Here is a 57,671-nt window from a genome sequence, read left to right as displayed (position 1 = left end):
CCGGCGGAACTGGCTGCGGCGATACGGTGGACGGGTCCGAGAATGGCAAGGTCATGGAAACAGGGCAAGAAGCTCCGGCGCATGTTAATGGAACAGCTGACGACGGCGATGCGGAAGAAAACGAACCACCGTCCCTATATCGGCCAAGGCCGGTCAATATCGTCGAAAGCGCGATGCGCAAAACGTTCGAGCTGTTCGTCACGATGCCGGATCAAACCGTCATTTCGAAAACGAAGGAAGCGTCATGGACGCCGCTGATCAGCCGCCTTGTGCAGTTGATGGAAGGCTGTCGGACGGTCATCGTGTTCGTCAATACAAGACGTCTTAGCGAGCGGCTTACGCAGCGGTTGAATGACGATGCGGGCTATGAGCTCGCCCGCGCCCACCACGGCAGCGTCGCCCGCGAAAAGCGGCTCGAGGTCGAGCGCGCGCTCAAGGCCGGCGAGCTGCGCTGCCTCGTCGCTACGGCGTCGATGGAGCTCGGCATCGACGTAGGGCATGTCGATCTGGTGATCCAGATCGACTCGCCGCAAAGCGCGGCCGCGGGCATCCAGCGCATCGGCCGGGCCGGCCACGCCGTCGGCGACGCCAGCCGCGGCGTCATCCTGGCGCGCAGCCGCGGGCTGCTGCCGGAGTGCGCGCTGCTCGCGCGGCATGTGGCCGAGCGCACGCTCGAGGACATCCGCGTCCCGCAGGATGACCTCGACGTGCTCTGCCAGCAGGCGGTGGCGATGGTCGCCACGGACGACTGGCAGCTCGGCCGCATGCACCGCGTGTTAGCGCGCGCCTACGGCTACCGCGGGCTAACGCGCAAACGGCTTGCCGCTGCGCTGCAGACGCTGTCCGGCTACTTTCCGTTCGCGCGTCCCCTGCTCGACTGGGACCGCGAAACCGGCCGGCTTCACCGCCGCAGCGTAACGCAGATGGCCGCCATCATGGGCAGCGGCACGATTCCGCAAAGCTCCGCCTACCCGGTTCACCACGCGGAAAGCCGGCTGCATCTCGGCGAGCTTGATGAAACGTACGTGCACGAAAGCAGAGTCGGTGACGTTTTTCAACTCGGCACATCGTCCTGGATGATCCAGTCGATTCAAGCGGATCGCATTTATGTAAAGGAAACCGCCAATACGTTCAGCGAAATTCCGTTCTGGCTGGCGGAAGCTCCGGGACGCAGTTTTACGCTATCGACCGAAGTCGGCCGGTTTATGGCAGCGATCGAGCGGAAACTCGAATCAAGGGAGGAAGATTCCGATAAACCGGAAAGCTCTTTCGATACGGAAAACATCAAGCAGACCCTGCAGCCATCTTTCTCGCCTATAAATCGGCATCTTCATAAGAATGAGGCGCTTCAACCCGGCCCCGGTGACCCTCCCGTTCCAAAAACGGACGCCGTTATCGCCGACTGGCTTGCTTCAAGCTATTTCATGGACGGTCCCGCCGCCGAGCAGCTTATCTCGCTTGTCCGTTCGCAGCGCGCCGCAAGCGCGCTGCCTACTGACCGGCGTATCGTCATCGAGCATTTTCAAGACGAGACGGAGCAGCATCATCTTATTATCCACAGCTGGTTCGGACGGCGGCTGAACCGGACGTGGCAGCTCGCCCTTCAACGGTATTGGGAAAACCGTCTGCCTTTCCGTTTCTATGCGCATGCGAAAGATAACGGGATCGAGTTCGTATTCCCCGAATGGGATGCCGATCGGATTCCGAGTTTGATGAACTTAGGGGCGCACAATGCGGAAGAACTGCTCCGGGAAGCCATTCCATCATCGCCTTTATTCGGCGCTTCTTTCCGCCGTTTGGCCGATACGTCGCTGCTGCTGCCGCGCTCCTATACCCGGATGCCCGCAGCACGCAAAAGACTGCTTAGCGAAAGGCTGCTGCGGGACGCAATGCCGTACGCGGAGCATTTTCCTTTTATCGGGGAAGCGGTTCGGATCGCCCTGACGGAGCACCTTGATCTCCCCGGGTTAACGGAAGTGCTGACCGGCTTGCAGAACGGGCATATCGAAGCGGTAATCCGCCGCGTATCGTTTCCGTCCCCGTTTGCCGTTCAGTTTATCGCCGACTATGTGAACACTCAGCTGTACGAATCCGATGCCGTCAGCAAAGATTTGCAGCTGCAGCTGCTTAGTCTGAACAAGGAATTGGCCGGCGAGTGGTTTGGAACCGATACATTACGCAGCATGCTGGAGCCTGTCGTTTCCTCCGTGGCCGGAAGCGGCCTCTTGCAGCCGGAGCAGCGGCCGGCAGGGAAGCCTGACGACGTGATCCGATTATTGAAGCAGCGCGGGGATATAACCCGCGATGAGTTGTTGCTCCGATTAACGTCTGGAGGCGAAAACCAGCGCCAAGGGCCGGATGACGGTAGCCATGTTACATCCGGTTCGGCAATCGGCGATTCCGCAGTTGAAACGCCCGCTTTATCAAAGGAGACGGCCGCCTCATTCGTGGAGGAGCTGCAAAAGCAGCGAAAAATCGCAACTGTCACGATCGCCGGAGAGGAACGGTTCATCGCCGCCGACGAGAAGGAAACATACGCGAGTTTTCCCGACGACCCGCATGCCGTCACATTTATTTTGAGGCGGTATCTGGACGGCCAGCTTTCCATTACGGCAGAACAGCTAGCCCATGTCTACGGTTTTTCGGACGGGCAGGCGGCTCGCATCATCGAAGAGTGGGCGGATCAGAACGTCGTCAGCCCTTCCCCGTTCTCCGAACCCGGAGAGACAAGCCATTGGACGAGCCAATCCGTGCTTTCGCGGCTTATCCGCTTGTCGTTGCGGCATTTTCGCGATCAGGCCGAGCCTGCCGATCCGGTTCGTTATTGCACGGAGCTGCTTAAGCTTCAGCATGTCCGAGCCGATTGCCGATTGAACGGAGCGGAAGGCTTAGTGGCGGTCATTACCCGGCTTCAAGGATTGTTCCTGCCCCTTCCGGTTTGGGAATCGATCGTTTTTCCGTCGCGTTTGACGGACTACCGCAAAGAAACGCTAGACCTGCTATGCGCAGGCGGAGAAGTCATTTGGATCGGGCGCAAGGATCCTGGGGAGAAAGAGGGCAAAGTCGCCTTTTTCCTTGTCGAAGCCAAAGAACTGATTGCCCCGTTCCTGCCGACAGAGCCGAAATTGGAACAGGAGCAGACCTCCGCTTCCGGCTTGTATTCGCTGCTTATGAGCAATGGGGCTTCCTTTCTCTCAGCGATCAGCCGCACAACGGGACGAGCCCCCTCCGAGCTTATGCCGGAGCTGCTCGAACTTGTTTGGGCAGGGCTTATTTCCAATGACCAGTTCGCCCCGCTTCGCATGCATGGGACTTCGAGCGGCAAAACGGCAAAGTCAGGTGGAAAGTTTCAATCCGGCCTCGGCCGCTGGTATGCGCTGCGTTCCTTGAAGGACGACTCGGTCAAACCGGAAACTGCGGTGATGAGCTGGACGCATCACTTATTGGCGGCGAACGGACTGATTACGAAGGAAATGATGACGGAGCGGCTCCCTTACGCTTGGGAAAGCTTGCAGGGAGCGGTACGGCAGCTGGAGGATTGGGGGATGCTCACGCGCGGACTGTGGGTACGGGATATCCCTGCCCTGCAATTTTCCACAAAAGAATTGGTGGAACGGCTGCGGCAACCGGACTGGACGGCCGATACGGGGATGACGCTGCTCGCTTCGCTCGATCCGGCCAATCCGTTCGGTCAAACGGTGAAGTGGCCGGACATGCCGAACATCTCGTTCTCCCGCAAAAGCGGCAATTACCTTGTGCTGAAAGGGGGCCGCTGGCTGTATTGGATCGAAAACAACGGCAAGCGGTTCTATACGATCGACGGAGCGGCTTTGCGGCGGGAAACGCCATCAAGCCAAGCCGCTGCTTCCGTCGCCGGTCCCGGCGAACCCGAAGCATACGATGCTATTCGAACGATCGCCAAGTCGCTCCTTCAACTGCCCGGCATGCGCAAGGTCGTAATCGAAAGCTGGAACGGAGAGCGTGTGCAGCATACGGCCGCAGCTCCTCTCTTCGAACAACTGGGCGCCGAGAGGGACGGCGCATCGTTCGTGCTCTGGCCGAGCAGCTTGAAATAACTACCCTTTCGAACAAACGGAAAAATCCGGCTTTGCGAAATCATTCGCAGAGTCGGATTTTTTAATTGGACTTAACGTCCCGCCAACAGCTCGAGCAGCGCTTCTTTGTCGAAGCCCTTGATAGCCCGATCGCCAACCACGGTTACCGGAATCCCCATAAAACCAAGCTTTTCTACATCCTCACGGTACTCCTTGTTTGCAAATACGTCCCGTGTTTCGAAATCGACGCCTTTATTCGTAAGCAGCTCCTTGACCCGCTGACAATCGGCACAGCCCGGGCCGGAATAGACGATTATTTGATCTGCCATCCTGAATGCCTTCCTTTCAAAAACGCGTTTCTTCTTATGGTATAACAAGGACCTGCCGAAAGCAACGGCGGTACGTGACCAGCCGCAGTCATGCAACGCCATACCGCTCTGAGTGCCGGCACAAGGTGCAAAAAGCCAAAAATCGCTACGGACGGATAGACTCGCTGCACAAAGATCCGCCTGTCGTCTGACTATAAGTTGTTTGAAACTGCAGCATACATGCAGAAAACCCGGTCTAGTACAGGATCAAGTCTAAAACTAAGGATTGGTAAAGACCTGGTTACGAAAGCAAACACGGATGTCGTAATGGTTATGCAGAGATCGTGCGCTTAGTGGAGAAAACCTTATTGTTAATAAGGCTGTCCGCATTATTCCACCGGGAAAATGCTCCTTCTCGCCCGTTAGTGAGCCAAACGGCATTATCAATTTACTTTGCCTCACCAATAGTTGCAGTTACCTCATTAACTCGCCAGAACTCGGGTTTTCGGCTAGAAACAGTGAGATTTACCTCACTGATAGTAACCTTTTCCTCATTATGCCCCCAGAACATGAGTTTTCGGCGAGAATAGCGAGGTTTGCCTTATTTACAGTCGCCTTTTCCTCACTATTTCTAGGATACAAGTCATCGGTGACAGTTGACATATGAACCGCTCGTGTTGTTAATTTCCCCCAATTCAATACGATTTCCATCTGGATCATGAAAAACTGAAATAGTACCCCAAGAAAATTTTAAATTCTTTTTAGTGAACCGAACACCCCGATCTTCTAATTGTTTAACAACAGGCAGAAGAGAGTCGACATCAAAACGAAGAACAGTCGGGTTTTGTTCTCTTGTTTTTTCTTGATTTCCCCCAGTACCGCCTTGTTCAACCATTAGATACCCGTGTGGGAGATCAAAGCAAACTAGTGTATCTTTAACGTTTCTTACTTTTAACTGCAAAATATCTCGATAAAAAATAACACATTCTTCATAGCGTTCGACAAACAGAATGAAACCAAATTCATGAAACTTCACATAATCCCTCCTGAAAACCTTTTTTGTTTGGTTACGTTAAGCTATCGAATCGGCCAGTTTAGTTTAACTAATTCGATTGATTGCTTTTTGCAGTTTTTCTCCATACTTGGTTTCAGTGAGCTTGGGGGTTTGCGTTTTCGAGTCGACATCGCTGTAATAAAGAATGAGATAGTTGTTTGCATAATAGACAATCGGGGAATGGGAACTGAGAAGTTTCTGACGTTCTTGAAAACGATTTTGTCCGAGTTCCCTTTTTTCTTTTGAATCAAAATCATAAACCATTATGTTTTCTACGGTGTCATTAAGTTGATAACTGATCGGTGTGATTCCATCAAATATAAAATGATCATCAATTTTGGGGAGCTCAGCAATGCTTATTCCTTCCGAACCAATAGCCTCAACAATTGAAGCCTTCCGCGGTTGACTTGAACAAGCACATAATAGTAAGAAACTCATTAATATCATAAACGTACCTTTTACCATAGATTCACCCCTTGATTACATATCCAAACAAAGGATTAGACGCAAAACATGTAAAATGTTTCCACCATATTCACCTATTACCTACTCTCCGCCTCTATCCGCCGACTCCCCTTCTATACTTCGTCGGAGACAGCCCGAAGTAAGAGGTGAAGGCACGCGTGAACGCGTACAGGTCAGGATAGCCGACGGACAGGGCGATTTCGGTTACCGGCTTATCCGTTTCGCGAAGCAGCAGCGCACCCTTGTTCATCTTGAGCCGCTGCATGTATTGGAGGGGCGATACGCCCATCCGTTCGGCGAACACGCCTGAAAAATGCGATCGATGTACGCCGACATAAGCTGCGGCATCCTCGACCGTAACGCCTTCGAAAGCATGCGTATCGATGAAATCGACGCTTTTTTCGAGCCATGCCGTTCGCGTTGGCTTATTGGACGGCGTCTCGGGAGAAGGCGACAGCCGGGCAAACAGCCCGTAAAGCAAACCGATGGCCTGCAGGCGTCCGCCTTCGGTATCGGGATGCCGAATCGCATGCAGCAGCCGCCTCAGCATGTCATCGGTCTCCTTGTTCAGCGCCCCCCGCACGAACGGCATGTCGTGACTCATCCCGATCGTCTCCAGCAGCTTGACCGCATGCGGGCCGTCGAACGCGATCCAAGTCATCTCCAGCTGCAGCAGAGCAGGGTCGATTTTATATTCGTAGACGGCTCGCGGGAACATGGCGAACAAATCGCCTTTTTTGAGCGCAATTTGCCGATCCTTATAGGTAAACAACACCTGGCCTTCCCTTACAAAATGAATACTGCAGCACTCGATCCACTTCGGTCCCGCCTTGTAGCTCGGCTTGGCCTCGCATCTTCCCGCGCGCAGCGGCCACAAAGCCCCTTCCTTCTCCAAAACGGAAGGGGTACAGTAAATCAACTCCGCGTACTCCGTATCATATTCCTTCATTCGCTGACGCATTGCCCTGCCTCCTCCCGCGTGAAAACGTCATCGCCATCCGTCCGGCCGCCGATTACATGCTTCAGCCTCATATTCCATATCCTATAGCTTAACCTACACCCGACATAATGACAAATCAGGCGACACAATGGCATTCCGGTCCGGACGCCGTATCCTTTACAATGAAAACAGTAGGCGCTCATCGCTAGTAATACGATCGAAGTCTGAATAAGCGGATTGCTTGTCATGCCATGCGCCTATAGTTCAGGAATGCTTGTCATCCGGATTCTGCGCTTAAGCTGATCGAATACTGCGTTTCGATGTTCGAGGAGGAGATTTTGCATGAAAAAACCGAATGTTCTGCTTATCACAAGCGACCAACAGCATTGGAATACGATCGGCGCCTTCCAGCCGGAAATTTCCACGCCGAATCTGGATAGGCTCGTCCGCGAAGGGACGACGTTCACGAGGGCGTATTGCCCGAATCCGACATGCACGCCGACGCGGGCATCCATCATTACCGGCCAGTATCCAAGCCAGCACGGCGCCTGGACGCTCGGTACGAAGCTCCTCGAGGATCGTCATACGGTCGGGGAAGATTTTCAAGCCGGCGGCTACAAAACGGCCTTGATCGGGAAGGCGCATTTTCAACAGCTGGGAGCCACCGAGGAATACCCGTCTCTCGAATCGTACGACTATTTGAAGGATCACGAATTTTGGCGGACGTTCCACGGACCGTTCTACGGCTTCGATCATATCGAGCTGACGCGCAACCATACGAACGAGTTTCTGGTCGGCCAGCATTATGTGAATTGGCTTGAGGACAAAGGCTGCACAAACTGGCGCGACTATTTCACTCCCCCTACAGGAACGATGGACCCGAACCATCTCTTTTCGTGGGACATTCCGGAGGAGTACCATTACGATACGTGGATTGCCGAACGGACGAACGCGATGCTTGAGCAATACAAAAATAACGACGAGCCGTTCTTCCTCTGGTCGAGCTTCTTCGACCCGCATCCGCCGTACTTGGCTTCCGCGCCATGGGATACGATGTACGATCCGGATAAATTGGCCATCCCTGCGGTCACGCCCGGCGAGCATGACAAAAATCCGCCTCACTTCGCCATGACGCAGCTCGAGAGCCCGGATTTTTCGGCTTGGAAGGAAAGCGGCTTGTCTATTCACGGCTATCACTCGCACACTACCCACTACCCCGGGGACGACGCCAAAAAGCTGGTAGCCGTATACTACGGCATGATCAGCCTGATGGACAAATATATCGGCAAAATTCTCGACAAGCTCGATGAGCTTGGGCTTGCGGACGATACGATCGTCGTGTTTACGACCGACCACGGCCATTTCTTCGGCCAGCACGGCCTTCAGTTCAAAGGCGGCTTCCATTACGAGGACTTGATCAAGCTGCCATTCCTTGTTCGATATCCGGGACATGTTCCTGCTGGGGAAACAAGCGGCGCGATTCAATCGCTCGTCGATTTGGCGCCGACGTTCCTCAGCTTTGCCGGCCTTCCGGTTCCGCGTACGATGTCCGGCGTCGATCAAAGCCAAGTATGGCTCGGCAAGCAATCCGAGGCGCGCGACCATGCCTTGGTCGAATTCCGTCACGAGCCGACGACGATTCACCAGAAAACGTACGTTAACGCCCGCTATAAGCTAACCGTATACTATAACCAAACGTACGGCGAGCTGTTCGATCTGGAGACGGACCCGGGCGAGCTCGACAACAAATGGGACGATCCCGCTTACCGGGAGCTGAAAACGGAGCTGCTGCTCAAATACGCATGGGCGGGCCTGGGTGTCGAGCCGATGCCGATGCCGCGCGTTTCGGGAGCATAGGCGCTTTCGATAGCGATAACGCCGCTGTGCTGCGTACAATCGACGACATGAAGAACGCAATGCGACGGAGAACAGCGCGTAGGCGCTCCCGTCCGTTAGTAAACGCCGGATAAACAGTAGAGCATACTTTTTTGTTTATCCGTCAAATCCTTTTTGGCACTAGAGCCGGTTGCTTGCAGCCGGCTCATCTTTGCATGCGAATGTGGTAAACTAATAAAGCCGCATTTGAAAAAGCGAACGGAGGCCCCGCAACGATGACGATTCTTTTGTTTCTGCTTATGGCGGCGGCCATTACGCTTTTCATCGTAAAGGCGAACAAGCCTTCCGCTTACTGGATGGCGCTCGTCCTGCTCGGCTGGTTTCTCAGCATGTCCGGACTCATTCTGTTCATCGCCAAATATGGCGGTTTTTATTACCGCGTCAATATCGTGCTTTTTTTCAACGACTACATCCGTAATCTTCTGCTGCACTCGCCCTTCTCGCTCGAAACGATTAGCCGCATGATCACGGTCGGCCGCTCCATGTTTATTTACAGTCTGCTCGGCTTGTCCGTGTCGCTTTTTTATTATCGTCCATTCCGGCAAACATGGAAGCTGCACGCCCTTAACGCGATACTGCCGCTATGCAACATCTTGTTTTACGATCCTCATCTGTACAAACAAGCGCTCGGCGTCCTAAGCCGGGAATCGACGTATGTGATCGGCTGGCTGACCCGCGGCTGGCTGATCGGCTCCGCACTGGTGGCGATTGCGCTAATGATTTGGCGTTACAAACGAAGCACGGTGCCTTGGAGCAAAAAGCAGATCCAGCATATTTTGTACGGTGTGTTCGCACTCGTGCTGTTTTATTTTTACCTCGGCTTTATGGGGCCGCTTCAGGTGACCGACGTGCGTACGTATTACGTGCTGTATTCCGACTTTTCCAACTTCAATCCGCCGCTGACGCTGTTTGAATGGTATTTGAGCATTATTGTGACCGGCATTTTCTCAGCGATCAGCATCATCTCGATCTGGCGGTACACGGAAATCGAAAAGCAGCTGGGCCGCACCGATTTGCAGCTGGAACGCAAGCTGAAGACGGCCAACATGGGCGCCCGCGTTTTTACGCACGGCATCAAAAACCAGCTGCTGATGGTTCAACTGCTGATCGACCAATCGATCAAAGCCAAAGCGCCGGATCATCCGGAAGCGGCAAACCAAAAGCTGCATAAAGCGTCGGAAATCGTTTCCCATACGATGAAGCGGCTCGATCAGCTGTACAATTCGTTCAAAACGACCCACCTCCAATTGAAGCCCATTCCCGTCGAGGAACTGCTGAACAAGCTTCAGGAGCGCATCCAAGCCGTACCCGATCACGTTCAATTAACGATCGAGCCTCCCAAAGAGCCGATACTGATTTTGGCGGACGAAGCACATTTAGTTGAAGCGTTGTACAACATCATCAGCAATGCGATGGAAGCGATTCCCGAGGAAAGGGTCGGGCGAGTCGGCGTCTCCGCTTACGTAGAGGAGGAATGGGTCATTCTCACAATCGCCGATAACGGCGTCGGTATCGCCAAGGACCAGCTGGAGACGATATTCGATCCGTTCTTCACGAGCAAAAATACGACCAAAAACTGGGGCGTCGGCCTCTCGTACGCGAATTATATCGTGGGCGGCCATTATGGGCGGATTCATGTGGAAAGCACGCCTGGCGAAGGCAGCATGTTTCAGGTGATCGCTCCCGTTTATTTCATTCAATCGCCCGGAGCGGAAAAGGAGGGGAATCGATGAGCAAGCCGATACGCGTTGTGATAGCCGAGGATTTGGACGTGCTGCGGGATCATTTTGGCGAGCTGGTGGACGGGGAAGCGGACATGGAGGTCGTCGGGCTTGCCGCAAGCGGCAAACAGGCCGTACAGTTCGCGTTGGAGAAAGCTCCGGACGTCATCCTGATGGACATCGAAATGGAAGTCAAGCATGCCGGCATCGCAGCCGCGCAAACGGTGCTGGAGCAAAGCCCCCGCATTCGGATCGTGTTTCTGACCGTACATGAGGATGACGAAACGGTTTTCAACGCTTTCGAAACCGGCGCCGTCGATTACGTGCTTAAGACGTCGAGCAGCGAAGAAATCATCGCCGCCATCCGCTCCGCGCACCAAGGCATCTCGCAAATCCGGCCCGAAATCGCCTACAAGGTCAAGAACGAATTCGCCCGCATCCGCAAAAACCAAGCGATCCTGTTTGACGCCACCCTTATTTTGTCGCAGCTGACCCCGACGGAAACGGAAATTCTCGACCTGCTGATGAAGGAAATGAAAATCGGCGAAATCGCCAAGCATCGGCAGGTCGAGCTGTCCACGATCAAGTCGCAAATCAACGTAATTCTCAAAAAGTTCAAAAAAAAGCGCACGAAAGAGGTCGTCGCCTTGCTCCGGCAGTTGAACGTCACCCCGCTGTTATACAAGCCGCGAGGCGGCGGGGAACGGTAATTTATAAGGACAGCAACGACAAACGGCTTCGCCGTCCTGAACGCTTGCGAAGAAAGCAGCGGGATATGAGAAATCATAATTTTCTAAACTAAAAACAGAAAACACCCGCGATATCGCAGGTGCCTTCTGTTTATTGGAGGCGTTTCTCGGTTTACTTGGATTCATCGTTACTACTTGAACGATCGATTTTACATAGGACGCAGCGTTTTACTTAGACGCATTCAAAAACGGTTGAGGTGCGACAAATTTGTCTGCCGGTACGATCTCAGTCATTTTTTCCGTCGCCACGAACAGCTTCTCGAGGTTCTCGTACCATTTGTTCGCCGTGCCGTCCTGTAAAGCTTCGGCGATCTTTTTGGATTCCATCCACTCGATGCCGGTCCGCTGCTCGCGGAGAGAATCTTCAGGCACTTGCGTGTAATTGGCGGTAAGCTTGATCGTTTCGTCTACGTTTTGAAGCTTATAGTCGTTAGCCTTAATCCAAGCTCTAAGGAATTTCTCGACCGCTTCCGGCTTTTCCTTCAAAAATTTCGGGTTAACGACCCAGCTCGCCGGAAACACATAGTCAGGATAAAACGTCTTATTGTCGCCGAGTTTGATCATGTTGTCTTTGCCGACCTGTTTCTCGATCTCAGCCGTGTATGGAGACCAAATCGCCACCGCATCGACTTTGTTCGCTACGAAGGAGGTAACGGCGCCCGCTACGTCCATGTTGACGATGTTGACGTCGCTCGGCTTAAGGCCGCCTTTCTCCAAGCCGAGGTTCAAAATCATTTCGCCCGACGTTCCCTTCGGCACGCCGACCGTCTTTCCTTTCAGGTCCTTCCAATCCGTAATGCCCGACTTCTTCGTTGCGAGCACCATATCGCTTAAGCTGAAGCTCATCGGCATCAAAATCGTCCCTTTACCCTGCGCAGCAAGGAAAGTCGCCCCTGGCCCGATGTACGCGATGTCCAAATCGCCTGCAGCCATCGCTTGGAACTCCGGCGGACCGCTCAGAAATTTGACCGGCGTTACTTTCACGCCCTCTTCTTTGAAAAAGCCCTTCTCCTCTCCAAGCACGATCGGCGGCGCGCCGTTCAAGTCCGGGATATAGCCGACGCGAACCTCGGATACTTCCTGCTTTTTGCCGCCGTCGGTCGCAGCCGGCGAAGGCGTTTGCGCTTCGCCCGCCGGGGTGCCGCTCGAGCCGCAAGCGCTGAGCGCCAGCATGGCGGATAATACGATGGACGTGAACGCGACGGATTTCCCTTTGAACATGGACAACCTTTTTCTCATAACAGACCTCTCCCTTTAGATGGTTGTAATGGTTCGTTCACTTCTTATATTCCAAGTATTCGCGGTACACTTTCTCCCAGATTTCGTTCTTGATCTGAATGAATCGCTCGTCAAGCTTCGTCGCCTGGTTACGCGGATACGGAATGTCGACGTTAATGATTTCTTTGATTCGTCCGGGGCGGGCGCTCATGACGATGACCTTCTGCGCGAGAATGACGGCTTCTTCGACATCGTGCGTAATGAAGAAGCAAGTCCGCTTCTCGCTCTGCCAGGTGCGAAGCAGCTCTTCCTGCAGCTGGGCCCGTGTCTGCGCGTCCAGCGCCCCGAACGGTTCATCCATCAACAGCACCTCGGGCTGCACCGCATAAGCTCTGGCGATCGCCACCCGCTGCTTCATGCCGCCGGACAGCTCCTTAGGATAAGCATGAGCAAAATCTTTCAGCCCCACCATCTCGATGTAATGCTCGGCCCGCTCGCGGCGTTCCGCTTTGCCGAGACCTCTCAGCTTCAGGCCGAACTCGACGTTCTTCAGCACCGTCTTCCACGGAAATAACGCATATTGCTGGAAAACGACGCCGCGCTCCTTGCCCGGTCCTTTTACTTCCTTGCCATCCACCGCTACGGAGCCGCCGGAAGCTTGCTCCAGCCCTGCGATAATGTTGAGCAGCGTCGTTTTGCCGCAGCCGCTCGGTCCGACTACGCAAACGAATTCATTCTGATTGATCGTTAAATTCGTATTCTGCAAGGCGACGACGTCGCCGTTGCGGCCGTTGTATATTTTGGACAAATCCTTGATTTCTATTTTCGGTACCGCCGGTTCGGCCGACGGCTTGCCTGTTATGATTTCCGCAGCTCTTGCCATCCGGTTAACCTCCTCTCGAGATACAACACGCCTTTATCCATCGAAAGCCCGATAATCCCGATTACGATAATGCCTAGAATGACGACGTCCATCCGGAAGTATAGGCTGGCCTCCATAATCATGTTGCCCAGTCCTTTGGAAGCGCCGGTCAGCTCCGCTGCTACGAGCGTCGTCCAAGCGCTGGCCAGACCGAGTCTGACGCCGACGAGAATGTACGGGAACGATGCCGGAACGATGACCTCGAAGAAAATGTCCCGGTCCCGGGCGCCAAGCACGCGAGCCGCTTTGATCAAAGTCGGGTCGACGTTGCGCACGCCTTGATAAATCGAGATGACCATTACCAGGAAAGTCGAAACGAATATGACGGTAATTTTCGCAGACTCGCCTACCCCTTGCGCTACGATAACGAGCGGAATCAGCGCAATCGGCGGGATCGTCCTGAAAAACTGGATCCAAGGCTCGATGATCGAGCGGATCGGATTGTACCAGCCCATCAGGAACGCTATCGGTATGGCGGCCGCCAGACCTAAGCCAAAACCTCCGAGTACGCGGAACAGGCTGACGTAAATATTTTGCCACAGTCTGCCGCTCGTAAGCTCGGTCCAGAAAGATTTCACTATGGTCACCGGATCGGTCAAAATAGCGCCTACCGCAGGAATTTTGGCAATGGCGAACCAGACGGCAATCCCGATGACGAACGATGCGATTGTTAACAGCTGCGCTGTGCTTTTGTTCCAAGCCGTTTGGCCCATCACGTCATCTTCCTTCCTCTATGTTGTTTATAATTTTCTGCGGGCTGGAGGGAACCGACAAGCCAAAACGTGATGCGACTCAGCCAACCTCCGTTAAAATGACACCGCTTTCTGTGATCGCTTTCATTGTAGCCCATAACAAAAAGCCCCGACAGGTTGAAATAATTTCAAACCTTTTTGGGGCTCGTATACATCTTATGCGAGGTGATCGGATATAGTTTTCGCGTTGCTGTAACCGTACATGTCTATTGCCCGCTCGTACCGAACGTTCGCCTGAATTATCTCCCTGACTTCCTGCGCAGCTCATGGTTCAAAAGAAAATTGTATTTGTCGGCATGCTTCTGTTCGTCGGTCAATATTTCGAACACCATGTCGCGGTAGTACCGATTCGGCATTCCGGCGCGGATATCGCGATACTTCTCCACAGCCCCCAGCTCGCCGAATAACGCTTGGGTGAGGCCCGCCGTATACGACTCGGGCTTTTGGAAGCTGCCGTCTTTGGCAGGCGGAAGCGTCCGTCCGGTCAAATCTTTGTAAATCGTCCGAAACATCCGGTTATGCTTTCGTTCGTCGTCGCGAATCGAGGCGATAATCGCCTTCTCTTCTTGGCCCGGCGCCACGGATATCAGATAATCGTAAAAAAGCTCGTCCTCCCGCTCCCCTTGAACGGCGCGTTCGATTAACGCCAGTGCATCCTGCTGCGATTTATACGTTTGCGGCGGGGAAACCGGCGCCTGACCGTTTGGGAAACGGTATCCCGCAAAAACGTTATCCGTAATAACGCCCGGGTACGGCGAGGCATACGGCAAATAATATCCACTCCAACTATTCATAGCGCATAATTTCCTCCCGAAATTAGGAATATACGCCCATCATATGCCGATGAATCGATACATGTGAGGGGCCCACCTTCAAGGGCGGCCCCCTACTTGCGGAACAACAGCTTAAACAGCAGCTGAAACGCCGCCGCCACTCTCGGTCTCCGCAAATGCTCCCGCACATAGCGGTAATCGGTCATAACGACCCCTGCATCCTTGATCGCATAGGCAAAATCGTCGTCCTGCATCAGCTCGAATTCCCACACCCGCTTTTGCCACGACGGCAGAAACGATTTAAGCTCGTCATCCTCTACAGCAGGGTGTATATACGTTTCGGAAACGCCCTCCGGAAGATCGTACACCTTTTGGATCAGCATGCTTTTAAAGCTCTCGTAGGTTTCGCCCTCTTCGACGGGATAGACGTGCGTAAGCAGGTAATCGGGCATTGCAACCCCAAGCGCGTCGGCTAGCGCCACGACTTTGGCAAGAATGCCTGCGGCATTAGGGATCGAGGCAAGCAAAGGATCCTTCTCGTAAACGTTGCGAAAAATCCGAAACGGCAGCCCCCGCTTCCCGCATTCGCGGAACACTTGGGGCAAGTAGCTTCGCCCGGTGGCAAGTCCGTACAGGCTTCCCATATGATTGTCCACATGGCTAATCGTCAATCCCGCCTCCTGAACGGCGCGGAATTGCGCCCGCATTTCGGCCCCGACCGCATGAGGCGCGGCCTTCTCCTCGAACTCCCGGATCGTCATGTGCATATACCCGCTCTCGTCGTGCAGCGAAGGATCGCCGGTCAAGCTCCTCCACCGGTTGCCTTCATACTCGCTGGTAAACGTTAAATGCAGCCCTACCTTCGGCTCCTTAAGGCTGCGCGCCCATGCCGCCGCCTCCTTGAACGCCGGAGCCGGCGGCATGATCGTTGCCGACGATACTTTCCCTTCCTCGAGCAAGTGAATGATCGCTTCATTGGCGGCCTTGCATTGTCCGAAATCATCGCAGTTTATGATTAAATACCGTTTGGTCATATGGAATACGTCCCCTTTGCATCTTCTTCGTTATTGTTTACAAACAAGGAGACCAAAAATGCGACCGTCAACAAAATGAAAGGCACGACGCTGATTAGAACCCGGAACGTCGTATCGGGGCTGGATCCCGGATCGTCGCCGCTCACATAACCGAACATCATGCCGACGATCCAGAAGGCGAGCGCCGAAAGGAGACCGCTGGAGCGCGTAATGAAGCCGCCCACCGCATTGTATATGCCCTCTCTCCGGCGTCCCGTCAGCTCGGCGTCGCGGTCGATGATTTGTCCGCTGAGAACAGCCGGAGTTACGAGGAAGCCGGCCATACCGAAGCCGAAAACGATACCGGCCGCAATGCCGCCGCCAAGCCCTTCCGCGAACCAAAGCGGAATGACGCAAAGTCCATAAGCGACCATCGCCGTCCGCCAGCCCTTCAAGCCGCCCAGCTTGCGCACGATCCAGTACCATACGGCGACTAACGGAATGATCGACACGAAGATCGCGGCAAGCAGAATCGATACCTGCGCTTCCTCGATATGCAGGGAATACTTGGCATAGAAAGGAATCATCGAGCTTAGCAAGCCGTTGACGGTTTGGGCAAAAGAGTTGGCAATGTTGAAAATCCAGAACTGCTTATTTTTCAGCGTTGCGCGGAATGCGTCCAGCAGCTTGAGCGGCTCCGCTTTCGAGGCCTCGGGATTTTCCTTGACGGAATACATGCACATCATCATGAAAACAGCGAAAGCGACCGCGTAAATGATCGCCATCTGGGGAAATCCAAGCGCGGTATAAATGACCGGCGTAAGCGCCGTCGCGATTAGCAGAGCCACGATCTGAAACGCTTGTTGAACCGCCGAAGCCTTGGCGCGCAGCCGGTCTCCCCGGAACAATTCCGGGAATAATGCGCCATAGTTGACCCAAAGCACGGAGGCGGCCCCTTCGTACAGGATAAGGGCGATCAGAAACCACGTAAAAAGCCCACCTTGCTGCAGTCCGTCCGGCACCGCGAATACCATAATAAACGTCAGCATAAAAAAAGGCATCGCGCCGTAAATCCACGGCTTCCGTCTCCCCCAGCGTGTTCTCGTGCTGTCGGATAAATGGCCGAGCAAAGGATTGTTCGCCGCGTCCCATATCAGGAATATGGTACGGGCGATCGTGGCAAGCCCCAACCCGAGCCCCAGCTTTTCCACGTAATAGTAGCTGTAGAACGAACTGAACGCTTGGGACGGAATCATCATCGCAAGCATACCGAAAGCAAACATGAACGGAGAGTTCGTAAGGGGCTTTTTCATTCCGTTATCCTCCTTTGGGAGATCGTCCTCTTATTTCCATTAATTATAAAATCTCCACCGTGAAAGCGTCAACATTCGATGCAACGCTTTATTATATAACGTATGAAGAAAGAGGTTTGCCATGCATGTCGAATGCTAATCCCGACTATCCCGCCCGCCGAAGGTCCAGCCGATAACCCCATCTCAAGTCCCGTATGAAAACGCAACCAGCGACCGTTTGGCTGTATCGCGTCAGGCGATACAATCACAATCGAAGTCAAAATCGCGAGACGGAGGAATTATCGTGTATCAGTTATTGATCGGGCTTGAACTTGGTTCTCTGCTGCTGTTGGTACTCACAGCATGGATTGCGGGCACTAAGGCATCGCACCTCGCATACAGCGGCACCTACGAGCAGCTTCGCCGCAAAACGGGCAAGCTGATGAATTGGACGGCGATTCTTACGGTGCTGGCCGCCGCCGCTATAACGCCGATTGCGGTTATGACGCGCACATTCGATCCGATTTACTGGAACGATCGGCTATATCTTCATGCCCCCTTATGCGCCTTGCCCGTTATTTTTATTTGGATGCTCTCTTTCCCCAAACTATGGAAGCTGCGTAAGGCGACAACGGGCAAATCGGGTGCTTTGACAGAAGCCGGCTTGAACGCGGAAGCTGCCCGGCCCGGATTGATCTTGCCTTTTCAAGCAACCGCGCTAGGGTCTTTGACCGCTTTTTATTTTTGCTTCGCGGCCCCGGTTCCTTTCCGATGGCTGGAGGCGGTTATACCCTTGGCTGTGCTGCTGGCAGCGACAATTCTGCTTTGGATGAAGCATGGACGCCGCCGCCGGACGGCTATCCGTACCGGGCAGGCACCGGTTCTGCGCCACTGGAGCATTAGAGCGCTGCAAAACGTCGGCGTTATCGGCGCCATTGGTGTCGCGGTATTTCTCCTCATCACCGCAGCCGCCCAAACCAGCCGGCTCCCCGACCGGATCGACATGACGGCAGGCGAAGCGGATTATGGCGGAGGCACGCCACTAACGCACGATCACGGGGGCGGTCACGCCGCACATGCCGCCGTCCAAACCGCTGCCGCACCATCGGTGCCGGTAACGTCTCTTTCGGGACCGCGCATGGAAGAACCGGACCGCCGCATTACGCTGACTGCCGAGAAGAAAATCGTGACGCTCAGCTCCGGCAAGCAAGTCGAAGCCTGGACTTACAACGGGCAAGCTCCGGGACCCGAGCTGCGCTTGAAAAAAAGCGAGCTGGCTGAGATAACGCTCGTTAACAAGGATATCGATATGGGAGTTACCGTCCATTGGCACGGTCTTGACGTTCCGAACGCCGAGGACGGAGTCGCCGGGGCCACGCAGGATGCCGTTATGCCGGGCGAAACGCATACGTACCGCTTCCGAGCGGAGCAGGTCGGCACGTTCTGGTACCATTCGCATCAAGAATCCAAGGAGGCCGTTCAGAAAGGCCTCTTCGGGGCGCTTGTCGTAGAAGACGACACTCCGCAAGCCGAAGCGGAGAAGGACATTACCGTCATCACGCATCTTTGGGAAGGCACGTTTGCAATCGGCTCGACGGATACGCTCCAAAGGACGAGCATCGCCCCCGGCACGCCCGTACGGCTCCGCCTTATCAATACGGACGACTGGGTCAGGCAGGCTTATACGCTGATCGGCGCGAGCTTTAAGGTTGCCGCCATCGACGGCACGGACCTGCACGAGCCGGGTATTCTCGAGGACACGAAGCTCGTTCTCACGACCGGAGGCCGATACGACATCACCTTCGTTATGCCCGATAAACCCGTTTATCTCAAGGTCGGCGAAGGCAAGTCATTCGGCCTGCTGATGAGCCCGGACGGGAATGGAAGCATCCCCGCCTCACCCAAACAGGCGGCGGAATTCGACCCGCTGCACTACGGAACGCCCGCACCCGTTCCATTCGGAGCGGACAGCAAATTCGACCGGTCCTTCACGATGATTTTGGACAATAAACTCGGCTTTTTCGACAGCCGCTTCGAGTCGCTTTACACGATTAACGGCGCCGTATTCCCTAACACGCCGATGTTTATGGTCCGGGAAGGCGAGCTGATCAAAACGACGATCGTCAACCGCGGCATGGTCGATCATCCGATGCATCTTCACGGTCATCATATGCTGGTATTGTCCCGTAACGGAGAGCGGGCATCCGGCAGCCCATGGTGGTCGGATACGTTAGACGTCATGCCGGGCGATACGTACGAAGTGGCCTTCCTGGCGAACAACCCCGGGCTGTGGATGGATCACTGCCACAACCTTGTCCATGCGGCCTCAGGGATGACGATGCATCTTATGTATGAAGGGGTGACAACCCCCTTCGCGGTTGGCCGCGAAACGAACAACCACCCGGAATAATAAACTGCGGCACATATATGTTCCGGCATTCGAAAGGCCCGCGGCGATCTGCGATCGCAACGCGGGCCTCTTTATTCGGTCTCTCTACCTTTTTCATTCTCTCTCTGTCTATTCCGTTTGCTTGGCAATCCCTTGGTCGTACGTCAGCTGGACGGCATCGGCGGTTACCGCATAAGCCCAAGCTCCGTCCTGCTGCACGAGCCACACGGTCTCATTGTCCAGCTTGCCGGTATATGTCTTAACCGTTTCTTTGCCGTCCTCCGTTTGGGTAGTGATGTCGAGCTTCAACTCGGGCGAGTCGAACTTCACGTCGGCAGCCTTCTTCGGCATTTGCTCGGTTTGCAGGTTGACCAGCTTATCGAGAACCGCCGTGCCTTCTTCCGGCTTCAGCTCTCGATCGCCGATCTTCCAATTGGCCTCGTAGGCATTTTTATCTTTGTCCGTCTTGTCGAGCTGCCACTTCTGTCCCTTCCACTCGATCGTTACGGTCGTCGTTTTGTTGTAGTCCAGGTCGACCGCGCGCTTATCCACGAAGTCGTACGGCTGTTTCACGAGTGCTTGCAGCTGCTGATCGCCGACCTCGTAAACGACAGGCGAATCGCCTAGCTTCACGTAACTCGTTCCGGCTACCGGCAGCGGCGAGCCGACCAGTAGCTGCTGAACGGTACCGTCGGCCAATTTCACCTCGTATTGCTGCGTAGGCTTATCCAAGCCGAATTCCGCCAAATTCTGCGCGTTCTCGTCGACCTTACTCTCATAGGTCAGCGTTATGAAGCCGCTGACCCAGCCGTCCGCTCCATATGTTTCGACGGGATAGGCTTCCGGCTTGATCATTTCCCAGCCGTCGCCCTTGCGCGACAGCTCGACGTTCGAATCCGCCGCCGGGAAGGAGATCGTCCGGATGTCCTCGGCTTTCATCGTAACGAGGTGTTTGATCTCGGTGCCGTCATTGTTTTGAAACAGCGACTTGCTCTCCGCATACCAGAATCCTCCCAAACAAGCTATGACGAGCAAGATGGTCGGCAAATACCGTTTCATCCGCGTCTCCTCCTCCACCAGATGACGCCGCCCAATATCAAAATGAATAACGGTATGACGATCATCGTGCTGTATTGAATGACATTAGCCTGTCCTTGCGTGAAGAATACCTGCTGAAGCTGGGATTCCTCCTGCGGGCGAATCGTCACCATGTTTTGCTGTTCCTGCAGCCAACCGATGCTGTTCAGGATAAAATCTTTGTTGCCCTGCTCGCCGATCAGATCGTTCGTTACGAACGCGCCGCTGCCGATTACAATCGCTTTCGGCTTGCTGTCCTTGTCTTGGACCGCATAAGCGAGATCGAGCGGGCCTGCAAGATCCGCATCCGCTTTTTTCAGATCGTTCTGCGTGATGCTCGTCGCCGAGGTAAAGAACGAAAGATTCGTTTTTCCATATGCGTCTTTGGTCGTTTGAAGCAGCGCCGTCGAGCTGTAGTCCGTCACGTCTTTATTCGTCTCCAGCGCGAGTGCGCCGTACAGCACCGTGATGCGGTCCTGATCGCTCAGCTTGCTTGTGATGTCATGGTAGCCGTATTCCGGAATGATCGTCAGCGGATCGGTGGACAGCGATTTCCGGTTCTCGACGACAAGCGCTTGACTGCTCTTCACGCCGATCGTATCGAGCACGCTCGTCCAGTTCGCCCAATTCTCCATATCCTTGGCGATGCCAAGAGCAAACCACAGCTTGCCTGTTCCCTTCACGTATTCCTTCAGCAAGTCCGCTTCCTTGGCGCTCAAATCGTTCTGAGGCGCAAGCACGACGACCATGTCGGCATCTTCCGGAATTTGCGCTTCCTTAAGCAGGTTGAGATCCTTGACCTCGAACCCTTCATTGGTCAGACTGCTCGTCAAGCTGCTCACATTGGCGCTTGTCAGCTCGCCATGTCCGCTCAATAGGTAAGCTTGCCGCTTTTCCGTATCGGCCAAGTTAAGAATCGCTTGCGTGAATTTCTCCTCCCCGCTGAATGCGTAGGAGTTTTCGGTAGAGCCTTGTCCGAACAGCTCGTAGCTGAGTACGTTCTTGGTCTTGCCTTCGCTTTCGAACACGATCGTGCCGTATTGCTCGATTTGATATTTTTGCGCGAGCGTCGGCTGTTTCTTCGGATCGATTTCTTCATACGTAAACTTTCCGTTACGCTTGTGATATTGCTCGAGCAAGTCGGTGATTTGGCGGTTTACATATGTGTCTCCCGGATTGGAGAACATCGTCACGTGCACGTCTTTGTCGAGCGCCTTCAGCGTTTCGATCGTTTTATCGGCCAGCGTAAACTTTTTATTTTTGGTCAGATCCCACTGAACGCCCTTCATAGAGCCCAGGAAAACCGTCAGCACGATAAAAATGCCGATTACCGCAAGCGACAGGACTACTGCATTCGTGCCTTTAAGCCAATTTTTCACAGCGTCCCCCTCCTAAATCGTTTCTGCAAGAAGCGCAGCTTCGCGAGCGCGCCGTCCGTCCTGCAAGTTCCGTTATCCGCCCAGCCTGTACTCATCCGCATACGTCTACCTCCACCGCTTCCGTTCCAGCACCTGGACACTGAGCACGAGGAACACGACGATCAGCGTGACATAAAAGAGCACGTCCGGCAGGTCGAAAACGCCTTTCTGCAAATTGGACGTCCGTCCCACAATCGAAAATTTCTGCAGCGCATCTCTGGCAGATACCAGGATACTGTCGCCCAGCCAGTCGATCATCCACAGGATTAACAGCATGGCAAATGCGACGATGCCCGAAACCATCTGATGAGCCGACAGCGTAGAGGCGAACAAGCCGATCGCCATCATCGTCGCCCCGAGCAGGAACAGACTCAAGTAAGAGAGCCACAGCACCGGTTGGTCGATCGGGCCGTATGCGGACATGATCCACGGATAAATCAGACTCACGACCACCAGCGTCAATTGGACGGTCAGCGCAGCCAGAAATTTGCCGCCGATAATTTCCGTTATGCTGGCAGGCGATGTCAGAAGCAGCTCGTCGGTGCCTTGGCGCAGCTCATCCGACACGAGCCGCATCGTAAGCAGCGGAATGACGAACAAATAAACGACCATGATGTTGCCGAACAACAGCCGCACGTCTGTCGTCATATAACCGATAAACGAAACGCTGAAGAAATAACCGCTGATCAGAAAATAAAACGCAAATGCGACGTACGCCGTTGGCGAATAGAAGTACATCTGCAGCTCCTTGCGGCAGATTGCGAGCATTCTACGCATGCTCTTCCACCTCCTCCGCAGCGGTTTCCGCGTCCGCACCTTTCTCTTCGGTCGTCGTCAGCTTCAGGAATACGTCCTCGAGACTCAGGCTCTCGCGCTTCATTTCAAGAATCGGGTACCCGAGCGAGGCCAGCTTATAAAAAACCGCTTCGCGAATATCCGTCCGGTCAGCCGCCGTCAAGCGCAGCTTAACGGTTTCGGCGTCCATCTCCAGCGGCTCTTCCGCCTCTTTCACGCCGCCGATCTCCGGCATCGTCCCGAGCTGCCGAATGACGTCCTCGCGCGGACCTTTGATTTCCACGGACATCTCGAACGTCTCGCCCATCGAGCTGCCGATATTGTCGGGTCTGTCGTCGAGCACGATGCGCCCCTGGTTAATGATCAGCACACGGTTGCAAATCGCATTAACCTCCGGCAAAATATGCGTAGAAAGCAGTACCGTATGATTTTCGCCCAGCTCGCGGATCAGCCCTCGTATTTCGATGATCTGCTTCGGATCGAGACCCGATGTCGGCTCGTCGAGAATGAGCAAATCCGGCTGATGCAAAATCGCCTGAGCGAGACCGATCCGCTGCTTGTATCCTTTCGACAGACTGCGGATAATTTGTTTCTCTCTGCCCTGCAGTCCCAGCTTCTCCACGACTTCCCCGATACGGGTCTTCTGCTCCCGGACCGGAATGTCCCGCAAATCGGCGATGAACCGCAAATAAGCCTGTACGGTCATTTCCGGATATAACGGAGGCGTCTCCGGCAGGTAGCCGATTTTGCTCCTTGCCTTCTTCGGATGATCGGCCATCGACAATCCGTCGACAAGGATCGATCCCCGGGTCGGATTCAGATAGCCGGTTATCATCCGCATCGTGGTCGTTTTTCCCGCGCCGTTCGGCCCGAGAAATCCGACGATTTCCCCGCGGCTCATCGAGAAGTCCATCTGTTCGACTCCGCGCCGGTTTTCATAAAGCTTGCTTACTTGCTTTACTTCGAGCACTGCGACACCCTCCATTTCCATTACTTACTAACCATCTTGTCCAGTCCTGCCGCTTCCTAGTGCGCAGCGCGTTCAGGAATTCCGTCATACTGTGTGAACGCTATTACTATACGCAGGCAAGCCTAACCCAACATTAAACAAAACTGAAAAAGAGATTAATAAATTGTGTCCAAATTGTGAACGTATTTCGTTTACATTCCGTTTATAAAGATGTCGTATTCTCTTCACAAGGAGCGTCCTTTTGTTTAAAAGCAACCTCCGCATCCCATCCTACGTAAACAGGGATAGGCACCTACCGATTTCTTTTATTTATAAAAAAGGAGAACATCCGCTATGCAGCATAAACAAAATACGGGTACGTGGCGGCCCTTCATCCGGCTGATCCGGCAAACGAATCCTTCCAAGCCGCTGCTCGCCGTCGCTTTGTTTCTAAGCGTGGCGACAACGCTCGTCAGCCTCGTCATCCCGCTCTTCACCAAAAATCTTGTCGACAGCTTCTCAGTTTCCTCGATTACGACGAAGCAGATCGTCTTGATGGCCGCAGCCTTCATCACGCAGGCGGTCGCAAGCGGCGTCTCGATCTATTTGTTGAATCGTGTCGGGCAAAGCGTCGTCGCGGCGCTCAGGGACCGGTTGTGGAAAAAGCTGCTCGTCCTGCCCGTTTCCTACTACGACAATCATCGCACGGGTGAAACGATCAGCCGCATGACGAATGATACCGGCGTGGTCAAAGGACTGATCGCCGAGCACTTGGCCAACTTTTTTACCGGCCTCATCTCGATTATAGGAGCTCTTGCGACCCTGCTATATCTGGACTGGCAAATGACGCTTACGATGCTGGTCGCCGTACCGTTCGCTTTGCTCGTTATGATCCCGCTCGGCCGGCAAATGTTCAAAATCTCCAAAGGACTGCAGGATGAAACCGCGAGCTTTACGACGGTGCTCAACCAGGTGCTGTCGGAAATCCGTCTCGTTAAAGCGTCGAACGCCGAGCCGGGCGAGTACCGGAACGGCAACGCCGGCATTATGAATTTATTTCGCTTCGGGCTCAAAGAAGCCAAGGTGCAAGCGATGATCGCGCCGCTTATGGGCTTTACGATGATGATGCTCCTCGTCGTCATTATCGGATACGGCGGCATGCGCGTTTCTTCGGGCGCTTTGACGGCAGGCGAACTGGTCGCCTTCATCCTGTATCTTGTGCAAATCATTATGCCGATGGGGCAGTTCACCCAATTTTTCACCCAGCTGCAAAAGGCGCGGGGCGCAACCGAACGGATTATCTCTACGCTGGAATCCGACGAGGAAGATCATGATGCCGGACGGGAGCTTCAGAATGCCGGCCTGCCGATCGTACTGGACAACGTATCGTTCGCTTACGATTCCGGAGACCGGGTTTTGCATGAGGTCGGCTTTACGATTCAGCCCGGCAAAGTAACGGCGGTCGTCGGACCGAGCGGAGGCGGCAAAACGACGCTTTTCTCCTTGCTGGAACGATTCTATGTACCGCAAAGCGGATCGATTCGTCTGGGCGAAGAGCCGATCGAGGCGTTTACGCTGCGTTCCTGGCGAAGCCGGATCGGATATGTGTCCCAAGAAAGCCCGCTCGTGGCGGGAACCATCCGCGAAAACATCTGCTTCGGAATCGGCAGAGAAGTCACGGACGAGGAGCTGAATCATGCAGCGGCGATGGCCTACGCCGATCAATTTATCGACGAATTGCCGGACCGGTACGACACCGAAGTCGGGGAAAGAGGCGTCAAGCTGTCCGGCGGCCAGCGCCAGCGAATCGGCATCGCCCGAGCGCTCCTCCGGAATCCGCAAATCCTGATGCTGGACGAAGCGACCTCCAGCCTCGACAGCAAATCCGAAATCGTCGTGCAAAAAGCGCTGCAAAACTTGATGAAGGGACGGACGACGGTTGTCATCGCCCACCGGCTCTCTACGGTCGTAGACGCCGATCAGATTGTTTTCATCGAGAAGGGAACGATAACCGGCAGCGGCACACATGATCAGCTAGTGCAAAGTCATGCCCTGTACCGCGAATTCGCAACTCAGCAGCTGCGTTTGAAGGAGCAGGTATAACAGACGCGCTGGTATAAACGCAGACTCTTCGCTTCGCAGCCTGTATACACTGGGGTAAAGGAAGGAATCCGCCATGACCAAACTATTGATTGTCGACGACGATCCGTACATCCGCGAGCTGCTCAGGCACGTCATGCAAAACGAAGGCTTCGACGTCTACGAAGCGTCGGACGGCGTGGAGGCGCTGAGCCTCCTCGAATCGGTAAAAGCGGATATGGTCATTCTCGATATCATGATGCCGAATATGGACGGCTGGCAGCTTTGCCGCGAGCTCCGGGCGCATTACGATCTTCCCCTGCTCATGCTGACGGCCAAAGGCGAAACGGCGCAAAAAGTGAAAGGCTTCGAGCTCGGAACGGACGACTATCTGGTGAAGCCATTCGAGCCGGCGGAGCTCGTTGCCCGTGTGAAAGCGCTGCTGAAGCGCTATCGGATCGCCGCATCCCAGACGGTGCAGGCGGGGGAGCTGCTGCTTAACCGGCAAACGTACGAGGCGGTTGCCGGCGGTCAAAGCATCACGCTGCCGCTCAAGGAATTCGAGCTGCTGTTCAAGCTCGCCAGTTATGCCGGCAAAACGATTTCCCGCGAGCAGCTGATCGAGGATATTTGGGGCTATGACTTTGAAGGAAACGAACGGACGGTCGACGTCCATATCAACCGGCTCCGGGAGCGTTTCTCCGAAGAAGCGTACGGCTTTAAAATAAGCACGATCCGCGGACTCGGCTACCGGCTGGAGATACGGCCATGACCAAACGGGATCGAATTACACGCGGCATCTTGAGCATCATGGCGGTGCTTGCATATAACCTCGTTTGCTTCACGGCGGCTTATTATATAACCGACTATTTATACGAGACGACCGGCAAGCATCCGCATGATCTGTTCAAGCAATTGATCACCGCCCTCATGACCTTTCTTCTATTTGCGGGAACGGCGTTCTGCTTTGGATTTTTCGGCCGCCGGAAGCATGTTGCCTTTTTTCAATCGATGCTAGACGCGCTGCGCCGCATTTCGAAGGGCGATTTCAACGTGAATCTTGCCGTACGGCCCAACCCGAACGACGGATTCGGGAAGCTTGCCGAAAGCATCAACCATATGGCCGAGCAGCTGAATCAAATGGAGCAATTGCGTCAGGAATTCATCTCCAACGTATCGCATGAAATTCAATCCCCGCTAACCTCGATGAACGGCTTCGCCCGAATTTTGCGAACCGACCAGCTAAGCGAGGAGGAGCGGCATCATTACTTAAGCATTATCGAGACGGAAAGCAAACGCCTGTCCAAGCTGAGCGACAATCTGCTGAAGCTGACGTCGCTGGAATCGAAGCATCATCCGTTCGAGCCGAAGCGTTACCGCCTCGACAAGCAGCTGCGACATATCGTTCTCGCTTGCGAGCCTCAGTGGCTCGAAAAATCGATCGATCTGGACATCTCGCTGGGAGAGGCCTGGATCGTAGCGGACGAAGAGCTGCTCAGCCAGGTTTGGGTCAACCTGATTCATAACAGCATCAAATTTACGCCCCAGGGAGGCACAATCGGTATCGTTCTGCATCAAACTAAAGACGAAGACCGGACGGTAACGGAAGTCACCATCTCGGATACCGGAATCGGCATCGCAGAAGGCGATTTGCCGCATGTGTTCGAGCGCTTCTATAAAGCGGACAAAGCTCGGACCCGCGCCAGCGGCGGAAGCGGCCTGGGGCTGTCGATCGCGCACAGAATCGTCGACATGCATCATGGCACGATTCGCGTGCAGAGCAAGCCGGGCGAAGGAGCCGCTTTTAGCGTGACGCTGCCTTCGACGGAGGACAAGGCTTGATAATAGGCCCTCCCAGGCGATGCTTAGCGACTGCAGCGTCACATTACGCGCAGCTGCCGGTGCGCATGTGACGCTGCATGACGGCGATCCGCCGGCATTGCCGCATTATCCGCGGAATATAAGTGCTGCCGAAAAAATTTTAACGGGCGCCGACTAGACAAGGCGCCTATTTTTACGTTGTTTTCTCGCAGCGGCATTGACAGGACCGAATTTTCTTTGTAGTGTATTAAATAACTAATACAGCGATACACATAAACATCGGAGGAAACGATGGATTTTAATTCGAAGGAACCGATCTACAGCCAGATCATCGACGACATCAGGACGAAATTCATCAACGGCACCTATGAGCTGGGCCAGGAAATCCCCTCCCGGCGCGAGCTTGCCAAAACGCTCGGCGTCAACCCGAACACGATCCAGCGAGCCTATAAGGAAATGGAGGATATGAACTTGATCGTTACCGTTAGAGGACAGGGAAGTCTGATGACCCGTGACGCAGGCATGCTTCAAGCGCTGCGGCAGGAAGCGACCGATCGTGCGGTTCGGGAATGCGTCGAGGTTTTGCGGGCGATGGGGAATTCCGATACGGATATTTTGGATAGCTTGAAGGCATATTTGGAGGGGAGCAAACCGTTATGATTCAAGTCGAGCAGGCTTACAAATGGTTCGGAAAAAAACAAGCGCTAAACGGCGTTTCCTTCGCTCTGGAGGAAGGGCAAATTGTCGGTCTTCTCGGCACAAACGGCGCCGGCAAGTCTACGCTGCTCAAGGCGATAGCCGGATTGCTCCCACTCGACAGGGGGACGGTAACGATCGACGGCGCGCTTCCCTCCATCGCCACGAGGGAGATGCTCGCTTACCTGCCCGAGGCCGACGCCTGGTATCCATGGATGAAAGTCGGCGACGCCATGCGCTATATGAAAGATATGTACGGGGACTGGAATGATAAAAAGTCACGTTTGCTCCTCGAGTTCTTCGGCTTGAAGGAAAACGCCGCTATCGCCAAAGCCTCCAAAGGAACCCGCGCCAAAGTCAAGCTGCTGCTCGCCTTAAGCCGGCACGCCAAATACGTGCTTCTCGACGAACCGTTCTCCGGGATCGATCCGCTGGCCAGACAGCAAATCATGGAAGCGATTCTTGACGACTTCATGGAGGAGGGGCAAACGATTTTTATGTCCACCCATGAGGTTATGGAGGTAGAACGCCTGCTCGATCATGTTCTCTTCATGCACGAAGGCAGACTGCTGCTTCAAGGGAATGCGGAAACCTTGCGCCTGGAACGGGGCAAATCGCTGACGGCCATCATGAAAGAGGTGTATCCCGTTGCACACGTTTAGCCGGCTTATCAAAACCGACCTGCGAAATCGCAGAACGACCATGCTCGTCACCTTAGGGGCCGTTATTTTATGGAACATCCTTATGGCCCTTCTTCCCGTCGATCTTCCCGCGCCGAAGCTCGGTTTCATTATGACGCTGAATGTCGCGGCGATTTATGTTATGCTCTTCATTCCGTTCCTGCACTGCTTTTCTACATGGAACGAGGAATGGAGGCACCGCACCGTATCCTATTTGCTAGCATTGCCCGTGCGCAGAAAGCAGCTGCTCGCTTCCAAATATATAGCGATCGTCAGTGAAGCGATCCTTTTCATGACCGTGATGGCGATCGGGTTAAGCCTGCAAAATGCGATCCACGACGGCATGATGTTCCGGTCCGAGCCTCTGCTGACGTTCGACTGGCCGAAATTTGCCTTCATAGTAAAAATCGCGCTTGCCGCCACCTGTCTGATTATGCTGTGTTTCTTCAGTACGCTGGTCGGAAGATGCTTCGGCACGATGCCAGCGCTGATCACTTTTGTGACCTTCACCGCCGGAGCTTTCCTGTCGATACTGGCCGGCTTAGTGCAATCGGCTGTCCCGCCGGCTCTTGCCTTCGCTTTATTATGCCTTGCCTTTTATCTCGGCAGTTTGTATTTGCTGGAGAGGAAAGTAGGAGTGGAGTAAAAAAAGGCCGGCCGCGCGCAACGGTCGGCCTTTACAACAGTGCTGGGTTTTACCCCCCGACTTAGTCCGTCTTCATTGGCATGGTGTAGCTATATTCAAAACCACTAAAGTAGAAATTCGTTTTATTGTGGCGATACCCCAAAAAAGCGGCTGTATTGATTGTCCCGGTCGATTAAGATTCCGTTCGCATTTTTAATATTATTCAAGGTTACTTTATATACCGCCCCTTCTTCCATTCCCCAAGATACGGTTAAACGTACTTTTTTGCCGCCCTCAATCAGCTCCGCTCCGGCAACAGTAAGTGTTTCTTCTCCGTGTCCGCTTTCAAGAGCAATCCGATAATTAGCTGCTGTCTCGGCACTCTTCGGGTCCAAAGACTCGCTGAATTGTATTTGTACAATTGAATTCGAGACCGCGATTGCGGATAAGGGTCTCAATCCTAACGTATCTTGTGGCGTTAGGCTAAATTGATAGCTATTGTCTGCAGTTTCGATTGCACTCCCTTTAGCAGACGATCTGACGTTCGTCACGACTAGCTTATAATCTCCGTCTACAGGTTGCGATGAGGTGGTCAGCATCACGGCTCTGTTGTTATCCATTAATTCAGCTTTAAAAATATTGAGCATTAGTTTTTTATTAGTCATATTTAACGAGTAATTTTGGGGTTGTTCAGCGCTAATCCGATCCAGGTCTTGATTGAAGGTGGCAATAACCGTGTTGGGACCATTTGAGACCACCGATAATAATGCAAGATTTGGTGAATGTTCACGCTCCGCCAAAGTTGTAATGCCGACGAAAGTAACTGTCGTTCGATCGTTTACATTTCCGCTGGTATCTTTGACTCCCTCTACGCTAACTTTGTAAGCAGCTCCCGTACTCTGGCGGGGAACGGTCAGCTTAACCGTCGTTTGATCGTCTTTTAGTTCCGCCTTGGAAATCGTCAAGCTTTCTTGACTGCTTTGAATCGAGTAGTTAGCCGCCGTTTCGGCCGAAACCTTATCTATTTTCTCATTAAATTCCACTTCTATAACCGATCCCGTAAGTGCGACGGCCGAAATAAGATATGGCGCCACCTTATCGGAAGGTGACTGCGATCGAATATAATCAGCCGAGCCGACGGAAATGATTCGGCCGTTTTTATCCCGCTCCACCTTATATCCGAGCGCTTCCGCCACTTCCTTCACCGATATGTAAACACGTCCGTCCACCATCTTTGGCGCAGTCGCGAACTTGGCCGCTTTGCTGCCGTTTTTGTACAAATCGGCTTGATCAAGCGCCATTTTCAGGGTTAGTTTGCCCGATATTGCGGTAACTGATTGTTCCTCGCCATTCCAAACAATATGCGCATCATCGTTCGGCACGCCCAGCGCAATCAGCAAATCTCGTACAGGAACCAGGTCTACATTCATTTGAACAAAAGGCTGCCCATACTCATACGTAATCGCTTTCCCGTCCACCGAGAAGGTATCAGTCATACGGTCCTCTCCATTCGCCACGGTTACGCTCGCCAATAACGTCAGCAGCGCAACGGACACCAGGAAACTCTTTTTCTTTTTCATTTCCGACATTCCCTCCACTCCTATATTTAGCTCTACATGAACAAACTCCTGTCTCTTAGACGCACATCAACATCCAGATGTTTCAACTTAAAGAAAATTATTACTTATCATATTATTAATGAGTATAGTAATAATTACTGGCGGATATCGCTATACCGTTTATAATCCAAACAAATCAAAAAACCGGCCCCCCCTGCCAACAGGAGAAACCGGCTTTATCTTTGGTTGCATGCAAATGCAATGATATGTTAAAATGGAAAATACCCTGATTAAAAATAAGGGCCTGTTAATCGCGATTTTAATTTTTATATGCCAATTATATCGGAACATTGAACCGTTGTCAAGCAAATTAGCCGAAGGAGTGACGAAGTTGAGCGCAGATCGGGCGGAACGCCAGGAAGAACAGCAGCGTGTCCAGAGAGTGATGCGAATGATCCGAACCAATATCGACCAGTTATCCCTGCGTACAGGCGATATTAAAGAGCAGGTCGTGGATATCCGCAAACACTTCTGGGACGAAGTAACGATCGACAGAGGCAGTACCGACGACATCGTGGAAACGTACATCAGCGTAAAGCAGCAAGCGGAGCTGCTCTCCGAACGCGAGCGGAGCCACCGCCACGCCGCGCAGCAAATCGTCAAGCTTTCACGGCTGCAGCAATCGCCTTATTTCGGCCGCATCGACTTCAAGGAAGACGGCTCGGACGAGCAGGATATCGTCTATCTCGGCATTGCCTCCTTGTTGGACGAAACGGGCGATCGCTTCCTCGTATATGATTGGCGGGCTCCCATTTCCAGCCTGTATTACGATTACGGCCCGGGACCGGCCGCTTACGAAACCCCTTCCGGGAAAATCGAAGGCACCTTGGAACTCAAAAGACAGTTTGTCATCCGCGCCGGCGAGCTCGAGCTGATGTTCGACACGGGCTTGACGATCGGCGACGAAATATTGCAGCAGGTACTGGGCAAGGGCGCAGACAATCAGATGAAAAATATCGTGGCGACGATCCAGCGCGAGCAGAATCGTATCATCCGCAACGATGAAAACCGGCTGCTGATCGTATCCGGTCCTGCGGGAAGCGGCAAAACGTCGGCTGCGCTGCAGCGGGTCGCCTACCTTCTATATAAGTACCGCCACATGCTGTCGGCCGATCAAATCGTCTTGTTTTCGCCGAATCCGATGTTCAATCGTTATGTATCGACCGTGCTGCCGGAGCTCGGGGAAGAGAATATGCAGCAGACGACCTTCCAGGACTACCTCGAGCACCGCCTTTCCCAAACGTTCCGTGTGGAAGATCCGTTCGACCAGATGGAGTATGTGTTGACAGCCGAAGGTGAGCCCGGCTACGATGCGCGAATCGGGAGCATAACGTTTAAATCGTCGGCCGCTTTCCTGGACGTCATTCAGAGCTACAGAACCGAGCTGGAGAGCCGAGGCCTCGTTTTCAAAGACATTAAGCTGCGGGGACGCGTCCTGATCCCGGCCTCGGAGATCTCCGATAAATTTTATTCGATTACGACGACGACGAAGCTATCCCCCCGCATTCACGTTGTCGTGGAATGGCTGCTGGAGCGGCTTGAAACGATTATGCACGCGGAACGCAACAAACCTTGGGTTCAAGAAGAGGTCGAGCTGCTGGATCCGGAGGATTATCAGAAGGCATTCAAGCAGCTGCGGCGGGAACGCCGCAAACGTCAAGGCGCTTTCAACGAAGGACAGCGGGAAAGCGATTTGCTGAGGGAGCTGGTTATCAGACGACATACGCTCCGTCTCGCCTCGCGGGTCAAAAAGCTGCGCTTTATCGATTTGCCCGCTACGTACCGCCGATTATTCGCGGATTCGGACACCCTTCTGGAGATGATCGGCGAAGAAGCCGCTCCGTCCCTTTTGCCGGAGATTTGTAAATTCACCGTAGAGAAGCTTGACCAGGGAGAGCTAGCATATGAGGACGCTACGCCGTATTTGTATTTGCAAGAATTGATCGAGGGTTTCCAGATCAACATGAACATTATGCATGTGTTCGTAGACGAAGCGCAGGATTACACGCCTTTCCAATACGAATTTCTCAAGAAGCTGTTCCCTCGCAGCCGGATGACGGTGCTGGGCGATCTGAATCAAGCGATTTACGCCCATTCGGCTCTGCCCGAATTCGAAGTGCTGCTCGGCTTGTACGGCGAGGCCGTGACGGAAACGATCGCGCTCACCCGCACTTATCGCTCCACCCGCCCGATCGTCGAGTTTACCCGCGGCATGCTCGCGGACGGCGGACTGATCGAGCCGTTCAATCGCGACGGGGAGAAGCCGACGGTAACGGCTGCGGAGGATTACGCGGATCTGCACGCCAAAATCGCGGATCGGCTGCATGACTTGCAGCACGAAGGGTTTCGGACGACTGCCGTCATTTGCAAAACGGCCAAAGAATGCGCCGAAGCTTTTGCAGCTCTTTCCTCTTTAACGGACATACCGCTGCGTCTCATTTCCAAAGACTCGGCTGCATTCGAAACGGGCGTTGTCGTCATTCCTTCTTACCTGGCCAAAGGAATCGAGTTCGATGCGGTCATCATCTACGACGGCTCCGGAAACAAGTACGGCCGGGAGCGTGAGCGTAAGCTGTTTTATACGGCCTGCACCAGAGCGATGCACCGTCTTGACGTATACTGTATGGGCGAACCAAGCCCTTTTATCGCGATGACCGATCCCACTACGTATACAAGTTTGCCGGCCCAAAGGGAATAGCTTTCTCAAACTCAAAACCCCGGAAGCGCCTTTCGAGGCGTTCCGGGGTCTCGCTATGTCCAAAATATGTTATCGCGCAACCGCCAGCTCGAACGGCAGGCAAAGCGGCGCTCCCGTGCGCGGATCGCTGACGATGTCGGCTTCGATGCCGAACACTTCGCGCAGCACCTCAGGCGTCATGACTTCCCCAGGGCTTCCTTCGCTGATAACAGTCCCCTTTTTGATTGCTACAATATGATGCGCATAGCGGGAAGCATGGTTCAAATCATGCACGACCATCAGAATCGTCCGCTTCTGCTCGGTGTTCAGCTTCTCCAGAAGCTTCAGTACTTCAAGCTGGTGAGCCATATCGAGGAACGTAGTCGGCTCGTCAAGGAACAGAATATCGGTCTGCTGCGCCAATGCAAGCGCAATCCATGCGCGCTGACGCTGTCCGCCCGACAATTGATCGACCGGACGGTCGGCAAATTCACCCATCCCCGTCACATCTATGGACCATCTGATAATATCTTTATCTTCGCGGGTAAGCGTACCGAACCCCCGTTGATACGGGAAACGTCCGTATGCGACGAGCTCGCTGACCGTCAGCCCTTCCGGAGCCGTCGGATTTTGCGGCAAAATGGCGAGCTGCTTAGCCACTTCCTTCGTCGATTGCTTTTGAATGGAGCGGCCGTCAAGATAAACGGTACCCTGACTTGCCTTCAGCATCCGTGCCATCGTCTTCAAAATCGTCGATTTTCCCGAACCGTTCGCACCGATCAAGGCCGTAATTTTCCCCTCCGGTACGGAGAGATTCAAATTTTGGACGATAACGCGTTCATCATAGCCGATCTGCAGTTGTTCCGTATAGAGTACACCCATGGCCGACAACCGTCTCCTTTCGCAATACGCAATCCACATTTACATTTCTTATTTCCGCTGTTCATTTCCGAATTCCGCAACGTTCTATTACGTTTTATATGCAAATAAATGAAATTCATTCTCATTATTATACTATCTATGATAATGATTCTCAACTTCGATGTCAATCGTTTATTTTATACATTTTATGTCCTTATAAAAAGATACACGGCTGTGCCATCCTGTCAATAAAGAACGATTAGCGGGTTTAGAACCGCTTTCGCGATATATTTTCCGGACAAAATAAAGAACCTAGCGGAACGTTCACATTCCACTAGGTTCTTTATTTACAGATGCGTTAATGAAGCCGCTTCTTTATTTAACGAGCTGTCCGCGCGTAACGCCAAGCTGATTGGTCGCCTTGAGCGTTTTCCATACTTGCGTTCCGCTCAGTTCTCCGCGAAGCGCCCGGCTGTAAAGACCGATGACCTCATGCACCTTCTCGGCCGATTCCTCCAGAAACTCTACCCGGTACGAGGAAACGCCAAGCTCCATAAAATTCCGCAAATATTCGGCGCCTGACTGCTCGATTGCATTGTACACCGTATTCCGGCACCCCTCATCGACGCGGACCGGATGGCTCATGCCGACGCGGTCCTGCAGCGAAGCGCGGTGCTCCTCGCAAGGGCGGCCGCAGTTCGTGTAATCGGTACCCTCGCTTAGGAAGGTACAATAGACGCAATGTTCCGTATGGAACATCGGCATATGCTGGTGGATGACGATTTCAAGCTTGGCTGTACTGGAACGGCGCAGCATGTCGACCATTTGCTGGATGTTCAAATCGTATGACGGCGTTACGCGTGCGCATCCTGCATCCAGGAACAGCTCCGCCGTCTTGTGATTGGCGATGTTCAGCGAGAAATCACCGATCAGCTCCGGATGGACGCCGTTAGGCGCGCTCATCCGCTCCTTCATGAAATAATACATAGCTCCGGTGTTGCGCACGAGTATCGCATCCGGCTTCAGATTCAGGATGTTTCGGAAATAGCCCGTTTCTCCGGGCATATGGATACGCGGAGTGGCCAGTGCGATTTTTTTGCCTGCTGCACGCACCGCTTCCACTGCCGCGGGGAACTGCTTGATAAACTCGAAATCGGCATAGATGAGCTCGACTTCGGTTTCAACCGCGGCCTTCACCTGCTCCAGCGTACGGCAAAGCGCGATCAGCCGCGCGGCACCGGCTTCCGGAGCCGGCAAAGCGGCATCCGCATAAGGCTCGACGGTGCGATGCGTGTACGCCCGCGGCTTCTGCCGTTCGGCTGTCAGCAGCTCGACCGCTTGGCGGCGGATGGCGTTCAGCTCGCGCATCGGCACGATCAATGCGCCTTCCAGCTGCACATCCAGCCCGCCAAGCTCGTAAATCGTGCCGCCGAGCCGCCCGAACTGCTCCGTAAACAGCGTCTCGTCCATCGGACGCTTCTCGGCCGGCGCAAGCGGAAGCTCGGATTCGACCGCTACGGTGCGGCCGGTCGGCACATCCATCCACCAGGTCCGCAGAGGCTCGCCGGCGCGGCCGGTAATTTTGACCGTCACCGGGAACGTCCGATACGGCTTGTCCGTCTCGAAAGATTGACGCATCCGCTTATCGAGATGCGGATCGTTCGTCTTCCAAATCCGGTCGCCTACATGGACGCGGCCGAGGTTGACGTCATTGCGTCCCGTTACGATTTCGATAAGTCCACCAGGCGCTTCGCCTTCGAGCTTAACCCCTTTACGGCGCAAATCGTATACCCGGCCGCCTTCTTCCTTCTTCGTCGGATCGCCCGCGTCGAACACGATGCCGTCGCCGCGCTTGAGCGGCGCTTCCAGCTCGCAGATGACGGCATCGCGCAGCACCTGCTTCACGCAGCCAAGAAAGACGCCGCGGCTTTTCGGATACGTCCCTTCGACAAGCAGCTTATTGTTCGTTCCCTTTAAGAACCCGTACGTGAAGCCGCGCGAGAAGCTTTGCTCCAGCTCGCGCATTTCCTCGCGGGTCGGCTTCGCGCGGCTGCCCTCGAAATACCGGTCGATCGCCCTGCGGTATTTGCTGACGACGTTCGCCACATACTCGGGGGTTTTCAGGCGGCCTTCGATCTTAAACGATTTGACGCCCGCTTCGATCAGCTCCGGCATCAGCTCGATCGCCGCCAAATCTTTGGGCGACAGCAAGTAAGCGACGTCGCCCATCGGCTTCTGTACGCCGTCTACCATTAAATCGTAAGGCAAGCGGCACGCCTGCGCGCATTCGCCGCGGTTCGCGGAGCGTCCGCCCCACATTTCCGAAGTGAGACATTGTCCGGAATACGACACGCACAACGCGCCATGTACGAACACCTCCATCGGGAGCTTCGCCTGCTCGCCTATCGTCTTGATTTGCTTCAAATTATTTTCGCGGCCGAGCACGACGACTTCCAGATCGAACGGCTTCGTAAATTCGACCGCCTCCGGAGAGGTGATCGTCATTTGCGTCGAGCCGTGAATCGGGAAGTCCGGCGACAAATCGCGGATCATTTTGACGAGACCCAGATCCTGTACGATAACGGCGTCCACGCCGGCCTCTATGCAAGCCTCGATCAGCCGTTTGGCCTCCGGCAGCTCTTCTTCGAACACAAGTATATTAAAAGTCAAATATCCCTTCACCCCGTACAGATGCAGGAACGACATAATGTCCGGCAGCTCGTCCATCAGAAAATTGTTGGCGCGGGCTCTCGCGTTAAACTTCTCGACGCCGAAAAAAACCGCATCCGCCCCGTTCGCGACCGCGGCCCGCAGGCAGTCCCAGTCTCCGGCGGGCGCCAGCAGCTCGACGTCCTCTTTCCTTATACCACTCATTCGTTTAGCCTCCAATATAAAGCGGCGGTTTAGGCACCCCCGGCTTCCTTCCTTATAGTGTACCAGATTTGCCGCTTCGGTTCATCTCCGGCTCCGCGGATATGCAGCGGCGGCATAACGATTTGCTCCATACCGGCACATTGCTTCGGCCTTCGATTCGGATTATACTTTCAAGGTCCGCGTAGGGCTCTTACCTTACTATACTGCTTTCGCAATCGGAGGATACGGAATCATGACTGTACTAAGTCTCCAAAATATTTCCAAAGCGGTCGGCAATTCGACGCCTGTCCCTGCATTCGATTTGACCGTAGCCCGCGGAGAGTGCACCGCCATTCAATGCCACGCCGAGGTCGGACAGATGCTGATCCGCCTCATTCTCGGTCTTTTGCCTCTATCAAGCGGAACCGTGCTTTTGAACGGGTCGGTTTTGGATATGAACGATAAACAAGTATTGAAAAACATCGGCGTCTGCTTTCAAAACGACGGCTTATACGAACGGCTGACCGCCAAGCAGTATGTCAAGTTTTGGAGCGATCTGTACGACGTCTCCCCTTCCATACCGGCTCTGCTTCAGAAGGTGGGGCTTGCCGACAAAACGGACGTCCGCATTTCCATGCTGACTTTATCCGAGCAGCGCCGGCTGCTGCTGGCGCGTTGCATCGTGCAGGATCCTACGCTCATTATAATGGAAGATCCCGAGCAAAACTTGAATATCGAGAGCTGCCTCATTTTTCGCAGCGTTGTCGCCAAGCTTATAGAGGAAGGAAAAGCTGTGCTCATTACGACATCGTCGCTGGAGCAGGCGATTTCATTGACGAACAACGTATATCGGCTGACCGAATCCGGTTTGAAGCAGATCGAAACGGCCGACGAAGAGCCGGCTGAACGAAATTCGGCGAAGGAACGTCAAGATGCTCAGCATACGCTCCCGGATAATCCAAATGTCGGCGGCGAACAGACATTGTCCCATGAGGAGGCAGTAGCTGCCGTTCAGCCCGAGCCATCTGAGGATCAGCCGGCCGCAGCTGATCATTCAGCAGCAACTGTCGCGCAGCCGAATAATCCCGACGACCATGCAGGCGAAGCAGAAGTACCGTCGGAGCCTGACTCCAAGCAGACGATCCAAACGCCGCTCGAAACGCTCCGTCCGATGAAGATGGAAAAGATACCGGCCAAAATCAACGACAAAATCATTTTGTTCGATCCGCTCGAAATCAACTTCATCGAAAGCAACGAGGGCGTCTCCCAGCTGCATGTACGCAAAGAAGTTTTTCCGTGCACCCTGACGCTGAACGAGCTCGAAGAAAAGCTGAAGGCTTTCGGCTTCTTTCGCTGCCACCGTTCCTACATCGTCAACCTGCAGCGGGTACGCGAGGTCATCACCTGGACGCGCAATAGCTTCAGTCTCGTGCTGGACGACGAGCTCAAAAGCTCGATTCCGCTTTCGAAGGGCAAATTCGACGAGCTCAAGTACATTTTGGGCATCTAAACCACGTATCTTTCAACCCTAAATATGTAGCGTTCACCATCCGGAATACTCTTTTGAGCCCGATTTTACTGCGTTCTCAGCCGGTTCGTCCTATAGTGGGAAATGTAAGCCACACCAAAACGAATCGAGGTTGACCCTATGACGAACGCGATTAAAGTAGAGCGATTGACGAAAGCTTTCGGCGACAAAACAGCCCTGAACGATATAAGCTTTCATTTAAAACAAGGAGAAATTTTCGGATTTCTCGGACCCAGCGGCTCGGGCAAAACGACGACGGTGAAAATTTTAACCTCCCAGCTGCTCCATACGGCGGGCGACGTCGAAGTATTCGGCGTCAATCTGGCGAAGGCGAACCGTCCCCAGTATTTAAAAAGAATCGGCATTCTCACCGACAACAGCGGATTATACGAACGGCTCAGCATTTACGATAATCTCGAGCTCTTCTGCAAGCTCTACGACGTGCCGCTGAAGCGCATCGGCGAAGTGCTCGACGAAGTCAACTTGGGGAACGAGCAGCGGACGCCGGTCAAACAGCTGTCCAAGGGCATGAAGCAGCGGGTAACGCTTGCCAGAGCGATTTTGCACAAGCCGGACCTGTTGTTTCTCGATGAACCGACTTCCGCGCTCGATCCGGTCAATGCGCAGCATATCCGCAAGACGCTGACGAGACTTAATCAGGAGGGCACGACGATCTTCCTGACCACCCATAACATGGAGGAAGCCGAGCAGCTGTGCGACCGTATCGCCTTTATAAACAACGGCGTCATTACCGCCATGGACACGCCGCAAAACCTGCGTCTTGCTTATGCCGACCCGACGATTACCGTCAAAACGTCCGAAGGATCGTTCATCGTCCATAAGGATGACAACGGCGCGAAGCAAATTCAAGCGTTGATTACGCAAGGCAAATTGCTGGCGATCCATTCGAACGAGCCGACTTTGGGAGATATTTTCGTACAACTGACCGGGAGGGAATTACAATGACATTCTCAACAAAACGATTTACAGCGATCCTGTCCAAAGAGTGGAAGGACGCCATGAAAAACCCGCAAATTTTGCTGCTTGCCGCCATGCCGGTCATGTTCGCCTTCCTATACAGCAAAATGGACGGCGGAATCGAAGCGCTCATCTTTCCGATTCTGCTCGCGCTGTCGATGACGGGCGCATTCGTCCAAGCCAACATGATTTCGGAGGAAAAAGAAAAACATACGCTTCGCGTGCTCATGCTTTCGCCCGCCTCCACGTCCGAGGTGCTGCTCGGCAAAAGCGCGCTGACTACGCTCCTCACATTCATCGTCGTTGCCGGCTGTGTCTTCATTTCGGACATTCAGCTTGCCGGACTTGGATTTATCGCCATCATGCTCCTCCTGTCGCTGGTCATGTTCATCGCTATAGGTACGATCATCGGGCTTGTCTCGCGCACCGTTTCGGAAACGAGCATCACCGGACTTCCCGTCCTGCTGATTTTCGTCATGGCTCCCGCTTTCGCGCCGATGCTCAAGCAGCCCCTGGTTTCATCCGCGGTCCGTTTCCTGCCGACGCAGCATTTTATGGATGCGGTCATCAAGCTGAGCCAAGGAGTAAGCGTGGCTTCTATGTACAGCCATCTGGTTAATATCGTAATCTGGGCGGCGCTCTCGCTCGTCGTCTGCTACATCGTCTACGGCAAAAAACGCTTCGACAAATAAGAAGACCAACCGTTACTCACCGGAAAGGAGGTACCGGAATGAGCAAAGGCGCAAAATCGTTTGTGCAGCTGCTTTTCGGCGTCGCGATCGCTTTACTCTTCATGTACATCGCCAAGCAATAATCGTGCCCAATGGAAGTCGGGATGCATAAGCCAAGCCGCTGTTCGGGCCGGAGCGCTGGTTGCCCGCTTTCAGCTTATAAGCCTATCCGGGAATATATACCGGAGGGGCTTTTTGCGTTCATTTTCTCCTATTCCCTACCATATTTCGACCCAAGTTAACATCATTCGCGGAAAATGGTATAATAGCGTAAGCTTTGCAATCCAATTCGTTAGAGGGTTTTTGCTTTGAATAAACTCCGATCGACCTTACTGGCAGCTGCCGGAGCGCTGCTTTTGCTCGTTGCCGCTCTTTTTTTCGTGCCAAAGGAAGACCGGCTCGACTTGCTTTATGCAACTTCCGCGGATGCATTCGACGCGTCGGCTTACGACAATCTTCATCAAACGCTGTCGGCCAATGCCTACATAACTAGAACGGCTCTGGACGGCATGTCCGAGAGAAAGCTGCGCGGCTATGACGCGATTTATCTCGATCCGGGACTGCAGCATACCGACGTTTTGCGGCAGGCACTGCCAAAATTGACCGGCTATGTCCGCGCAGGCGGCCATTTGTTTTTGGAGAACGGCTTTGCCGCCGATTTCCCGCTCGATATGCTCGGCGCTTCCGCGCTTTCCGACATTCCGGACGAAACGAGCGGCACCAATTTCGACTACCCTGCCGTCGATGTCCATTTACAAGGCATGCAGCAGGTGTTTCAACTGTTCGCAGACAATTTCGGCGCTCACGGCGGCTTTAATGCCCTCCCGGGGTTCCTCTGGGGCAAAGGAATCGTGCCTACGACCGCCGAAACGGTCGTGAAGGTGAACGGCGTATCCGCGATGACCGTCAACCGCTTCGGAGAAGGCTCCGTGCTGCTCGCGGGAACGTTCCTGCCGAACCGTTATTTCATAACCGGCTTCGATCTGCAGAGCGGATACGATGCGGCGCAAGGCTTTTCGCAGCTTGCAGCCGAGCAAGAAAAGAATCATCCGCGCAGACCGGGTACGACTTATTTCGATTTCAAAAACCCGCTGCCGCTGCAGCCTTATTTTCAATTTTCTTTTGCAGCCGCAAACTACCAGCTTCGCAACGCTTACGTGAGCTATGTTTCCAAGGAAAAGCTCGGCTACAGCGTGACGAAGGTGCTCGGTCCTTACGGCCGGCCGGCGATGGCGTTCCAGAACCATTTCGAAGCGCTGCCGGGGTTCCGTGACGGCTCGGGCATCATATGGGCGGAGCTGCTGAAGGAATACAATGAAATCCCGTCCTACTCGCTCGTCCGCGGCTCGTTTGAGTGGAACAAATGGTGGGAGAACGCGATTGTCCATCTGAATGCGGGAACGGCTCAGCAGCCGAAATTTATCGGCGAATTCGCCAATTCCTTCTATTCCAGCGGCGTCAAGCTCGCAAGCGGCAGCCGTCCGATCAAGCAGGCGCCGTACTCCGCTCCGAACGATTTGTCCAGTCCGATGACGGATCCTTACCGGATGTATCCGGCTTTCGTCGACCTGGACGGCGACGGAACAGCCGACTTGCTCGCGGCCAGTGCGGACGGCTTTATTTACGCCTACCGCAACCTCGGCGCGAAGGACGACGCCTACGCTTCGCAGCCGCTCCCCGAGGGCCTCGCCGCGCCGGACGCGTTCGGGCCGCCGGAGAAGCTGCTGCAGGCGAACGGCAAACCGCTTTCGATCGGCGAGTTCGGCACGCTGGCGGCAGCCGATCTGAACGGCGACGGGCGCGCCGACCTCGTGCTCGGCAACGGCGCAGGCGAGCTGTACGTGTCGCTGGCGCTCGGCGGGGCAGAAGCGGCGGCGGCCGCAAGCGCGCCGGGCAAGCAAAACGGCTTCGTCAAAGCCGTTTATGCCGCACCTCAGCGGCTCATGGCGGACGGCAAGCCGCTCGCGGTTACTGCGAATGCGGCGCCCGCAATCGGCGATATCGACGGCGACGGCACGCCCGACTTGCTCGTCGGCGACAGCCGCGGAGCCGTCACGCTGTTCCGCGGCGTACCGGGCCGCCCGCTCGACTTCGAGCGCGGCATCGCGATCGCACAGCTGTCCGCGCCATACGCCGCTCCGGCACTTGCCGACATGAACGGCGACGGCAAGCTTGAGCTGCTCGTCGGCAGCAGCGACGGAGACGTGATGCTGTTCGAGCAGCGCAACGGCAGCTGGCTGAATCAGGGGCCGATTGCCGGTGAAACCAAAAACATGCTTGGATCCCATGCGCTTGTCGGCGGTCACTACTCGGTACCGGTCGTTCATGACGTGAACCGAGACGGCAAGCCGGATCTCGTCGTCGGGCAGATCGGGTTCAGCGATCCGGTCACGGTCGACGATCCGAACTTCCCTTATGCCGCAGGGCTAAAGGAATTCATCGACTATACGAAGACCAACAAAATACCTTTATATCCGCACGTATACGTGCATCATTACGTAAGTGACGAACAAGAGAAAGCCGAGCTCGCGCTTCAGCGGGAATCGTTCAAGAAGCTAGGCATTCCGTGGGTCATGCCCGGCACCAACCAGCATACGTGGCGGATCAATAATTCCGATCGTCTCCAAACGCTTCGCAATGAGCACGAACAGGACATCTGGTTCAATTTCGGCTTCCGGCCGTCCAACAACCGCATCGATCCGACCTATACGCCCGACTATATTTGGGGCATGCCGTTCCTGCTGGCGGACGGGTCGCTGAAAAATCCGATGGTCGTCGGCGCACCGGCCGTCCGTTTTGCCGAAACGGTCAGCAAAGAAGGGGTTATTGCCGTACAAGGAACGGAAGATATTTACCGCTCTTATACGGCGCTCGATATGCCGATCGATTATTTCGAACACATCGAATACGCTGCGGCAGACCCGCTGCGGCTGAAAAACGAGCTGCTTCCGTTCGTCAAATATATGGACAAGCTGCGCACGGAATACGACTATAATTTTATGACCGAACCGCAAATGGCCCAATCCTACTTGACCGCGTTGACGTCCAAAGTGAAGGTCAGTCAAAGCTGGGGGCTTTACTTCTTGGACAAGCTTAAAAATCTCGCCGGCAAAGGCGAGCACCTTACGCTTACGCTAACTCCGCAAACGGGCAGCGTACCGGCGCAGGCCGGCGATTACCGCAACGCGCTCGGCGTAGCGATCGAACCGGGCAAGCGATATGCGAATCATCCGCTTGTCGTCGATTCGCCGGTGTATACGAGCCGCGATGCGTTTCAGCGCGAAACGCCTGCCGAAGGCGACAAGCAGATGCTGTACGCCGGATTAACCGGCCCTACTAAGCTGTCCGTCAGCTGGCGCAAGGAGCCTTTCCATATCGTCCGCGTCAATGTGCCGATGACGATCGACAAGCAGGATAAAGGCTGGACGATTGCTTTGAACGGCGAAGGCATGCAGCAAATCAAGCTGTACAGTCCGCCGGACCAGCCGCTCGCGATCGAAGGCGACAACCTGAAGATCGAGGAGAATCCGGAGCGTCATACGTACACCGTCACTCATTACGGCGATAAAACGACGATTCGCGTGAAGCCACAGTAGCCGGAGCTTCCGGGCGAAATCATCCACTCCTAAGGAGGAACAACCTAATGGAACAACTTGCAGCAGAGCTCGAAACGCACATTCGCGACCGTTACGAAATCGAAGCCGACGACGACGATTTCGGCCGGGACGTACATTTGTTCGACTACGGCTATATCGATTCGATCGGGGCCACGGCCTTGATCGCCCATGTCGAGAAAACTTACGGCATTCAAGTAACCAACCAGGATCTGATGTTGTATTCGATGAATACCGTCAACGAAATCGCGTCGTTCATCGCCCAAAAAACCGGAAAATAACGCCTGACCGGCCTTTTTTCCTATAGATTGAGAGGTAGAAACCCATGGAATGCGTAGTTTCGCTTGAGCGCCTCGCGCCCGGCCAGCACGGACAACTGAAATATGCCGCCGCCTTCGTCGATGAGACGATTACGGACATTGTCATTGACGGCGATACGCTTCGCGTTACGCACAACTCGCCGCATGGCGCAGACGTTATCGAAAGCCGGCTCAACCGGCTGATCGACCGTTTCTCCAAGGGAGATTTCGGCTTCAAAGAGAATATTTTGTTTGAACATAAAGTGGACTCGCCGTACAAAGGCGACATTATCGCCGAGCTTGTCGAGTCGAAAATCATCAAAGTGCTGGAGCCAGGGCTGTTCATCTTCCGCGAGCCGTTTTCCAGTCTGATGCGTTTTCTCGATTACGCCTTCGTGACCAGAATCGCAAACCGGTTCGATGTGAAGGAAGAATCGTATCCGGCCGTCATCCACTGCGAAACGCTCAACAAAACGAATCATTTTACGTCGTTTCCCGAGCACATTCATTTCCTGACGCATCTGCGCGAGGATTTGGACGTCATCGAGACGTTCTCGCAGTCGATCCGCGAAGCCGGCGGCTGGAAGCAAGAAGAGCCGATGTCGCTGGATGCCAACATGCCGCGTCCGAAGTTCGCCATGAATCCGTCCACCTGCTACCACTGCTATGAGGGCTTGCAGGACGAAACGCTCGAAGGCGACGGCGTCGTCGTAACAGCTATCTCCAAATGCCACCGGTTTGAGTCCAAAAACCACACCGATTTCGGCCGTCTGCTGGATTTCAGCATGCGCGAGATCATTTTTGTCGGGAAACCGGATTTCGTCAAGGAGAACAGACTGAAGTCGATCGAATACCTGAAAGAACTGGCCGCCGAATGGAACGTCGACAGCTTCATGGAAATCGCCAACGATCCGTTTTTTACGAACGATTTCCAGGTCAAAGCGTCTTTCCAGCGCAATCAGGAAATGAAGTACGAGCTGCGCTTGCGCATTCCGTATATCGACAAATCGATCGCCTGCAGCTCCGTCAACTTCCACAGCAACACGTTCGGCAACGCGTTCAATATCAAAATGGGCAAACGCAACGCCGTTACCGGCTGCGTCGGCTTCGGCATCGAGCGCTGGGCATTCGCGTTCCTGGCCCAATACGGGCTGGATCAAGCGCAATGGCCGCAAGCGTTCCGCGAGCAATATGCGGAATGGCAGCAAAAATCGCTGTAATCCAAGGATAAACGACTACTGGCGTCTTTACGCCGGCGTTTACCGGGAAATGGAACAATCGGCGGAGATATGCTTTCTGACATTCCAAGGATAAACGGGGTCATGCACCGTGAAACGATTCGCTTCTTTCCTGCGGCGCAACAGCTTCGTGCTGCTGCTGCTGCTCGCTTTTGTTGCGACCGACTTGGCGGTAGCCAATTGGGATCCGCTGAAGTCGTCGCGGCGGTTTTACAAGAACGATTTCACCAAAACGCTCTATCATCACAACTGGGCTGATGCCGGCCCGGTTTTTTTCGGTAATTCGGCGGTGACCGGTGCCTACATCGAAGACAAGTCGAAGCACCCGCTCGTCGAAATGGGGCTGTCGTACGGCAGCATCAACGACCTGAAGGGAATTCTCGACCATAAGCTGTATAAGGTGCAGGACGAGCTTGTCATCGGCATCGATATTCACACGATGGTAGACTTGATGCCGACGGAGCCTTCGACCGACTCGACGTATCCATGGCTGAAGAAATGGTACCAGCCCTACCTGTTCGCTTACCGCGACTACTTGAAGGATTCCGGCGAGGAAGCGCTGCGCAGCCTCTATACGGGCATCGTGGAGCTGGATCGCAGCAAGCTGTCAGCCTATGAGCCGCGCTGGATCGACAAGGAGCTGTACTTCGGGCGCAAAACGGATGAATTCATGAAGGAACGGTGGAACTTTTACAATGAAAAGTTCGGTTCGATGACGCTGAAGGATTTCTCGGCGAATCTCGATGCCCTGCAGTACGTCATCGAATACGCCAAGCGCGAGCGAATTCCGCTCCGCGTCATCTGGATGCCTTACAATAAGGCCTATCCTGAGTTCGCCTACATGAAGCCGCTGAAGGAAGAGGTCAACAAGCTGCTTAAGGCGGGTGACGTTCCAACATTCGACGCAATGAGCCGGTACGAACCGCAATATTTTCACGATCTCGTCCATTTGAACCGCGAGGACGGGGCGCCGCTGTTTACGAAGGAGGTGGACGAATGGCTCGAATCGCTCGCAAAGCAATCGAAATCGTAGCGTACTTGATCATGCTCGTCCTGGTCGTCGTTTACTACACCGGCAAAGGTATTTTTATATACGAGGGGTTCTAGCACATGTTTTATACGAATATGACGTCCATACTGGCCATGTGCGGGATGATCGCGGTACTGATGCTCACCCGGCGATGGGCGGGCAACAAGCGCGTCCTGCTGCTGCTGTTTAATGCGGCTTTCCTGCTCGTGTACAGCCAGAAGCTGTTCGTTTTTTATATGGCTTGGACCGCGCTGAACTTTATCGGCTTCCGTTTCTTATGCGTGGTGCCAAAATGGCGCAAAGGCTGGTTTTTGTCAGCAATCGCCGCCAACGTCGCCGCCGTTTCTTCTTTACGCTTATTCGAAATGGACGTCTGGACGAACTCGCTGTTCGATGCCGTCCTCTTTCTTGGCGTCATCTACAATGTGCTGAAGGTTATCGACGCCTATTACTTCGCTTACTACGTGGGCAAGGACGGGCGCGCCGGCGCCATGGACTACTTCAATTTCATTCTGTTTATACCGACCTTCACCTCGGGGCCGATTTTGAAATTCCGCGATTTTATGGCGGATACGCGCAAGCCATATCAGGTCGACACCACGGCTTTTGAGGCGGGAATCAAACGTATTATCCTCGGCCTGTTTAAAAAATTCGTCATCGTTGCCTGGATGAGCCGCATATTCTACGACGTGATGGACGGAGCAGGGACTCTGCAGACGCATGAGTCGCTGTTTCTGATGATTTGGTTCTACATCTGGATATATTTCGATTTTTCGGGGTATTCCGACATTGCAATCGGCTTCGGCCGGCTGATGGGCTACAATATTCCGGAAAACTTCAAAAAGCCATTCACCGCACCGACGCTGACGCAGTATTGGCGCAATTGGCATGCAACGATGGCCGATTGGTTCCGCGATCACGTGTTTCTCATTTTCGGACGCCAAACGCCTTCGAAATGGGCCGGCGCAGCCATGTCCTTCGGCATCATGGTGCTGATCGGTCTTTGGCACGGCTTCAACTGGCTGTTCGTGCTGTGGGGCGTCTACCACGGGATCGTCATTGCGATCGAGAGCCTGCTCGGACAAACGACCGTCAATAAAAAGAAAGTGTCGCGTTCCTATTTTTATTTTCGCTGCTTCGTGACGCAGGCGATCGTCGTATTCGCGGTTATCGTCTACAGCTACAGCCCGGCAACCGGATACGAAACCGTACTAAAAATTTATCGCGGATTGTTCACTCTGCCTTCATTTTGAGCGGGAGTGATGGTATAATCTGAGCATATATGCACACCTGCACGAGCTTTGCTTGATTGATCGGCATCACGAGGACGGACCGGTAACACGCGATCCCCTTGGACAACGAAATTTCCGGCAAGCTGCGTGTCCCTTTTTCAGCAAAATGTACACGCGTACATTTTGCCTGCTTTTCCATCATTCTCGGAGGTGTCCTCATGAAACTAGGTGTATTTACCGTACTTTTCTCGCAAAAGCCTTTTGAAGAAGCGCTCGACTACATCGCATCCAAAGGACTGGGTGCCGTTGAAATCGGTACAGGCGCTTATCCGGGCGATGCTCACTGCAAACCGGACGAGCTGCTCGCGGACAGCGGCAAGCTGAACGCATTCAAGAAAGCGGTCGAATCGCGCGGCTTGATCATCAGCGCACTGAGCTGCCACGGCAATCCGCTGCACCCGCAGAAAGCGATCGCCAAAGAAGCGCAAGACATCCTTACGAAGACGATCGAGCTTGCACAACGTCTTGAGGTACCGGTCGTTAATACGTTTTCCGGCTGCCCGGGAGATCATGAAGATGCGAAATATCCGAACTGGCCCGTAGCTCCTTGGCCGAACGATTTTCAAGAAATTCTTGCTTGGCAGTGGGAAAACAAAGTGATTCCCTACTGGACGGAAGTCGGTAAATTCGCCTCCGACCGCGGCGTCAAAATCGGCCTCGAGCTGCACGGCGGCTTCTCGGTACACACGCCGGCTACGCTGCTGCGCTTGCGTGAAGCGGCTGGCGAAGTAATCGGCGCCAACCTCGATCCGAGCCACATGTGGTGGCAGGGCATCGATCCGGTGCAAGCGATCCACATTCTCGGCCGCGCCGGCGCCATTCATCACTTCCATGCGAAGGATACGTCGATCGATCCGATCAATGTCAACAAGCACGGCGTCACCGACATGCAGTCTTACACATTGATGCTGGACCGCGCATGGCAGTTCCGTACCGTCGGTTACGGCCACGACATGAAAACTTGGGCGGACATCATCAGCGCGCTGCGTCTCGTCGGCTATGACTATGTAGTAAGCATCGAGCACGAAGACGGCCTTATGTCCGTCGACGAGGGCTTTACGAAAGCGGTGCAGAACCTGCAGCAGGTTTTGATTCGCGAGCCGCTTGGCGAGATGTGGTGGGTGTAAGGCACCGATGACCGGCCCCCGGCCCGCATAAGGTCGGCGGATAACGAAAAAAGCCTCCATTACCGTATTGCGGTTTTGGAGGCTTTTTGTCGAAGCTTAGACACCGGCCGAGGCTGAGGCCACCCCTATCGGCGACATCGACGTTCCTGTACCTAAGAGCAAAAAGAGCGAAGGGAAAATCCCTTCGCTCCAATTATTTCACCGCTGCACGTCCCGGGAAGCTCGTCCCGGCCATACGGCTCGCGTTAGCCTATCCAGCCTTTGACCATAACGAAGTCCATCACAAGAAATACGATGAGACTTACGATACTGAAGCCAATTGCAAACAGGTTTTTTTGCTTGGCAGAGATCGTACGCATTACTGCCAAAACAAGAATCAGAGTGAAAACTATAATGAACGCATCGAATGGATCAAATTTAACCGCTGTAGAACTCGCCGCTTCTGCAGCCCAGAACATATTGGGCCCCCCTTTACATGAATAGTGCATCTTATCCTATGTTAGCCTGTGCGGACAACGGATGCAAGTGCTTTCTCGTTTTGTAACAACTTTGTCAAGATTCCTTGCCGCTCAAGCATTGACTCCCATTACGACTAGTGTTAACTAACGCCCCTGCGGATTATTTATCATTTTTTCCTTTTTCAGCAAAAGGTAACATGTGTTTTCTGATCCGTCATGAAATTTTCCATTCTGCCGCGTAAGTAGATTGTCCATTTTTCCAAACATTTATAACTCGCAATATGTATCGCCGATCCAAATAGGATAACTCGTTTTGTCCGGTCGCATTCCCTCCCAAGCCTAACATTTTGCCATTCCCAGCTCGGCTTTATCCGTATATACTTTGACTCAAGGAAAAACCGAATAAACTAAAAAAGATGCCGTAAGCGCACCGAAAGGGTCAGCTATGATCTTGAAGTCATCCCGCTACTTGAAACGGTTGTTCTTGTTCAGCTTCATGCTTTCCATACTGCCTGTCATATTGCTCGGCGCGTTTTCCTACATGAAATCGTCCGATATGATCCAGTCGAAAGTGACGGAGAGCAACGTGCAGCTTCTCCAGCAGATTCAAATGCTCGTCGAGCAGGAATTGAAAACGGTGGACAATATGGTCATCCAGCATGCCAACACGTCTCTTTTCAAGGATGGAATCCGAAAACCGTTCGCTCCCCGCGATTTTCTTGAAGTGGAAGAGATTTTGCGTAATTTGTGGTATATGAAAACGTTCGAGTTCGGAATTGAAAACGTTTCCCTGATCAGCTCGGCTCAAGATTGGATATTGAACAATGACGGATTATCCCGTCTCAGCTCTAATGACCATGCCGACCGTATGCAGACCTATTTGCGTCTTCCCAACCCCTCCTACTGGCTTCAGGAAAATGTGAATGGGCGAAGATTTGTCAGCCTGGTCAAAAAGCTTCCTACCACGTTCTCTCCGCCCGAGGGCCTTATCGTCGTCCAAATTCCGATTCAATACCTTCAAAAAATGGTCGCAATCGGTCAAAAAGGGCACACGATTATGATTGTGGACCGGAGCGGCCGCATCATGGCACATGAGAGCTCGTCCATGCTGGGCGGCGACGTTGCCGGTCTTTCCTATGTTCAAGCGGCGATGCAATCCGGTAAAGACAACGGCGTGCTCGACGACTCCACCGGCGACGGCAAAATGAAAGTCATTTACCGAAAGTCATCCTATACGGGATGGACTTATTTCTCCGTCGTTTCTATCGCTGAGATCACGAAGGATTCGCGCTCGATCGGCTGGATTACGCTGCTTACTTGCGTAGTGCTCTTCGTCGTTATTCTGATTACGGCGCTGCTTGGCTCCAAACGGATGTACAATCCGGTCCGCAAGCTGTTCCAATCGGTCGTCGATACGCTGGAACCGCCCTTCGGGAAGGCCAGAAGCGACGAATTCACTTACATCGGGGATCGGATCCGTACACTGCAAGATATGCAAATTCGAATGACCGGACAAATTGAAACGCAAATTCAGCAGCTGAAGCTGTTTTTCATGCAAAAGCTGTTCCGGGGCGAGCTGTCGGAGCAAGACATTCAAGAGCAGTTGCCTTCTTTCTCCTTCCCTGCGGATTGGAAATGGCTCTGCGTCTTGACGCTCGAAATCGATACGCTGAACGGTACGCGTTACCGGAAACAGGATCACGACCTGCTCATGTTCGCCATCAACAACATCGTCGGCGATCTCGTGCCTGCCGCGCTGCATTTCACGCCGGTCCCCGTTGATCAGAGCCAAGTGACATTGCTCTGCGGCTATGAGGAGCAGGAGGCGGACTTCAAAGGTTACGTTTTTGCATGTGCCGAGAACATCCAGCGAACCGTCAAAGAGCTTCTGGACCTGCAGGTCAGCATCGGCATCAGCCGTCCCTTCGAGGATGTGGCGAAAGCGCCGCAAGCGTTCCGGGAAGGAATCGAGGCGCTTAATTACCGGATCAAGCTGGGGCATCGGATCATTTTGCATATTGAGGATGTTTTGCACGGCCAAACGATGGAGCCTCCATATCCCGCAAGAACGGTCAGCGAGCTGTGCGATGCATTGCGGATGGCGGATCATGCGAAAGCGGAGCAATGTTTGAAGCAGTTCATGACGGACATCGCCTCGATGGAGCTGGCTCCAAAGCATTACGAGCTGTTCCTGTCGAGACTGTTGACGGACATCGTCCGGGTTGCGGAGGATTCGGGCCAAACGATCCATGCCATGCTTGCGGAAGAGGAAAGCTTGTTTAAGCAGCTTTTTGCCATCAAAACGCTTCATGAAGTGGAAACCTGGTTCGCCGAGACGCTGATCGCCCCTATTATCGATTCGCTCGAAAAACGAAACGAGGCCCAATACAAACGGCTCGCCGACGAAGTCATCTCAATCATTCACAACAAATACGACACGGAATTGACGCTGGAGATTTGCGCATCGATGTTGAATTATCATTCGTCCTACATCAAAAGGGTTTTTCGCAAAGGCACCGGCGTCAGCTTCAGCGATTACCTGTCTATGCACCGTATGTCGGTGGCCAGGTCCTGGTTAGCCGATACCGACATGAAAATATCGGAGATCGCCGAAAAGCTGCAGTACAACAACTCGCAAAATTTCATTCGAAGCTTCCGTAAGATAGAAGGCATGACCCCGGGCGATTACCGGAAACGCCGCGAAACATGAGCCGGAACGTTTCTCTATATGAACCACTCCCTGCAAAACGCCTGTATCGGGCGCATATTGCGGGATTTTTTTATGCTCGCGCTTAAATGATTAGGAGTGTCCGCGATGATTATCGCCCGAATTACCGATGCGCAAATCCCCGTTTCCCCAAAAGGGGCTCTAGTGATTATAGACGGTTACCTTTCCACAAGCGATGATGGGGGCAGGTTGCAAATACGCCATTTCCCGTAAGGACTTTTGCAAAAAATACTCGCCAAAAAGGAGGATCTTCGCTTGCAGTCAAACTTTATGCCGCAAACCGGCGTCATGAACGAGCGTATGCCGAGTCGCAGACGACGGATGCAATCGTTCATCCGGGATCGCTGGTTGTATCTCATGCTCGCTCCCGGCATCGCATACTTCCTTATATTTAAATATGTCCCGATGTGGGGCGTCCTGATCGGCTTTAAGGATTACCAGCCGTTCCTCGGCTTCACCGGCAGCGAATGGGTCGGATTTAAGCATTTCGAACGATTTTTTACGAATCCGATCTTCGGGATGCTGCTCAAAAACACCTTTATTTTGGCGGTTTATAACATCCTGTTTTTTTTCCCGATGCCCATCATTATCGCGCTGCTGTTGAACGAGGTGAGGAAGGAAGCGTACAAACGGTTCGTGCAAACGCTGATCTATATTCCGCATTTCGTTTCGTGGGTCGTGGTCGTCGGGATTGCCTACATCTTCTTTACCTCGGAAGGCGGTCTTGTCACCGAATGGATGAAGGCGACAACGGGCAATCAAATTAACCTCCTGGAAAGCGAAAGCTGGTTCCGCACGCTGATTACCGCCGAGGTGATCTGGAAGGAAACCGGTTGGGGAACGATCATTTTCCTGGCCGCTCTGGCCGGCGTCGACCCGCAAATGTACGAGGCTGCAAGAATTGACGGCGCCAGCCGGTTTCGCCAGCTGTGGCATATTACACTGCCTTCGATTCGGAACGTCATCGTCATTTTGCTCATCCTGCGTCTCGGTACGTTTCTGGACAACGGCTTCGAGCAGATTTACTTGATGCTGAACGCGCTGAACCGCAATGTAGGCGAAGTATTCGATACGTATGTATACACAAGCGGCATCACGCAAGGACAATTCAGCTATAGCACCGCAATCGGCGTATTCAAATCGGCAGTCGGCTTCGTTCTTGTCGTCGGGGCCAACTATTTGGCCAAAAAATTCGGCGAGGAGGGCGTCTATTGAAAGCATATTCTCCCTGCGGCGAATCGACCGCCGTCCTGCAGCGGAACACCGCGCGCCGCCCTGATTTCTATACCGCTGCTCTGAAGCGAGGTGGATACGATGATCGAGAGTAAAACCTGGGGCAACCGTCTGATCGATATCTGCATATACGGCGTGCTGCTGACGTTCTCGCTGGCTACGTTCCTGCCGTTCCTGTACGTAATCAGCGCATCGTTCACCGCCTCGGAGGTGCTGATGAAACAAACGTTCGTTTTGTTTCCTACGAAATTTTCGCTGGACGCTTATAAGTATATTTTTTCAACGGAGACGCTTTCGCGCAGCCTGATCGTTACGATTCTGGTTACGCTGGCGGGAACTTTCGTCAATCTTGTATTTACCATCTTGATGGCGTACCCGCTTGCTCGGACCCATCTGGCAGGACGCAAGCCGATCATGCTGATGATCGTTTTCTCGATGCTGTTCAGCGGCGGCATGATTCCTACTTATCTCGTCGTCAAATCGCTCGGCATGATCAATACGTACTGGTCGCTCATTCTCCCGGGCGCCATCAGCGCTTTCAACCTGATCGTGCTGAAAAACTTTTTCCAGCAGCTGCCCGACGGCCTTGAGGAATCGGCCAAAATCGACGGATGCAACGATTTCGGTATTTTGCTCCGGATCGTGCTGCCGCTCTCGATGCCCGCGATCGCTACGTTTTCGTTATTTTATGCGGTGGGGCATTGGAACACCTTTTTCAACGCCATCTTGTACTTAAACGATCATACGAAATGGCCGATTCAGGTGCTGCTGCGTCAAATCGTCATTCTATCGGAGGGCGGTATAGGCGATTCAAGCGCATTCGACGCAAACTTCGTCCCGCCCAGCCAGACCGTCAAAATGGCTTCGATCGTCGTGGCGACCGTACCGATTCTGCTCGTTTATCCGATGCTGCAAAAGCATTTCGCCAAAGGCGTATTTTTAGGCTCGATCAAAGGGTAAGCAAGGCTGAAACGATGGTTGCATCTTTCCCTGTAAAGATGTATCATACAACACAATTCATGAGGGGCGGTTAGTAACATGAAGAAATGGAACAAGCCTGCGGCAGCAATGCTTGCAATCGGATTGACGGGCGCTCTTATCGCCGGGTGCGGCGGCAGCGGAACGACCGGGAATGAAGGCGGCAGCTCGTCGCAAGAGGAAGCCCAGAAGTCTAAAGAGCCTTTGGCAATCAAAATGATGATCCCTTACTGGAACGCGGAACCGCCTAAGCAAGACGGGGAAACGCTGAAAAAAGTACAGGCGCACACCAATACGAAGCTGGACATCATTTGGACGCCGGGCTCCGCTTACACCGATAAAATGAACGCAAGCATCGCCTCTCAAGATTTACCGCAGATTTTGTATGTGCTCGCTAACGGCAACAAAAACTCCGGATTGGTCAACGCAGTCCGTTCAGGCATGTTCTGGGAAATCGGGCCGTACTTGAAGGATTATCCGAACCTCAGCAAGCTCAACGAGCAGATGCTGAAGGACAGCTCCTTCGACGGAAAACTCTACGGCATCTATAAATATATTCCGCAAGCGCGCAACGGCATCGTGATTCGCCAAGATTGGCTCGATAATTTGGGCCTGCAGCAGCCAAAAACGCTTGATGAATTGATCAAGGTCATGAAAGCCTTCGCCACCGGCGATCCGGACAAAAACGGCAAGCAGGATACGCTCGCTTTCGGGGCAGCCGGCGCGAACGGCTTCGAGTTATTCGTCTCCTGGTTCGGCGGACCGAACCAATTCGAGCTCAAGAACGGCAAGCTGACGCCCGACTTCATGACCCAAGAATATATGGAAGCACTGAAGCTGTATAAAACTTTTTATAACGAAAATGTGATGAACAAGGATTTTGCGGTTAACAAAAACGACTTCGATATGATCAATAAGGGCAAATCCGGCATGCTATTCGCGGCGCTGGAGGAAGTCGAATCCCGTTACATTGATTTGTACAAGGCTTTTCCGCAAGCAAAGCTCGACGTCATCAGCCGGATCGAAGGGCCGAAGGGCGTGCGTGTCATTACAAGGGGCGCGTTCCCTCCGCAATTCATGTTTCCCAAAACCAGCGTGAAAACGGAAGCTCAGCTGAAGCAGATTTTGGGCTACATGGACAAATTGGCCGATCCGGACATGCAGAACCTCTTTACCTGGGGATTTGAGGGATCCACTTATAAGCTGGACAACGGCAAGCCCGTGCGGACGGACGTGCAAAAATTCAACTCGGAGGTCGCCTCCTACGAATTCATGCGGTTTGACGATTCTTCCGCAGCGATGAAGGGCAACAACTCGCCTATCCTGGAGAAGGCGCTGCAAATGCAAATCGATAACTACCCCACCGCAATCCAAAATCCGGTGCAGGCCCTTATTTCGCAAACCAATATCGACAAAGGCAGCGAGTTAGCCAAAATCATCAGCGATGCCAAGACCAAATTCATCATGGGAGAAATCGACGAGGCCGGCTGGAACAAAGCGGTCGAGCAATGGCGCAAAACCGGCGGCGATCAAATCATCAAGGAATATGAAGAAGCGTACGCGAATATTAACAAAAAGTAAGCTTAAAACCCCCAAGCGATTGTTTGGGGGTTTTACTTCTGCAACCTTTGCTTAGGGTGTAGTAATAACGGCTCCGCCTACTCTTCGCTTATCCGGCATCTTGAACAAATTACCTCAAAAATACTCTTGTAATATTCTGAATATTCCAGTAATATGAATAACAATCATTGGAACGGTGCGTAACTGGCGTAAACATGGATAACCATGAGGGAGCGCACCGATAACGGCCGTACGCCTGGGCGAAGTGCTTGATCTTGCGATCGAGTGCTTCTTTTCGTTATCCAAGCATACGAAGGGTTGGTGACATGTTTTGAAAATGGCTTTTATTTTATTTGACGGCATGACCTCTTTAGATTTCGTGGGCTTTTTTGATGCCGTAACATGGCTGAAAATAATGAAGGCGGACGAAAATGTCTCGTGGGATCTGTGCGCCATCAACGCGGAGGTTACCGACGATCGCGGTATGACGATAAAAGTCGGGCGTATCCGCCCCGATCTGTCGGAATATGATCTCGTATTCGTCCCGGGCGGGTTGCCAACCCGACAACTTCGGAACGATGATCGTTTCATCGCCTGGCTGCAGACGTCCAAGGATTGCAAGTACAAGATTTCCGTCTGTACAGGTGCGCTCCTGTTAGGGGCGGCAGGTTTTCTAAGCGGGAAGCAAGCGACGACCAATCCGTCGGCATACGATCTTCTTGCCCCCTATTGCGAGGAAGTCGTCAAATCTCGCATAGTTCGTGACGGCAATGTTTTTACAGGCGGCGGCGTATCGGCATCGATCGATTTGGGGTTGTTTTTCGTGGAATCGCTCGTCGGTATCGATTTTGTGAGGAAGGTTCAAGATGCCATGGACTATCCTTACTATCGGCCGGGGCGTATGACGGATTTGGATATGCCTTTTGACTGACGGCTTAACTGTCGCTAAGAAAGCTGGAACGTTTCCACTAGACCAATACCAAATCCCCCAAAAGTATCGCATTTGTTCGCAGCTTATTTCTATCACTTTCGGGGGAGCCCCGTATAGCAACAGAAACAGCTTCGCATAACTTCCTATAAAATAAAAAAAGAAGCTTCCAAGTCCACTATCGGGGAGGCCACTGAAAAAGTCCCGTTATCTAAAGAGGTACTGTAGCTCAATTCTATTGAGGGAGCAGTG

General features: G+C 53.6%; 44 protein-coding genes and 1 riboswitch (1 of these 45 running past the window's edge). Of the genes, 26 read left to right on the top strand and 18 right to left on the bottom strand.

Annotated features, from left to right (window positions below; genetic code table 11):
* Positions 1–4,076, top strand: the 3' portion of a protein-coding gene (locus tag DQG23_RS37320; RefSeq protein ID WP_113036137.1) for a DEAD/DEAH box helicase. 823 nt of this gene lie to the left of the window's left edge; the window shows 4,076 of its 4,899 coding nt (coding positions 824–4,899); its start codon lies off the left edge, out of view; its stop codon occupies positions 4,074–4,076.
* A gap of 71 nt (positions 4,077–4,147) precedes the next feature.
* Here DQG23_RS37320 and DQG23_RS37315 read toward each other — a convergent pair whose 3' ends face one another.
* From DQG23_RS37315 to DQG23_RS37300, 4 genes are all read right to left on the bottom strand, one after another.
* Complete coding sequence (locus tag DQG23_RS37315; protein ID WP_113036136.1) at positions 4,148–4,384, bottom strand: glutaredoxin family protein; 237 nt, start codon at positions 4,382–4,384, stop codon at positions 4,148–4,150.
* Positions 4,385–5,006: 622 nt separating this feature from the next.
* Positions 5,007–5,399, bottom strand: coding sequence for a VOC family protein (locus DQG23_RS37310; protein WP_113036135.1), 393 nt, complete (start codon positions 5,397–5,399; stop codon positions 5,007–5,009).
* A 63-nt stretch (positions 5,400–5,462) separates the two neighbouring features.
* The gene (locus DQG23_RS37305) at positions 5,463–5,882 is read right to left on the bottom strand and encodes a hypothetical protein (protein WP_113036134.1); all 420 of its coding nucleotides are present in this window, start codon (positions 5,880–5,882) and stop codon (positions 5,463–5,465) included.
* 94 nt (positions 5,883–5,976) lie between these two features.
* Positions 5,977–6,843 carry a helix-turn-helix transcriptional regulator gene (locus DQG23_RS37300; RefSeq protein WP_113036133.1) on the bottom strand — a complete coding sequence of 289 codons (867 nt, stop codon included), beginning with the start codon at positions 6,841–6,843 and terminating at the stop codon, positions 5,977–5,979.
* Positions 6,844–7,164: 321 nt separating this feature from the next.
* Between DQG23_RS37300 and DQG23_RS37295 the strand changes: the two genes are divergently transcribed.
* The 3 genes from DQG23_RS37295 (at position 7,165) to DQG23_RS37285 (ending at position 11,149) form a co-directional block, all read left to right on the top strand.
* Complete coding sequence (locus DQG23_RS37295; RefSeq protein ID WP_113036132.1) at positions 7,165–8,679, top strand: sulfatase family protein; 1,515 nt, start codon at positions 7,165–7,167, stop codon at positions 8,677–8,679.
* A 254-nt stretch (positions 8,680–8,933) separates the two neighbouring features.
* Positions 8,934–10,451 (top strand): sensor histidine kinase, encoded by a 1,518-nt coding sequence (locus tag DQG23_RS37290; protein ID WP_113036131.1) that lies wholly within the window; start codon positions 8,934–8,936, stop codon positions 10,449–10,451.
* Positions 10,448–11,149: a response regulator transcription factor gene (locus tag DQG23_RS37285; protein ID WP_113036130.1), complete on the top strand. Its 702-nt coding sequence runs from the start codon at positions 10,448–10,450 to the stop codon at positions 11,147–11,149. Before DQG23_RS37290 ends, DQG23_RS37285 begins: the two co-directional genes overlap by 4 nt.
* Positions 11,150–11,356: 207 nt before the next feature.
* On the opposite strand, the gene DQG23_RS37280 is transcribed toward DQG23_RS37285, so the two are convergent.
* The 6 genes from DQG23_RS37280 to DQG23_RS37255 all read right to left on the bottom strand — a co-directional run bounded on the left by DQG23_RS37280 (position 11,357) and on the right by DQG23_RS37255 (position 17,179).
* Positions 11,357–12,427 (bottom strand): ABC transporter substrate-binding protein, encoded by a 1,071-nt coding sequence (locus DQG23_RS37280; RefSeq protein WP_113036129.1) that lies wholly within the window; start codon positions 12,425–12,427, stop codon positions 11,357–11,359.
* 37 nt (positions 12,428–12,464) lie between these two features.
* Complete coding sequence (locus tag DQG23_RS37275; RefSeq protein WP_113036128.1) at positions 12,465–13,289, bottom strand: ABC transporter ATP-binding protein; 825 nt, start codon at positions 13,287–13,289, stop codon at positions 12,465–12,467.
* On the bottom strand, positions 13,265–14,041 hold the full coding sequence (locus DQG23_RS37270; RefSeq protein ID WP_113036127.1) for an ABC transporter permease: 777 nt from the start codon (positions 14,039–14,041) through the stop codon (positions 13,265–13,267). The genes DQG23_RS37275 and DQG23_RS37270 overlap by 25 nt, the downstream gene beginning before the upstream one ends.
* A 278-nt stretch (positions 14,042–14,319) precedes the next feature.
* Entirely contained in the window at positions 14,320–14,874 is a 555-nt protein-coding gene (locus DQG23_RS37265) for a ferritin-like domain-containing protein (protein WP_113036126.1), read from the bottom strand.
* A gap of 92 nt (positions 14,875–14,966) precedes the next feature.
* Positions 14,967–15,887, bottom strand: coding sequence for a polysaccharide deacetylase family protein (locus tag DQG23_RS37260; protein WP_113036125.1), 921 nt, complete (start codon positions 15,885–15,887; stop codon positions 14,967–14,969).
* On the bottom strand, positions 15,884–17,179 hold the full coding sequence (locus tag DQG23_RS37255) for an MFS transporter (protein ID WP_113036124.1): 1,296 nt from the start codon (positions 17,177–17,179) through the stop codon (positions 15,884–15,886). The genes DQG23_RS37260 and DQG23_RS37255 overlap by 4 nt, the downstream gene beginning before the upstream one ends.
* 283 nt (positions 17,180–17,462) lie before the next feature.
* Between DQG23_RS37255 and DQG23_RS37250 the strand changes: the two genes are divergently transcribed.
* The gene (locus tag DQG23_RS37250; RefSeq protein WP_113036123.1) at positions 17,463–19,568 is read left to right on the top strand and encodes a multicopper oxidase family protein; all 2,106 of its coding nucleotides are present in this window, start codon (positions 17,463–17,465) and stop codon (positions 19,566–19,568) included.
* A 108-nt stretch (positions 19,569–19,676) separates the two neighbouring features.
* Here the strand turns inward: DQG23_RS37250 and DQG23_RS37245 are convergent, their stop codons facing one another.
* The 4 genes from DQG23_RS37245 to DQG23_RS37230 all read right to left on the bottom strand — a co-directional run bounded on the left by DQG23_RS37245 (position 19,677) and on the right by DQG23_RS37230 (position 23,807).
* Positions 19,677–20,606, bottom strand: coding sequence for a DUF4340 domain-containing protein (locus DQG23_RS37245; RefSeq protein WP_113036122.1), 930 nt, complete (start codon positions 20,604–20,606; stop codon positions 19,677–19,679).
* Positions 20,603–22,003 (bottom strand): GldG family protein, encoded by a 1,401-nt coding sequence (locus DQG23_RS37240; protein ID WP_113036121.1) that lies wholly within the window; start codon positions 22,001–22,003, stop codon positions 20,603–20,605. Before DQG23_RS37240 ends, DQG23_RS37245 begins: the two co-directional genes overlap by 4 nt.
* A gap of 105 nt (positions 22,004–22,108) precedes the next feature.
* On the bottom strand, positions 22,109–22,819 hold the full coding sequence (locus DQG23_RS37235) for an ABC transporter permease (protein ID WP_192894690.1): 711 nt from the start codon (positions 22,817–22,819) through the stop codon (positions 22,109–22,111).
* Positions 22,812–23,807 (bottom strand): ABC transporter ATP-binding protein, encoded by a 996-nt coding sequence (locus DQG23_RS37230; RefSeq protein ID WP_113036120.1) that lies wholly within the window; start codon positions 23,805–23,807, stop codon positions 22,812–22,814. Before DQG23_RS37230 ends, DQG23_RS37235 begins: the two co-directional genes overlap by 8 nt.
* Before the next feature lie 333 nt (positions 23,808–24,140).
* Here DQG23_RS37230 and DQG23_RS37225 point away from each other — a divergent pair, with 333 nt between their 5' ends.
* From DQG23_RS37225 to DQG23_RS37200, 6 genes are all read left to right on the top strand, one after another.
* Positions 24,141–25,889, top strand: a complete 1,749-nt coding sequence (locus DQG23_RS37225; protein WP_113036119.1) for an ABC transporter ATP-binding protein — start codon at positions 24,141–24,143, stop codon at positions 25,887–25,889.
* Positions 25,890–25,962: 73 nt separating this feature from the next.
* Positions 25,963–26,637, top strand: a complete 675-nt coding sequence (locus DQG23_RS37220) for a response regulator transcription factor (RefSeq protein ID WP_113036118.1) — start codon at positions 25,963–25,965, stop codon at positions 26,635–26,637.
* The gene (locus DQG23_RS37215) at positions 26,634–27,707 is read left to right on the top strand and encodes a sensor histidine kinase (RefSeq protein WP_113036117.1); all 1,074 of its coding nucleotides are present in this window, start codon (positions 26,634–26,636) and stop codon (positions 27,705–27,707) included. Before DQG23_RS37220 ends, DQG23_RS37215 begins: the two co-directional genes overlap by 4 nt.
* 270 nt (positions 27,708–27,977) lie before the next feature.
* Positions 27,978–28,346, top strand: coding sequence for a GntR family transcriptional regulator (locus DQG23_RS37210; protein ID WP_113036116.1), 369 nt, complete (start codon positions 27,978–27,980; stop codon positions 28,344–28,346).
* A complete protein-coding gene (locus DQG23_RS37205; protein WP_113036115.1) occupies positions 28,343–29,044 on the top strand; it encodes an ABC transporter ATP-binding protein in 702 nt (233 codons plus the stop codon). Before DQG23_RS37210 ends, DQG23_RS37205 begins: the two co-directional genes overlap by 4 nt.
* Positions 29,031–29,708, top strand: a complete 678-nt coding sequence (locus DQG23_RS37200; protein WP_113036114.1) for an ABC-2 transporter permease — start codon at positions 29,031–29,033, stop codon at positions 29,706–29,708. Before DQG23_RS37205 ends, DQG23_RS37200 begins: the two co-directional genes overlap by 14 nt.
* Before the next feature lie 122 nt (positions 29,709–29,830).
* Here DQG23_RS37200 and DQG23_RS37195 read toward each other — a convergent pair whose 3' ends face one another.
* Positions 29,831–31,276: a copper amine oxidase N-terminal domain-containing protein gene (locus DQG23_RS37195; RefSeq protein ID WP_113036113.1), complete on the bottom strand. Its 1,446-nt coding sequence runs from the start codon at positions 31,274–31,276 to the stop codon at positions 29,831–29,833.
* Between the two features lie 352 nt (positions 31,277–31,628).
* Here DQG23_RS37195 and helD point away from each other — a divergent pair, with 352 nt between their 5' ends.
* Positions 31,629–34,004 carry an RNA polymerase recycling motor HelD gene (helD, locus tag DQG23_RS37190; RefSeq protein ID WP_420330274.1) on the top strand — a complete coding sequence of 792 codons (2,376 nt, stop codon included), beginning with the start codon at positions 31,629–31,631 and terminating at the stop codon, positions 34,002–34,004.
* A gap of 69 nt (positions 34,005–34,073) precedes the next feature.
* On the opposite strand, the gene DQG23_RS37185 is transcribed toward helD, so the two are convergent.
* Together DQG23_RS37185 and DQG23_RS37180 are read right to left on the bottom strand one after the other, a co-directional pair.
* Entirely contained in the window at positions 34,074–34,865 is a 792-nt protein-coding gene (locus tag DQG23_RS37185; RefSeq protein ID WP_113036112.1) for an ABC transporter ATP-binding protein, read from the bottom strand.
* Between the two features lie 354 nt (positions 34,866–35,219).
* Positions 35,220–37,718 carry a U32 family peptidase gene (locus DQG23_RS37180; RefSeq protein WP_113036111.1) on the bottom strand — a complete coding sequence of 833 codons (2,499 nt, stop codon included), beginning with the start codon at positions 37,716–37,718 and terminating at the stop codon, positions 35,220–35,222.
* Positions 37,719–37,950: 232 nt separating this feature from the next.
* Here DQG23_RS37180 and DQG23_RS37175 point away from each other — a divergent pair, with 232 nt between their 5' ends.
* The 9 genes from DQG23_RS37175 to DQG23_RS37130 all read left to right on the top strand — a co-directional run bounded on the left by DQG23_RS37175 (position 37,951) and on the right by DQG23_RS37130 (position 49,534).
* Positions 37,951–39,207, top strand: a complete 1,257-nt coding sequence (locus tag DQG23_RS37175; RefSeq protein ID WP_113036110.1) for a LytTR family transcriptional regulator DNA-binding domain-containing protein — start codon at positions 37,951–37,953, stop codon at positions 39,205–39,207.
* Between the two features lie 138 nt (positions 39,208–39,345).
* Positions 39,346–40,191: an ABC transporter ATP-binding protein gene (locus DQG23_RS37170; protein WP_113036109.1), complete on the top strand. Its 846-nt coding sequence runs from the start codon at positions 39,346–39,348 to the stop codon at positions 40,189–40,191.
* A complete protein-coding gene (locus DQG23_RS37165; protein WP_113036108.1) occupies positions 40,188–40,895 on the top strand; it encodes an ABC transporter permease in 708 nt (235 codons plus the stop codon). The genes DQG23_RS37170 and DQG23_RS37165 overlap by 4 nt, the downstream gene beginning before the upstream one ends.
* Positions 40,896–41,242: 347 nt before the next feature.
* The gene (locus DQG23_RS37160) at positions 41,243–44,530 is read left to right on the top strand and encodes an FG-GAP repeat domain-containing protein (RefSeq protein ID WP_113036107.1); all 3,288 of its coding nucleotides are present in this window, start codon (positions 41,243–41,245) and stop codon (positions 44,528–44,530) included.
* Between the two features lie 47 nt (positions 44,531–44,577).
* Entirely contained in the window at positions 44,578–44,829 is a 252-nt protein-coding gene (locus DQG23_RS37155) for an acyl carrier protein (RefSeq protein ID WP_113036106.1), read from the top strand.
* A gap of 44 nt (positions 44,830–44,873) precedes the next feature.
* On the top strand, positions 44,874–46,067 hold the full coding sequence (locus DQG23_RS37150) for a hypothetical protein (RefSeq protein ID WP_113036105.1): 1,194 nt from the start codon (positions 44,874–44,876) through the stop codon (positions 46,065–46,067).
* Positions 46,068–46,176: 109 nt separating this feature from the next.
* Positions 46,177–47,118, top strand: coding sequence for a hypothetical protein (locus tag DQG23_RS37145; protein ID WP_113036104.1), 942 nt, complete (start codon positions 46,177–46,179; stop codon positions 47,116–47,118).
* 77 nt (positions 47,119–47,195) lie between these two features.
* A complete protein-coding gene (locus DQG23_RS37140; RefSeq protein ID WP_113036103.1) occupies positions 47,196–48,368 on the top strand; it encodes an MBOAT family O-acyltransferase in 1,173 nt (390 codons plus the stop codon).
* Between the two features lie 197 nt (positions 48,369–48,565).
* On the top strand, positions 48,566–49,534 hold the full coding sequence (locus DQG23_RS37130; RefSeq protein WP_113036101.1) for a sugar phosphate isomerase/epimerase family protein: 969 nt from the start codon (positions 48,566–48,568) through the stop codon (positions 49,532–49,534).
* A 245-nt stretch (positions 49,535–49,779) separates the two neighbouring features.
* Here the strand turns inward: DQG23_RS37130 and DQG23_RS37125 are convergent, their stop codons facing one another.
* On the bottom strand, positions 49,780–49,992 hold the full coding sequence (locus DQG23_RS37125) for a DUF2759 family protein (RefSeq protein ID WP_113036100.1): 213 nt from the start codon (positions 49,990–49,992) through the stop codon (positions 49,780–49,782).
* Between the two features lie 445 nt (positions 49,993–50,437).
* Here DQG23_RS37125 and DQG23_RS37120 point away from each other — a divergent pair, with 445 nt between their 5' ends.
* From DQG23_RS37120 to DQG23_RS37100, 5 genes are all read left to right on the top strand, one after another.
* A complete protein-coding gene (locus tag DQG23_RS37120; RefSeq protein ID WP_113036099.1) occupies positions 50,438–52,702 on the top strand; it encodes a helix-turn-helix domain-containing protein in 2,265 nt (754 codons plus the stop codon).
* A 306-nt stretch (positions 52,703–53,008) separates the two neighbouring features.
* The gene (locus DQG23_RS37115; RefSeq protein ID WP_238178222.1) at positions 53,009–53,935 is read left to right on the top strand and encodes an ABC transporter permease; all 927 of its coding nucleotides are present in this window, start codon (positions 53,009–53,011) and stop codon (positions 53,933–53,935) included.
* A gap of 99 nt (positions 53,936–54,034) precedes the next feature.
* On the top strand, positions 54,035–54,913 hold the full coding sequence (locus DQG23_RS37110) for a carbohydrate ABC transporter permease (protein ID WP_113036098.1): 879 nt from the start codon (positions 54,035–54,037) through the stop codon (positions 54,911–54,913).
* Positions 54,914–54,991: 78 nt separating this feature from the next.
* On the top strand, positions 54,992–56,512 hold the full coding sequence (locus DQG23_RS37105) for an extracellular solute-binding protein (protein WP_113036097.1): 1,521 nt from the start codon (positions 54,992–54,994) through the stop codon (positions 56,510–56,512).
* Between the two features lie 169 nt (positions 56,513–56,681).
* Positions 56,682–56,760: riboswitch (ZMP/ZTP riboswitch) on the top strand.
* A gap of 62 nt (positions 56,761–56,822) precedes the next feature.
* Complete coding sequence (locus DQG23_RS37100) at positions 56,823–57,422, top strand: DJ-1/PfpI family protein (RefSeq protein WP_113036096.1); 600 nt, start codon at positions 56,823–56,825, stop codon at positions 57,420–57,422.
* The last annotated feature ends 249 nt before the right edge of the window (positions 57,423–57,671 follow it).

The organism is Paenibacillus contaminans, from assembly GCF_003285015.1.
Taxonomy (GTDB): domain Bacteria; phylum Bacillota; class Bacilli; order Paenibacillales; family NBRC-103111; genus Paenibacillus_V; species Paenibacillus_V contaminans.
This window is presented reverse-complemented; position numbering and strand designations above follow the sequence as displayed.

Bases quoted from the DNA above. Each gene is read 5' to 3' on its own strand.
- DQG23_RS37315 (WP_113036136.1), bottom strand. From the start codon at position 4,384: ATGGCAGATCAAATAATCGTCTATTCCGGCCCGGGCTGTGCCGATTGT.
- DQG23_RS37305 (WP_113036134.1), bottom strand. From the start codon at position 5,882: ATGGTAAAAGGTACGTTTATGATATTAATGAGTTTCTTACTATTATGT.
- DQG23_RS37300 (WP_113036133.1), bottom strand. From the start codon at position 6,843: ATGCGTCAGCGAATGAAGGAATATGATACGGAGTACGCGGAGTTGATT.
- DQG23_RS37295 (WP_113036132.1), top strand. From the start codon at position 7,165: ATGAAAAAACCGAATGTTCTGCTTATCACAAGCGACCAACAGCATTGG.
- DQG23_RS37290 (WP_113036131.1), top strand. From the start codon at position 8,934: ATGACGATTCTTTTGTTTCTGCTTATGGCGGCGGCCATTACGCTTTTC.
- DQG23_RS37285 (WP_113036130.1), top strand. From the start codon at position 10,448: ATGAGCAAGCCGATACGCGTTGTGATAGCCGAGGATTTGGACGTGCTG.
- DQG23_RS37280 (WP_113036129.1), bottom strand. From the start codon at position 12,427: ATGAGAAAAAGGTTGTCCATGTTCAAAGGGAAATCCGTCGCGTTCACG.
- DQG23_RS37275 (WP_113036128.1), bottom strand. From the start codon at position 13,289: ATGGCAAGAGCTGCGGAAATCATAACAGGCAAGCCGTCGGCCGAACCG.
- DQG23_RS37270 (WP_113036127.1), bottom strand. From the start codon at position 14,041: ATGGGCCAAACGGCTTGGAACAAAAGCACAGCGCAGCTGTTAACAATC.
- DQG23_RS37265 (WP_113036126.1), bottom strand. From the start codon at position 14,874: ATGAATAGTTGGAGTGGATATTATTTGCCGTATGCCTCGCCGTACCCG.
- DQG23_RS37260 (WP_113036125.1), bottom strand. From the start codon at position 15,887: ATGACCAAACGGTATTTAATCATAAACTGCGATGATTTCGGACAATGC.
- DQG23_RS37255 (WP_113036124.1), bottom strand. From the start codon at position 17,179: ATGAAAAAGCCCCTTACGAACTCTCCGTTCATGTTTGCTTTCGGTATG.
- DQG23_RS37245 (WP_113036122.1), bottom strand. From the start codon at position 20,606: ATGAAACGGTATTTGCCGACCATCTTGCTCGTCATAGCTTGTTTGGGA.
- DQG23_RS37235 (WP_192894690.1), bottom strand. From the start codon at position 22,819: ATGCGTAGAATGCTCGCAATCTGCCGCAAGGAGCTGCAGATGTACTTC.
- DQG23_RS37225 (WP_113036119.1), top strand. From the start codon at position 24,141: ATGCAGCATAAACAAAATACGGGTACGTGGCGGCCCTTCATCCGGCTG.
- DQG23_RS37220 (WP_113036118.1), top strand. From the start codon at position 25,963: ATGACCAAACTATTGATTGTCGACGACGATCCGTACATCCGCGAGCTG.
- DQG23_RS37215 (WP_113036117.1), top strand. From the start codon at position 26,634: ATGACCAAACGGGATCGAATTACACGCGGCATCTTGAGCATCATGGCG.
- DQG23_RS37210 (WP_113036116.1), top strand. From the start codon at position 27,978: ATGGATTTTAATTCGAAGGAACCGATCTACAGCCAGATCATCGACGAC.
- DQG23_RS37205 (WP_113036115.1), top strand. From the start codon at position 28,343: ATGATTCAAGTCGAGCAGGCTTACAAATGGTTCGGAAAAAAACAAGCG.
- DQG23_RS37195 (WP_113036113.1), bottom strand. From the start codon at position 31,276: ATGTCGGAAATGAAAAAGAAAAAGAGTTTCCTGGTGTCCGTTGCGCTG.
- DQG23_RS37185 (WP_113036112.1), bottom strand. From the start codon at position 34,865: ATGGGTGTACTCTATACGGAACAACTGCAGATCGGCTATGATGAACGC.
- DQG23_RS37180 (WP_113036111.1), bottom strand. From the start codon at position 37,718: ATGAGTGGTATAAGGAAAGAGGACGTCGAGCTGCTGGCGCCCGCCGGA.
- DQG23_RS37175 (WP_113036110.1), top strand. From the start codon at position 37,951: ATGACTGTACTAAGTCTCCAAAATATTTCCAAAGCGGTCGGCAATTCG.
- DQG23_RS37170 (WP_113036109.1), top strand. From the start codon at position 39,346: ATGACGAACGCGATTAAAGTAGAGCGATTGACGAAAGCTTTCGGCGAC.
- DQG23_RS37165 (WP_113036108.1), top strand. From the start codon at position 40,188: ATGACATTCTCAACAAAACGATTTACAGCGATCCTGTCCAAAGAGTGG.
- DQG23_RS37155 (WP_113036106.1), top strand. From the start codon at position 44,578: ATGGAACAACTTGCAGCAGAGCTCGAAACGCACATTCGCGACCGTTAC.
- DQG23_RS37150 (WP_113036105.1), top strand. From the start codon at position 44,874: ATGGAATGCGTAGTTTCGCTTGAGCGCCTCGCGCCCGGCCAGCACGGA.
- DQG23_RS37140 (WP_113036103.1), top strand. From the start codon at position 47,196: ATGTTTTATACGAATATGACGTCCATACTGGCCATGTGCGGGATGATC.
- DQG23_RS37130 (WP_113036101.1), top strand. From the start codon at position 48,566: ATGAAACTAGGTGTATTTACCGTACTTTTCTCGCAAAAGCCTTTTGAA.
- DQG23_RS37125 (WP_113036100.1), bottom strand. From the start codon at position 49,992: ATGTTCTGGGCTGCAGAAGCGGCGAGTTCTACAGCGGTTAAATTTGAT.
- DQG23_RS37120 (WP_113036099.1), top strand. From the start codon at position 50,438: ATGATCTTGAAGTCATCCCGCTACTTGAAACGGTTGTTCTTGTTCAGC.
- DQG23_RS37115 (WP_238178222.1), top strand. From the start codon at position 53,009: ATGAACGAGCGTATGCCGAGTCGCAGACGACGGATGCAATCGTTCATC.
- DQG23_RS37110 (WP_113036098.1), top strand. From the start codon at position 54,035: ATGATCGAGAGTAAAACCTGGGGCAACCGTCTGATCGATATCTGCATA.
- DQG23_RS37105 (WP_113036097.1), top strand. From the start codon at position 54,992: ATGAAGAAATGGAACAAGCCTGCGGCAGCAATGCTTGCAATCGGATTG.